Origin of the sequence: Flavobacterium tegetincola DSM 22377, from assembly GCF_000425485.1 — a bacterium.
Classification (GTDB): domain Bacteria; phylum Bacteroidota; class Bacteroidia; order Flavobacteriales; family Flavobacteriaceae; genus Flavobacterium; species Flavobacterium tegetincola.
Genome location: NZ_KE384384.1, coordinates 230,153 through 287,823, shown reverse-complemented (window position 1 = coordinate 287,823; position 57,671 = coordinate 230,153). Strand labels below are relative to the sequence as shown.

Genomic DNA, 57,671 nt, shown 5'->3' with positions numbered 1-57,671 from the left:
GGACTCACGGCGCGAAGCCGTGGAGTACAATACAATGAAGCAAGGGAATACGGACATCAACTTAGCTTTTATACATAATAATTTACGACTAGAATAAAGAATATGGAAAAAATAGCAGTAATCGGTTTAGGATATGTTGGATTGCCTCTGGCACGACTTTTTGCAACGCAATTTAAAGTAGTAGGATTTGATATCAACCAAGCGCGTATCGCGGAATTGAATGCAGGTACAGATAAAACGTTAGAAGTAAGTGATGAAGTACTTTCAGCCGTCCTTGTTGACGACTTTGGTAACCATCAAAAAGGCTTACGCTGTTCTTCTGCTCTAAATGATATTGCAGACTGTAACTACTATATTATTACGGTGCCAACACCCGTAGATAAAAACAACCGTCCTGATCTTACTCCTCTATATAAGGCAAGTGAAACAGTGGGTAACGTACTTAAAAAAGGAGATATTGTAATTTATGAATCCACTGTATATCCGGGAGCTACGGAAGAAGAGTGTATTCCAGTATTAGAGCGCATATCAGGTCTGAAATTCAATCAAGATTTCTTTGCAGGATATTCACCAGAACGCATTAATCCAGGAGATAAAGAGCATACCGTTGAGAAAATTTTAAAAGTGACTTCAGGATCTACTCCAGAAATTGGTGTTAAGGTCAATGACTTATATAAATCAGTCATAACAGCGGGTACGCACTTAGCACCAACAATAAAAGTAGCGGAAGCTGCCAAAGTAATTGAAAATTCACAACGTGACATAAATATCGCTTTTGTAAACGAGTTGGCCAAGATCTTTAATCTTTTAGATATTGATACGCATGCAGTATTAGAAGCAGCAGGTACAAAGTGGAATTTTCTACCATTTAAACCAGGTTTGGTTGGTGGCCATTGTATTGGAGTCGATCCGTACTATTTGGCACAAAAGGCACAAGAAGCAGGATACCATCCCGAAATTATCTTAGCAGGAAGACGCTTAAATGATAGCATGGGTGAATATGTGGCAACACAAGTCATCAAAACCATGATACGAAAAGATATTAAGGTGAATGGAGCTGAAATTTTGATCTTAGGTATTACTTTTAAAGAAAATTGTCCCGACGTCAGGAATACCAAAATGGTAGACGTGATCAAAGCTTTAGAAGACTACAATGTAAAAATAACAATATACGACCCATGGGCCAATCCCGCTGAAGTAATGCATGAATACGGTCTTTCATGCCAAGCAGAACTTGGTGCATCATCACAACTCGTTAAAAAGTACGATGCTATTGTTTTGGGAGTTGCACACAAGGCATTTATAGATCTAGATTTGCAATCTTTAAAGAAAGAGCAAGCTATAATATACGATGTGAAAGGAATTTTAGGATCTAATGTTGACGGAAAATTATAGAGTATGACAACTATTTTAGTTACAGGAGCAGCAGGTTTTATAGGCTATCATTTATGTGAAAAATTAATCAAGGAAGGTTACAATGTAGTGGGCCTGGATAATATAAACGACTATTATGATGTAAATCTAAAAATGGCACGACTCAATGAATTGGGAATTCAGACTGTTTACGAGAGTAGTAGTGCAGTAAGTGAGAAGCACGGTGACCAGTTTCATTTTTATAAAATGAATTTAGAAGACCAAACGCAATTACCACTGCTGTTTAAAAAATATAGTTTTGACGCTGTATGCAATTTAGCTGCGCAAGCGGGTGTTCGTTACAGTATTGAAAATCCAATGGTTTATGTTGAAAGTAATATTGTTGGATTTATGAACTTACTTGAATGCATGCGTCACAACAAGGTAAAAAAATTAGTGTACGCCAGTAGTTCAAGTGTATATGGAAATAGTAATGAAGTGCCTTTTTCGGAACTCGATAATGTAGACGCGCCAGTTAGTTTATATGCTGCAAGCAAAAAATCAAATGAATTAATGGCCAACACCTACAGTCATCTGTACGGAATGGAAACCATAGGTTTACGCTTTTTTACAGTTTACGGACCTTGGGGTAGACCAGATATGGCAATGTTTCTATTTACAGATGCCATTATTAATAACCAACCCATTAAAATATTCAATGAAGGGTTGCTGTCCAGAGATTTTACGTTTATTGACGACATTATCGAAGGGGTAACAGCTACTTTATTAAAAGAAAGTAAAACTAAAAGTAACTATGAGATTTTTAATATCGGAAACGGTCAACCCGTCAAGTTATTAGATTTTATTGAAGCAATTGAGTCACAGTTAAATACAACTGCTCAGAAGCAAATGCTTCCAATGCAAGCAGGAGATGTGTATCAAACATGGGCAAATGTAGAAAAGCTAGAGGCACATTATCAATACAAGCCCAATACGTCGATCGAAAAAGGAGTAGCAGCTTTTATCGAATGGTACAGGAAATACTACAAACTAGATTAAGTAAGAAGAAAATAGAAAATAATTTTCTAAAGAGTTTATAATTAATTTTCAACAAAGTAAGAAATGAAGGGAATAATTTTGGCAGGCGGTTCAGGGACCCGGTTACATCCGCTCACTTTAGCGGTTTCGAAACAGTTGTTACCGATATATGATAAGCCGATGATTTATTATCCGTTATCTGTTCTACTTTTAGCGGGAATTCGAGAGATATTAATTATTTCTACCCCTCACGACTTACCGAATTTTAAAAAATTATTAGGAGACGGATCCCAGTTTGGAATTGAGTTGAGTTATGCAGAGCAACCTAGTCCAGACGGTTTAGCGCAAGCATTTATAATTGGTAAGGAATTCATTGGCTCAGATGACGTTTGCTTGGTTCTTGGAGATAATATTTTCTATGGGGCTGGATTGCAGAAATTATTAAAAGATGCAGTTCAGAAAGTAAAAGACGAGCAAAAGGCAATTGTATTTGGCTACTACGTGGACGATCCAGAACGCTACGGTGTGGCTGAATTTGACGCTGATGGAAAAGTGTTGAGTATCATTGAAAAGCCAACTGAACCCAAATCCAGTTACGCAGTAGTTGGTTTGTATTTTTATCCAAATTCAGTGATTGATGTGGCAGAACAAGTACAGCCATCACACCGTGGAGAATTAGAAATTACATCGGTGAATCAACACTATCTAGCTCAAGAAGACTTAAACTTACAAGTAATGTCCAGAGGATTTGCGTGGTTGGATACAGGAACACACGAAGCACTGACGGAGGCCACCGAATTTGTAAAAGCAGTGGAAAAAAGAACAGGTTTAAAGATAGCTTGCCTAGAAGAAATAGCGGTTCTAATGGGGTATATTTCTAAGGAAAAATTATTAGATGACGTTAAAGGTCTAAAAGGCGACTATTATAACTATTTAAATAAAAGGTTTTAAACTTTATGTCATTAAAAAAAACTGCAATTTCTGGAATGATCTGGACGTTTGCGCAACAGTTTAGTACACAATTAATTGCATTTGGCGTTTCTATTGTGTTAGCACGGCTGCTTTTACCAGCTGAGTTTGGACTTATCGCAATGATTGCTATTTTTATGGGGGTCGGTAATGCTTTGATAAATAGTGGATTAACCCAATCGCTGATTCGGACGCCGGATGCTTCTGAAATTGACTTTTCAACGGTTTTTTATTTCAATTTAGCAGGCAGTATACTAGTGTACCTAATGGTATACGCTGGTGCTCCTTATATAGCAGATTTCTATAATCAGCCAACATTAATGGCTATCATAAGGGTGTATTCCATTATTTTTATCATCAATGCGTTTGGTGCTGTGCAAACAACACGCTTAACCAAAATGCTAGATTTTAAAACCCAAATGAAGATATCAGTGCCTTCGTTAATCATTTCTAGTATTGTAGGTATTACTATGGCGTACAATGGTTACGGAGTTTGGAGTTTAGTTGCCAGCGCAATTGTCAAAGCTTCAGCAGGTACAATTCAATTGTGGTTTTGGGCAAAATGGACGCCGATTTGGGCTTTCAGTGTGGAGAAATTCAAACAGCATTTTAATTACGGTTTTAAAATGATGCTTTCATCTATTTTAGACATTCTATTTTCTAATGGATACTATATTATAATAGGTAAGTTTTTTGCACCCGCACAAGTAGGATACTTTGGTCGTGCAAATACGCTACAGCAGCTTCCTGTATCAAACATATCAGCGATGTTAGATAAAGTAACCTTTCCATTGTTTGCAACGATTCAAAATGATGATGTTAAATTGAAAAGCGTCTACAAACGAATTATGCAAATGGTGATCTTTTTAATTGCACCTACACTTATCTTCATGGCTTTCTTAGCTGAACCTCTTTTTCGATTTCTGTTTACGGAAAAATGGTTACCTGCCGTTCCTTATTTCCAAATTATATGCATCAATGGAATCTTGTTTCCAATCCACAATTATAATTTAACAATCTTAAAGGTAAAAGGACTCAGTCACCTCTTCTTAAAATTAGAAGTGGTAAAGAAAATTGTAATTGTTGCAGTCATTGGCGCGTCATTCCCTTTTGGAATCTATGGATTGTTATACGGAAGTGTATTGGCGTCAATAATTTGTTTTTTCATCAATACCCATTACAGTGGAAAATTGATTGACTATTCTGCATGGCAACAAACTAAAGATTTGTTACCAATTATGTTCTGGGCTTTAGTAGCAGGAGCTGCAGTGTACATACTAGATTATGGATTAGCTTCCTTACATTTTTACGACTTTTTCCGACTCCTGATTGGCAGTATATTCGGGATCGTCCTATTTGGTGCTTTTGCCTATTTTTTTAAATTAGAATCTTATAAAGAATTAAAAACCATTATTCTTAGAAAATGATAAACGTTACCAAAACCTTTTTTCCGCCGATAGCAGAATACACAGCACAAGTACAGCGAGCGTACGATAATGAATGGCTAACCAATAGGGGAGAGTTAGTCCGTGAATTAGAGGACAAGCTTACAAAATACTTGCAGTTAGAGGAAAGTAAAATTTTGATTACCAATAATGGAACAATTCCCATCCAAATTGCTCTAAAATTATTAGGTAATGGTGGTGAAGTTATCACGACACCTTTTAGTTATGTGGCAACCACTGCTGCAGTTGTTTGGGAAAATTGTACGCCTGTATTTGTAGACATTCATCCAGAATTTTTAACCATCGACGAAACAAAAATTGAAGCAGCTATAACAAGTAAAACGACGTGCATATTAGCTACACATGTTTTTGGAAATCCGTGTAATATTGAAGAAATTGAGCGCATTGCAAAAAAGCACAATCTAAAAGTAATCTACGATGCCGCACACAGTTTCGCAGTCCAGTATAAAGGAAAAAGCGTCTTTGAATACGGTGATGTAAGTACTTGTAGTTTTCACGCTACTAAATTATTTCATACAGGAGAGGGTGGTGCCGTTTTTTGCAAAGATCCAGAATTGTGGCACCAAATTTATTACAGTCATAATTTTGGACATAACGGGCCAACAGATTTCTTTGGATTAGGTATTAATGGAAAAATATCAGAACTGCAAGCGGCAATGGGGCTCGCTGTGTTTCCTTATATGAATGAAATTTTAGCTGGACGTGAAAAGATTGTTGACTATTACAACAATCACCTCGATTTTGAAAAAGTAACTAAAATGAGATTAAGGGAAGGAACGGATTGGAATTACAGCTATTATCCTGTAATTTTTAATAGTGAAGAAGCATTGTTAAAAGTTCAGAAAAAATTGAATGATTTAGAAATTTTTCCCCGCCGTTATTTCTATCCCTCTTTAAATACAGTAAATTTCGTGGATTACAACGAAATGAAAATTTCCGAAAGTGTTTCCAGTAGAATTTTATGTTTGCCATTATATTTTGGTTTAGAAGAGGGAAATATTGAATTGATTGTTAATACAATAATAAAAATATAGAATTTAGACATTTAATAAATCATTATTACTATCTAACTACAAAAATGGAAGAACAAGAAATTTATATTTTAGGAGTAGGACATAATACGATTGTATATATCGATCTAGCAGAATCTTGTGGATATAAGATCGCTGGGCTGTACCACTACAACGAAGAGCGTACAGGCGAATATGTTCATGGTATACCTATTATAGATTCGAACACCAATCTTTTTCAAAGAGAATCCTTAGGTGGAATGAATTTTATAGTCAGTGTTGGAGAGAATGCAATTAGAACAAATTTATCTAATAAAATCCGAGAAATGGGAGGTAATATACCAACAGTAATCCACCCTTCAGCAATCGTTTCCAAATATTCAAAGATTTCTGAAGGAGTAGTAATTCACGCAAATTCCGTAGTACAGGCTGATGCTTCAATAGGAAAGGACACAGTATTGTCCTATAATACTTCATTATCTCATACGAGTTCAGTTGGAGAATCATGCTATATTGCATTTAATGCAACAATTGGAGCCTATATTAAAGTGCATGATTTTGTGTTAATGGGTCAATCTGCATCTCTTGTTTCAGGTAAATTAGAATATGTTGGAAAAAATGCAGTTATAGGAGCTGGAGCTGTTGTAATAAATAATGTGGAAGCAGATACAATAGTTATTGGTAATCCTGCAAAGACATTAGATAAGTAAAATAAATGGTAGAAAAAACCCCTATTTTAAGTATTTGCTGTATAACTTTTAATCAAGAAAAGTATGTTGAAGATACAATTCGAGGATTTTTATTTCAGAAGACTGATTTTCCTTTTGAAATAATTATACATGATGATGCGTCTACGGATAATACGATAAAAATTATTCAAAGTTATGCTGAAAAATTCCCAAATTTAATTAAAACAATTATACAAAAAGAAAATCAACATTCACAAGGAGTAAGAGTATTACCAAATTTTGTTTATCCTTTAGCAAGAGGTAAATACATAGCTCTTTGCGAAGGCGATGACTATTGGACGGATCCGCTAAAATTACAAAAGCAATTAGATTATCTAGAAAAAAATGCGGAGCATACTATGTGCTTTCATTCAGTAACTATTGATAACAAAATGTTAAACAGTATTTATCCAGAGAAAGTCGCAGAGGGAAGAGATTATTCTATTGATGAATTACTTCTAACGAAAACGGCACATACAGCGTCATTTGTATTTAGGAAGCAATTTTTAAATATTGAGCAATTTTTGAACAAAGATATTTTTGCAGGTGATGTGTTTCTCGCTTTAATGATGGCGGATAGTGGAAAAGTTTATGGAATGGCGGACGATATGGCTGTGTATAGAATTCATGAAATGGGAATCTCCAATTTCGATGCTAAAAGGTTAGGAATAATACATCAGGAACGTTTTGTAAAACAATTTATTCTAATTAAAAATACATTTAAGACGTTATCAGATAAAGCTATTAACTTAAAGATTGTAGACCATTGCCTAACAATTGTCAAGTACTATACCAAAAAGAAAAGCCCAATCGCAATATATTATTTAGGTCTAGCCATCTACTACCGTCCTGATTTGATATTAAAGGGTTTCAAAAAATTAGTAAAATGACTATTACTAAAATATTATACTGTCAGCAAGAGTGAATAATCTTATCTTTAGAAATCAGCAACTTGGTTAGGGTTTATTTATAAAAGTAGAATATTATAGTTTAAGTAAATCAAGAGGCAGATTTCCATTCCACCTATAAAGGGTTTTAAAACGATATAAAGTAATTATAGTTAAAGATGTATAAAAATATAATAGTTATTTCTGACAATCAATTTATGATGCAGAGTTTTGCTGAAATTATTTCTAAAAAGCAAATTGATTCCATAAACGTTAGCTATGCTATTAGTCCATACTCTAATTATTTAGATTTTAATATTTTAACAGAAAATAGAAGTGAGATTATTAATGTTTTAGATTTAAAAAATCAGGATACTGTAAAGCAAGTTATAAAAGAGTATGATTTGATCTTTTCCATCCATTGCAAACAATTATTTCCAAAAGAATTGGTGGACAATGTCAAGTGCATAAATGTACATCCAGGTTACAATCCATTGAATAGAGGTTGGTATCCACAAGTGTTCGCGATTATTAACGACACTAATATTGGAGCAACAATACATGAAATTGATGAATTTATGGATCATGGTGCTATCATTGCAAGGGCGTTTGTAGAAAAAAAATACTCGGATACGTCACTAAGCTTATATAATAGAATTATTGAAAAGGAAATAGAACTTATAGACGAGCATTTACTTTCAATCATTACTAATACTTACAAGACAAGTGCTCCAGAAAGTGAAGGGAACTTATATTTGAAAAAAGATTTTAATAAGTTAACTGAAATTCAATTGGATGAAAGATTATCTGCTTTGGAATTTATTAATAAATTAAGGGCTTTGACACACGGAACCTATAAGAATGCCTATTTTGTAAATCCAGAGAATGGAAAGAAAGTATTTCTTTCTATCAATGTTGAAGAAGAAAACGAAGACTTATAGTTAAAAAATTAGAGAGTAATAGGGCAATTAAATTTTCATGGGAGTAATCAACTTTGAAGATTGAATAAAAGCTGAAGTTTTAAAGAAATCAGTAAACGAGAGTAATGACAATAGCACCAGAGAAAATTGTAGTAAGTGTAGCGATGGTTACCTATAATCATGAGCACTACATTAGAGAAGCTATTGAAAGTGTTTTAAGCCAAGAATACGAAGGAAAGATAGAATTGATTATTGCAAATGACCAATCAACAGACAATACTGAAAAAATAATACTCGAAATCATCCATAATCATAAAAATGGAAGTTGGATAAAGTATACCAATCATCCGAGTAATCTAGGTATGAAGACCAATTTTAATTGGGCTCTAAATCAGGGTACTGGAAAGTATACTGCCATCTGTGAAGGAGATGATTATTGGACGGATCCACTGAAATTGCAAAAGCAAGTACAATTCTTAGAAAACAATCCAGAATATGTTTTCAGTTTTCATAGTGCAGACTTAAACAGTACGGTAGAGAATAAATTTGCGTATAACTTTTTAAGTGAAGATAAAGACTATTCTTCCAATGAACTGTTCATGAAGTGGATAGCCCCAACAGCCTCTTTTGTTTTTTTATCAAGCTGTATGGAATATGCAAATAAAAACTTGTATGCATTAAAAGTGCTAAACCCAGATTTAATACTGGCGCTCTCTTGTTTAGAGTTAGGAAAAGCTAGAGGTATTTCTGAAGCAATGTCGGTATACAGGATCCATCAGCAAGGAATATCGCAAGTGCGTTTTAAACAAAATAGAATCAATCATCTTAAAAACTACATCAATCACTACAAGTATATTGGCGCTAATTTTCCGAAGGTATCAAAGAAGAATATTAATATTAAAATCGTAGATACCTATTCATCCATTGCACAGTGCTACTTTAAGAAAAAAAATATTCTATTTTTATTGTATTCCGTCAAGTGTTTCCGCTACCGACCTGAGTTGGTATTGAGAGGATTTAAAAAAATTTTTAAAGCATAAGATGTAAGGTAGTGCTACAGGTAATTAAGAAAGCACTATTTGCAGGAACTAGTAATGAGAAAAAACTATAGCATCTCGTTTTAAATAGAAGTATGATCAATAAAAAGGAGTCGGTTGTAGTAAGTGTAGTAATGATTACTTACAATCAGCAGCAATACATTAAACAGGCAGTTGAAGGTGTCTTAATGCAGCAAATCAAGGATTTTCAAGTAGAATTGATTATCGCAGACGATCACTCTACCGATGAAACGGAGCAGATCGTTAAAGACTGTATTGTAAATCATCCAAATGGCAGTTGGATACAGTATACCAAACATAAAGTAAATAAAGGCGTAATAGGGAATTCAATTTGGGCATTAACACAAGCCAAAGGGAAATACATGGCAATTTGTGAAGGTGATGATTATTGGACAGACCCATTAAAATTGCAAAAGCAAGCAACCTTTATGGAGCTGCATCCTGAAAATGCGCTATGCTTTCACTCCGTACAGTTGGTCAATGAAATGACAAAATCTACACAACCTGAAGTCGCAGCGCAAGACCGGAATTATGATATTGATGAACTGCTACTTTCAAAAATACTGCATACCACTTCATTTCTGTTTAGAAGAGAATACTTGATGTCTAAAAAATTACTGAGCAAGGCAGTTTTTGGATTGGATGGATTTCTAGTGTTACTGATGGCAGAAAAAGGTAAGATGTATGGCATAAGCGATAATATGGCGGTATATAGAATACATCAAGCAGGGATTTCCAACTCGGAAGCACGAACAAAAGGAATCTTACATCAAAAAAGGTTTATAAGGCAGTACGTTTTTTTTAAAAAATCGTTCCAAAGCTTACCTAAAAAAGCCATCAATGCCAAAATAGTAGATTACTGCATGATTGTGGCAAAATATTATTTTAAAAAATGGAATCCGCAAGCGATATTCTATTTAATTTTGGCCATTTATTACCGACCTGATTTAATTTTTAAAGGATTTAAAAAAATAGTAAAATGAAAGAATACGATTATCTAATTGTTGGAGCAGGACTTTTTGGTTCTGTGTTTGCACATGAGGCAAAAAAGAAAGGAAAAAAATGTTTAATCATTGACAAAAGAAATCATATTGCAGGTAATGTGTACACCGAGACCATTGAAGGAATAAATGTACATAAGTACGGAGCACATATTTTTCATACCAGCAATAAAGAAATTTGGGATTACGTAAATTCCTTTGTGGAATTCAATAGATTTACCAATTCTCCCATTGCAAACTATAAAGGAAAATTATATAATTTGCCTTTTAACATGAATACCTTTCACCAACTATGGGGTGTGATAACACCAGAGGAAGCCATGGCAAAAATCGAAGAGCAACGAAGCGAGTACGCCCACATTACAGAGCCTAAAAATTTAGAGGAGCAAGCCTTAGTTCTAGGAGGTAAAGATATTTATGAGAAACTGATCAAAGGGTACACAGAAAAACAATGGGGAAGACCTGCTACAGAAATTCCTTCTTTCATCATTAGAAGACTTCCGTTTCGCTTTACATACGACAACAATTATTTTAAAGATATTTACCAGGGAATTCCAATTGGCGGCTACACTAAATTAGTGGAAAAGTTAGTAGAAGGTGTTGAGATTCGATTGAACATCAATTATTTTGAAAATAAAGAAGAGTTGGATGCACTTGCAGAAAAAGTGGTCTATACCGGTAAAATTGACGAATTCTTTAATTTTGAATTTGGTGAACTGGATTACAGAAGTCTGCATTTTGAAAATGAAATCATAGACACACCAAATTACCAAGGTAATGCGGTAATAAATTATACAGATAAAGATGTGCCGTATACGCGAATCATTGAACACAAACATTTTGAGTTTGGAACGCAAGAAAAAACATACGTTACTAAAGAATATCCGCATGAATTTTCAAAAGACAATGAGTCGTATTACCCAATAAACGACGATAAAAATCAAGAGATTTTTGAAAAATACCAAGCGAAATCAGCACAGTATAATAATGTCATATTTGGAGGACGTCTAGCAGAATACAAATATTACGACATGCACCAAGTAATTGAAAAAGCCCTTGAAACGGTAGCAAAAGAACTATAAAATAATATACATGTTAAATACAGCAGCAATCGTTGTAACCTTCAACCGTGACATCCAGCTCATTGATTGTTTAAAAGCAATTAAAAATCAAACGGTCGTGCCCACGACTTTGTTTATAATTGACAACCATTCAACAGAAGCTACTTACAATCAGCTGATCAAATTTGGTTTCATCAAGGAAGTTCCAAAAAAGGAAGCAAATGAAAATCAAGTTTTTAAAAGTCAAGTTTTTGCAACAGCAAACAGTACCAAAACCATTGACGTGGTTTATGTACGAAAGTTTGAAAATGATGGTGGTGCAGGTGGCTTTTATGAAGGGATGAAGCAAGCGTACGATGCCGGTGCCGAATGGTTATGGATGATGGATGATGACGGTGTTCCAGAGGAAAATCAATTGGAAGAATTATTAAAAGGTGCTGAAAATGGGAATCTGTTATATTCTAATGCATTAGTCAGCGCGATTGATGATGGTTCAAAATTAGCATTTTCGCTCGGACAGTTTGAGTCAATTGCTGAAGCTAGAAAACAAGCCATTATTCCAAATTTAATGAATCCATTTAATGGAACGCTAATTTCCAGAAAAGTAATAGATAAGATAGGATTTATAAAAAGAGAAATGTTCATTTGGGGTGATGAAAATGAGTATACCAATAGGGTTAAAAAAAATGGTTTTGAAACAGGTACCATAACCTCGGCAATTCACAAGCACCCATTCATGAGAGGTACGTTTGAACAAGCAGTGCCTTTTTTTCCACAGACCAATATTATAATTAAACCGGCTAAATTTGCTCACATTTATTACAGAAACTTAGGCTTTAATCAGGCAAACTATAATTCAGCAAAAGCAACCAAAGTGCTGTATACATTGTACCATGTTTACTTTATTACGAGATTTAAATTTAAAGAATTAACTAAATTTAGAACCTACTTCAGAGACGGGACGCAAAATAACTTTTCTAGAAAATGATACTTACTGTAACGATAGCTACTTTTAACGTTCAAGATTTTATAAAAGAAAGTTTAGAGAGCATCCTCAATCAGACTTTCAATGAATTTGAAGTCATTTGTATTGACGATGGTTCAACAGATAAAACGGTACAAATTCTAAAGGAATACGCATTAAAAGACAGCAGAATAAAAGTGATTGCGAAAGATCAAAATCAAGGTTTGGCTGTGGCTCGAAATGAATCATTAGCTTTGGCCAATGGTACGTACGTTGTATTTTTTGATGGTGATGACATTTACGACCTCACCCTTTTTGAAAAAGCAATTAAATGCATTGAAAAAGAGCAGGATGATATCGTTATCTGGGACTATCTCTCCTTTTGGGACAAGAGTGAAATTAGTAAAAAACAGCAAGAACCGTCCCTACTTGCTGCAATTGAACACAATAATAAGCTGGCATTGCTCCAACGTCCCGCTTTCACTTGGGTTAAAATGATTCGAACAAGTAAAGCAAAGGAACTTGGAATTCACTTTCCCGTTGGCTTTACAAGGCAAGACATACCCGTACATTGGCATTTAATTACACAAGTGGATAAAATAGCATTGCTGCCAGAAAAATTAGCATTTTACCGCCAACAACCTGACGCTACAACCGCTAAAAAAGATAAAAAATTATTTCACTTGGCTTTTGTAATGGATGTGGTGCAAGCGTATTTACACCAAGCACAATTATATGCTATCTATAAAAATGAATTTTTAAGACAGCAACTCAATCTCTTGCATGGAATGTACGATAATATTAAGGATGAATTTAAAGAGGAAGCCTTAGTATTAATCAAAGAAAGAATTACAGATGAACATTACAATTACCTGGAAGAAAGTAGTGATGTCAGAAAAACAGCAAAACTCTTTTATCGAAGCCTTAAGGGTGATGTTTTTTCCAAACTAAAATTAGGTGTTTGGAAAACTACACGTTACATTTACAGAACGTTAATAAAATAGGCATATTTAATAAGCTATATTCAGCTTCCAAAAACGTATCACGAATCGACGCCATTTTAAAATTACAGTGTAAATGTTGCAATTAATTTATTTAAATTGCAATTTGATGAATTTTATATAAAAGAATTATAAACAATTAAATGATATAAGTTATGGTAAATAGAATTGTAAGATCCATCCGATGGAGGGTTCGAATTTTGAATATGAAGTTGTCTGCAAAAAGCTCAGAAACTCCATGTTCAATTTGTGGGGGAAACAAATTTGTAAAAGGTCCCAATCAACGACTCAGTTTTCAAACTGGAAAACTGCCTTGGTGTTTGTCGTGTTGGTCATTGGAACGCCATAGAGGCTTAAGGGTATTTTGGGAGGGCTTTGATAAATCGTATTTAAAAGAACAATCAGTGCTTCAATTTTCCCATGATCCGGCGGTAATTCCATAGTGGTTCAAGAACTTTTCGGTTACTATCTACAGCGATCACACAAGTCTCGATGTGCAAAATATTAATAAGCCAGATGGTACGTACGATATTGTGTTGTGCAATCAAGTGATTGAGCATGTACCTAATGATGAAGCTGCTATTAAAGAATTGCTTCGGATTACCAAAAAAGACGGTTTTGTGGAACTCGGTGTACCTTATCCTTCCGAGAGAGATACAACAGTGGATTGGGGAACACCAAATGCAAAAGACCACGATCATTATAGAAATTATGGACGAGTAGATTTAGGCCTTCAACTAGATCGATTAGTTGGGGTTGGAAAGTGGAAAGAAATTACAGTTACCGATCCAGTAACAGGTACTTACGATTACGTTTTTCTGCTGTGTCATTCCAAAGAAGCATTGAACAACATCCTTTCCAAAAGAGCATAGGGTAAATAATCGTGAAATTTTAATAAAGAACATCAACTTTATAATTAAATTGAGCGACTTGTAGAAAATAATTAAAAAAATGAGTTTAAAATCAAAATTAGTCCATCTTAAAAATTCAAATCCCTTTGCCTATTATTTGTGGAATGTCCAGCAAAAGAAAAAAGGGGATAAAGCATTACGCGAATTGTCGGACCAAGAAGCGGTAATTTCCTTGTATAAAACATATTCGGGTCGAGTTCCGAATTTAGATAACCCAAAAACGTTTAGTGAAAAACAGCAATGGATGAAATTGAATTACCACAATCCGTTAATGACCACTTGTGCGGATAAATATGAGGTACGTCAATATGTAACTCAGAAAGGATACGCGCATCTGCTCAACGGTGTTTTAGGCGTATACGATAAAATTGAACAACTTGATGTAGCCCAGTTGCCAGCTCAATTTGTTCTCAAGGCAACACACGGAAGCGGATGGAATTTGGTCTGTACGGATAAATCTAAAATAAATTGGTGGATCTGGAAGAAGATCATGAACGTTTGGTTGCACAATAATATATTTTGGCCCGGTAGAGAATGGCCTTATAAAAACATGAAACCAAGATTAATAGCCGAACCGTTTCTGAAAGACAACAGCGGCCAATTGATGGATTTTAAATTGTTTTGTTTCAGCGGTAAAGTACACTTTATCCAAGCCAATAAGGGAAGAGGAACAGACAATCATGCTCAAAATTTTTATGATTTGGATTGGAACATTTTGCCCTTTGGCAAAAATTTAAAGCCGCGTCCCGATATTGACATTCCCGCACCAGTCAATTTAAAAGAAATGGCGCGTATTGCAGTAGATTTAGTGGGCGATTTACCTTTTGTTCGTGTAGATTTTTATGAAGTGGACGATAAAATTATTTTTGGAGAAATGACGTTCTATCCAAAAAGCGGTTTGCCCGACTTTACACCACCGGAGTACGATCAAATTTTGGGAGATTTATTGATTTTGCCAAAAGCTACTGTATAGTTTAAATCTGTACCTAAATAAGATAACAATAGTATGAATAAAACGCAAGTGCTGCATTTAACAGGGTTAAATGGAATTAGAGCAATTGCGGCAATCGCGGTCTTAGTATCTCACATCAGCCTTCAATTGCCTGATTTCGGTTTAAATCCAATTTTTATAGGCAGTAATAATGAAGCTGCTGGATTGGCTTTAGCATCGTTTGGAGTTACTGTGTTCTTTGCACTGAGTGGATTTCTAATAACGTATCTACTGCTTCTGGAAAAGGAAAAGCAACCCATACAAGTAAAGCATTTTTACATACGCAGAATCTTGCGGATATGGCCCTTGTATTATTTGTTTATGGCAATTTGCATTGTGATCTACCATATTTACGATATCGATTTTAGCTCTTTAGGGTTTCCATTCTATATTTTCTTTTCGGTTAATTTTGCAATGTTAGCAGGTGCCACTTTGCCATTAATGGTTCATTTTTGGTCAATAGGAGTTGAAGAGCAATTTTATATTTTTTGGCCTTGGATTGCCAAATTGGAAAATAAGAAGTTGCTTAAGTTTTGTATTAAATATGTATTGATTTTTTATACTATCAAAGTGCTTTTTTACTTTCTTCAAAGTAGATTTCATTTCCTGAATATAGGTCTACTGATTCTAAGCGTGACTAGATTTCATATTATGGTGATGGGTGGTATAGGAGCAATTCTTTATTATGAGCGGAGCAAAATTGTTACCTTTCTTAAAACAAAACTAGCACAAATTGTAGCTTGGTTCATTTTGCTTTTAGCAACCGTAAATGTATTTCATATCTCTTCGATTCTAATAGATCATGAAATTATTGCTATGGTAACCATTACAATTATTTTGGGTCAAATTTCAAGAACGAACATGATGATAGATTTAGATAAAAAGTGGTTCAACTTTCTTGGGAAAATCTCTTACGGTATCTATGTTATACATCCTTTATTGATTTTTCTGGCACTCCAATACATTGGTAAGTTTCAAGAATCATCGTTTATAAATTATCTAATCGTGTATGCATTGATTATTGTAGCAACTATTGTTTTATCCTATGAATTCTACGAAAAGAAATTTCTGGTGTATAAAGATCGATTTGCAAAAATTAAAAGTAGGGCATAGGAACAGTGCAAAATTAGCGGTGCTTTTTTATAATTTAAAATGCAGATCCAAGTAATAAAATCAAAGTTTTTAAGTCAGATGATAAAAGTACTACAAGTTACGGGCGCCATGAATAGAGGTGGAGCAGAAGTCATGATTATGGATGTTTTTAGAAACGTTTCTAAAGAGATCCATTTTGATTTTTTAATTAATTACAATCCGAAATCAGGTATTGTTACAGGTGACTTTGACCAAGAAATTAAAAATAAAGGCGGGCAATTGTATCACATCCCTACACAATGGAGCAATGGACCTTTTAAATTTTTTAAAGAGTTTAAAAAAATTGTGGACACGGCCAAACCGGATATTGTGCACATCCACATGAACAGCAAATCGGGTATTATAGCGTGGGCTGCTAAAAAAGCAGGTGTAAAACATGTCATTACGCACGTGCATGCTGATATTAAATTTAGAGGAAATCCCTTGTATAAATTGGTATCTAATGCAGAAATGCTATTTCAGAAAATGGCAATTAATAAATTTTCAGATCAATATTGGGGTTGTTCAATAGAAGCCAACAACAGTCTTTACTATGCGGCCAAATTAAATAAAAAAAATTCTGCAGTAATTAATAATGCAGTAGATGTTAAAGCCTATCAGGAAGTGAACTTGGAAGCGGTCAAGCTGCTGCGAGAATCGTACCACTTAGGAGAACATACATTTGTTATTGGAAATGTAGGTCGGATTGTGAGTCATAAAAACGTTGTATTTATAATAGATGTGGTGCATCAATTGGTACAGCAAGGTGTCGATTGTAAATTTGTATTTGCAGGTAGGGAAGACCAACCCACTTATTTTAAAGAAATAGAAGAGCGTATTGCACTGCACCAACTTCAAGATAAAGTAATTTATTTGGGTTTAAGGAGCGATATTCCTGTAGTGATGAGTACTTTTGATGTATTTGTCGGACCCGCATTAAAGGAAGGCTTTGGATTAGTAGCCGTTGAAGCGCAAGCAGCCGGTGTACCATGCATTTTGTATACAGGCTTTCCCCAAAGCGTCAATATGGATTTAAACCTGGTGGCCTTTTTAAATAATTTTTCCGTTGAAGCTTGGGTGGAAACCATTTTAAAGATGAAGTCGCATAAAATGGAAAACAAAGAAGCAATTAAAAATAAAATTGTTACATTAGGTTTTGATAGTGACACCAATACCAAGCAGATCGAAGAACGGTACAAAACTTTAATGCATACCAATCGCTAAATAATAGTCAAAATCAACAGTGTTCAACTACCAGTTTGAGCTTGTTGCAATGTAAATTTTCTTTAAATAATGAATACTACTACCGAAGTAATTATCTGTGGCGATTTATGTCCAACTGTGGATACAGAAGCGCATTTTAAAGCGGGAGATCAAAATAAAATATTCAACGATTGTCTACCTGTATTCGAAAAAGCCGATTTGCTATTCGGAAATATCGAATTTGTACTAACCGACAATGCAAAATCCATTAAAAAAAGTGGACCAATTTTACATGGACCTACGGCATACGTCAGTATTTTTAAAGATGCAGGTTTTGATGTGGTGAGTTTAGCAAACAACCATATCAAAGATTGCGGAGAAGAAGGTGTCAAGTCCACACTGGAAGTTTGTGCAAAAGCAAGCATTGCTACGTTTGGAGCAGCAGAAAATTTAAATAAGGCGAAGCAACCCTATATTAAAATTGTTAATGGCTTTAAAATTGGCTTTATCGCATTTGCAGAACAAGAATTTAATTGTGCGGGTGAAAATGAGTATGGTGCTACCTTTTTTGACCCGTATGAAGATTTAGATTTGATAGAAGCAGTCAAAAAGCAAGTAGATTATCTGATTATAATTTACCACGGTGGCATTGAATACTACGAATACCCAAGCCCAATGCTGCAAAAAAAATGCAGAAAGTTCGTAGACAAAGGTGCCGATTTAGTGACGTGTCAACACAGCCATTGCATAGGAACAATAGAAAACTATAAAGATAAGGACATCGTGTACGGTCAAGGCAATTCCCTATTTGGATATAGAGAAGGCAATACGTCATGGAACCAAGGCTTGATGTTGAAAATTGAATTATCCGCAGAAAGGCACATGATGAGTTATCAAGGAATTACAGCTATTAAAGAGGGAGGCATACGACTAATGACGACCGAAGAAAACCAAAATCTTGTACATGAGCTGAGCGAACGTTCTAAACGCATTTATGATCCAAAATTTATAAAAGCGTCATGGGCTGCATTTTGTATCAAGAAAGAAAGTCTATATTTGCCACAGTATTTAGGACTGAACCGTTATTTTATTCACCTCAATCGCTTGACAAAAAACAAGTTGGTTAAAGTGTTATTTCCCAAGAAGTACCTGCGTTCAAGTCACAATATAATGCGCTGTGAAGCGCACAACGAAGTGATGCAAACCATTTTATACAAGCAGACTGCCGACTAATTGAACTAAAGCTTCTATGAGCTATTTTGAGCAGTAAAATACGTTGAATAAAACGCAAAATTAAAACACAGAACATAGTTTATGGTAATTTACTTTCTTCTCTTAGCATTCATCATGATGCTTTTAAGTACTACTACTACTTCCTCAAAGTCAGGGAATACAGGTTTTTACATCTCTATTGCTCTTTTGGTGCTGTTTGCTGGATTCCGAAATATAACCGTCGGCACGGATACAGGAAACTATGTGTACTATTTTATAAATCGCCCAGGTGGGATGTTCTCAGGATCCAATATCGAAAAAGGATTTCTTTTGTTACAAACCATTGCTCAAATGATTTCATTAAGTTATTGGAGTTTACTAACCTTAATTGCATTAACGGCAGTAAGTGGGTACGCTTACTTAATTAGAAAGGTTTCGGTCAATGTGCCGATTTCCTTCTTTGTGTACATTACTTTAGGAGCCTATTTGTTCTTTTTTAATGGGGCGCGTCAAGGATTGGCCGCTGGAGTTTTTGCTGTTGCATTGGTATTTCTTCTGAAAAGAAAATTGATGTGGTACGTAATTTGGGTTTTAATTGCATCTTTGTTCCACAGGACAGTGCTGATAATGCTTCCCTTTTACTTTTTATTGCATTTCAAATACAGTACGGGACGAATGATTTTGTTTTCGTTCCTCTCGTTTATAGGTCTTTCCTTTTTAAGTTTTTTTGTATCCTTCTTTGATGAGGGCGTGTCTGAGAGATATGGAGCATACATTGATCGTGGGGCTTCGGGTGGTTTCTTATTGGGATTGTTTTTCTTTGTGCTCTCGATAACTTTAATTTATTTTAGACGGAGAATACCAATTCAGGTCCAAAAAACCTACGACGTTTATCTGAATTTATGTGTTTTCAATTCCCTAATTTATTTGGTTGTAATCATTATGGGGGTTGACGTAAATTTCTTGCGTTTCTCGCAATATTTTTTAGCGGGTTACGTCCTGATTTGGCCGCTCATTTTTAAATATACGGACATTAAAACTGATGCATTGTTTAAGTACTTGTTTTATATGCTTCATTTGGGTTTCTATGGAGTATATCTTGCTAAAATGTCGAGTATGATTCCTTATCTATTTAATCTTGAGTTATTTGTGGGGTAATTGACAGGGTGTAATTCTGGAACAGGTGCCCTTTGTCCAAAAAATAAAATTATAATAATGAAATTAATAACAGTTTATACCCCAACTTACAATAGAGCTTTTTGCATCCACCAAGTATATGACAGTTTGTTAGCGCAAACAGAACAGAACTTTGAGTGGTTAATTATTGACGACGGATCTACAGATGAGACTGAAAATCTAGTAGCATCATGGATGAATGCAGCAACTTTGCCAATCACGTACATTAAGCAAGTGAACAAAGGAATGTTGGGAGCACATAACACTGCACATGCAGTACTCAAAACGGAACTAGCCGTATGTATAGATTCAGATGATTTTTTACCTAATGATGGAATTGAGAGAATCAGTAGTGTTTGGAAAAAATTTCGCAATGATGAATCAATTGGTGGAATTGTGGGATTAGACAGTTATAAGGATGGAAAAGTAATTGGCGATGCATTTCCAATAAATGAAGCACAAATTAAATATGCATCTGTTACAAAAATTAAAGGCGATAAGAAATACGTATTTAGGTCTAAAGTTTTAAAAGAATTCGGTCCATATCCTGTGGTTGAAGGAGAAAAATTTCCAGCGCAAGGCTATCTCTACCGAAAAATTGATAGTAAATACAATTTAATAGCCATTAACGATATTTTATGTATAGTAGAATATTTACCCGATGGAAATTCATTTAACAAGATCAGTTCATATCTGAAAAATCCGCAAGGTTTTATGATTCATAGAATTCTTATGATGGAAACCAGTGAAGGAATTAAGGATAAATTTAGAAATGCAATTCATTACGTTTCCAGTTGCATCATCGCAAAAAAAAGCAGCAAAATTGTAAGCAATAAATTTTATTACCTTACGATTCCTGCTGCACCGTTGGGACTATTACTCTCTTTTTATCTGAAATATAAAAAAGGGGGAAGTGTAAATAAAAAATTGAATGCATAATTAATTATGAGAATATTATTTGCAATTTCTGCTCCAATCAGTATTGTTTTACTGAAAGGCCAAGGTAAATTTAATACCTCCAAAGGAGCAAAGTTATTTTTAGCCACTTCTTATGATGAAAAGTACCTCCCCATTATCCAAGAGGAAGGATTTGAATTCAAAGAGCTAAAAATTGAACGCGAAATAGCACTTTTTAAAGATGCAAAGGCAGTTTTCGCAGCAATAAAAATCATCAAAGAAGTAAAACCAGATGTGGTAAACGCAAGTACGCCAAAAGCAGGTCTAATATTTATGATTGCATGCTTTTTTACAAGAGTCAAGTTTCCAATATTTACCTTAAGAGGACTTCGATCTGCAACACTCATTGGTTTTAAAGGAAGTATAGTCCGCTTGACCGAACGTATATCGTGTAACCTTGCAAAAAAAGTGGTAGTGATAGCGCCTTCACTGCGTGAGTATGCTGTAGATCAAGGTGTCTTAAGTAGACAAAAAGCAATTGTCATTGGGAAAGGGAGTAGCAATGGAATTAATACAGAACGATTTAATCCATCATCAATCGACTCTTTTGCAACTCAAGAACAGAAAAGGCAATGGAATATTCCAGAAAAGGGTTTTGTTTTTGGATTTGTTGGTAGAATTGTTAAGGAGAAAGGGATTGAAGAAATGTACCAAGCTTTCAAAGAAATTAGAAATAACGATACTTTTTTAGTTTTAGTAGGTGATCGCGAGACGGATGATGCTATTTCAGAATTGATATTTAAGGAGATGAGTGAGGACCTACAAGTACGTTTTATCCCGTTCACTAATGCAGTTCCGTTGGCAATGAGCGCCTTTGATGTATTGGTTCTATTTTCGTATCGTGAAGGCTTCGGCAATGTTGCTTTAGAAGCATCGTGCATGCAGAAACCCATTTTAGTATCAGATATTATAGGACTGAAAGATACTGTTGAAAATGGAATAACAGGATTTGCCATTGAAACTAAAAACAGTACAGCTTTAAGTCTAAAGATGGATGTGTACCGAAGCGATAAAGCACTAAGAGAAGAGCACGGAAAAAATGGAAGAAATAGAGTGCTACTTTATTTTAGTGCAGATTACATTCATGAGGAATTGTATAAAATTTATCAGTCGGGAATACAATAAAAGTTTAATCTTATTCAAGACTAGTAGATAAAACGTCTTAGTATTGCAAATAGAAACACGAGGTTCAAAAGTAAACTAAATTTGAGGACTCCCAAGTTGTCACATCTTTTGCGGCAAGTTTTTAAAAACCGAATAATTAAAATGTATAGAAATTTTTTTAAAAGTAAAATAGATTTTCTAATTGCGGTCTTCGGACTTCTGCTTCTAAGTCCCATCTTTATAGTGGCACTGATCGGTTTGTTTTTTGCCAACGACGGCAAACCATTCTTTCTTCAAGCGCGCCCCGGGAAAAATGCGAAAATCTTTAAGATCATCAAGTTCAAAACCATGAACGACAGAAAAGATGAAGAAGGGAATTTGTTGCCAGACCACGAAAGACTAACCACTATTGGTAGCTTTGTGCGTAAAACATCATTAGACGAAATTCCACAACTTCTAAATGTGCTAAAAGGCGACATGAGTTTAATAGGGCCTAGACCACTACTGGTGCAGTACCTTCCATTATATTCGGAAACCCAAAAACGCCGACACGAAGTACGTCCAGGAATTACAGGCTGGGCTCAAATCAACGGCAGAAATGCAATCAGTTGGGAACAGAAATTTGAATACGACGTTTGGTACGTTAACAACATCTCCTTTCTTTTAGATGTGAAGATTCTAATAAAAACAGTAAGGAAAGTGTTTATTAGAGAAGGTATTTCAGCTGAAGGAGAAGTGACAATGCAACCGTTTAGAGGTGAATTAAAATAAAGTCATAAATAAAAAAGTAAATAGCAGAGCTAATTGATTTATAGAGAGCTATTTATTGATTTCTAGCTTGACTAGAATGAAGTTTTTCGTAAATATTATATCGAAAATTCATATGTTGGGAATCATTAACGCGTACTCGGCCAGGTAATTAATAATTGTAAAATATTTTAAAAAATATAAAAATGGATAAAGATACGATACTGATTTTTGGCGCATCAGACCATTGCCGTTATGCAATCGATATTATAGAAAAACAGGGTGTGTTCAAAATAATTGGAATTTTGGACGATAACCTCGAATGTGGTGCAGATTACGGAGGGTATAAAATATTAGGAAAAGTATTTGATTTGCCAGATATTGTTACAACCCATTCTGTCAATCGAGGAATTATTGCAATTGGAGATAATTTCACGAGATTTAAAATCAGCGAAAAAATCAAAAGGTTGGTAGAAAAATTTGTATTTATTTCAGCGATTCATCCATCTGTTATTATAGGGAAAAATTCCAAAATAGGAGAAGGTAGTTTGCTAATGGCGGGTGTAATAGTTAATAATGATACAGTAATAGGGCAACATTGCTTTTTAGCAACTAAATCCTCGATAGATCATGACTGTTCAATGGCTGAATATTCAAGTCTAAGTCCTGGTGTCACAACTGGTGGAAATGTAAGGATTGGACTGTGTACTGCTATCGGGCTTGGAGCAAATATACTTCATGGAAAGTCCATCGGACAGCATTCAGTTGTTGGTGCGGGAAGTTTAATAGTTAAGAATATTGGTGATAATTTTGTTTCTTACGGGGTTCCTGCTAAAGAGATTAGGAATCGTAATCAGGGTGATAAATATCTTTAATTAATTTAAGCAAGATTAGATTTCCAATTAAGAGAACAAGGGGATATATAATAATGTAAGAAAAATTATTATATTATTATATAATTAATAATATCTTAATTTAAAAATTTTATAATTCTTAGTGGATAATGCTCAAATAAATGCTGCTCTTGTTATATCTTTTCAAATGAGCTGGAAGAAAAATTGTTGTATTTTAAATTTGTATCGAACCTAATAATGCTGTCTTTGCATGTTCAGCGTAATACTATTTGTGCTACGCTCTTCCATAGTAATAATTATGTCACTAAAACATACTAAACATCTAATTTAAAATTGATAATAAAACGCTTATTTGATTTTTTTTTAGCACTCTACGCATTGCTATTAGTTGGAACGATAATTGTAATCTTGATTGTCGGGGCTTCTATAGATACCAAATCCGTAGGACTTTTTACGCAAAAAAGAATCGGCAAGTTTGGAAAGCCGTTTACCATCTTTAAAATTAAAACACTAAACGATCGTACCAAAACGATTTCGCTATGGGGCGCCTTTTTACGCAAATCAAAACTAGACGAGCTCCCACAACTTTTCAACATTCTAAACGGCACAATGTCATTCGTTGGCCCAAGACCCGACATTTCAGGATATGCAGATAAATTAGAAGGTACCGACAGAATCATAGTAACGGTTCGCCCCGGCGTAACCGGACTCGCCTCTCTAAAATACCGCAACGAAGAGCAGACCTTAGCACTCCAGCAAAATCCACTTCAGTACAACGATACCATCATCTGGCCGGACAAAGTCAGAATCAATAAATGGTATGCAGAAAACCGCAACATTCGAATGGACCTTGTAATCATGATGCATACTTTTATTCCAATCAAATTTGATGTGGATAATTTTATAAAAGACCAGTGGCCTACTTAAATTACCTTCTTTTAAATCGGTAGCGAACTGGCCAAGTAAAGGCGGAGTCTGTCACTGTACCACCATTCTACATCTAATATAGTGCAGGGATCGTTAATAATGAAAATTAGTTTTTACGTAAGAAAAAATGCTGCGAACTCACAGACATTCACAGAGCGGAGATGTACTACTTCTTTGTCACTCCGTAGGAGTCTATTACGATGTGGCTCAACATTTAATTTAGAATAAAAGACAAATTATTTTCAAAAGTATATCTTGTGCTGCGAAGTCACAGACATTCGCAGAGCAGTAGCGCAATGTGCCACTTCTTTGTCACTCCGTAGGAGTCTATCACGATGTGGCTCAACAAATCATCTAGAATAAAAGACAAATTATTTTCAAAAGTGTATAAAGTGCTGCGAAGTCGAATACATTTGCAGAGCAGTAGCGCGATGGTTGTGCATAATGAAAATTATTTTTTATGTAAGAGCAAATGCTGCGAAGTCGCAGACATTCGAACAGCGGAGTTGTACTACTTCTTTGTCACTCCGTAGGAGTCTATTACAATGTGGCTCAACTTATAATCTGGAATAAAGGCAAATTCTTTTTTGAAAGTATGTAAAGTGCTGCGAAGTCACATACCTTCGCATAGCGGGGCTGCACTAAAGAAATGCTTTTCCACACTACCGCGTCCAACTTCAACATCCTTCTTCCAATGCCTAACTTCCAATGCCTAACTTCCAATTTCTCAGCACCGAAATCAACCTCCCGAATCTACCACTATAAACCTTCAGCTGAAAACCGGTACCATCATAAATAGACATAACACGCATAGGCGGTTAAACCAAAAATGATGTGTGCTGCTAGGAGTTGCAAATAATAACCGATAAAATCTATTTTAGGTTTATGATGTGTATATCTGAAAATGAAGACCCATCCTAAGATTCCAATTATACCGCTTATCGCTCCTAGTAGTAAACCAGATTCCCAACGAATAAAAGGCAGTTGATACGTCCAAAGCAAGTGATAGCAAACCACAAAACCCAAACCGATACAATAATGAAGAATCCATGCGAGAATGCTTTTCAAGCGTTCTGAAACTTTTAACTGGAGTTCATCTAGAAAATAGGTCAGCAAAACAGGTTCCTTATATAGAGCTCTAAAAGTAGCTGAAATGATGTAACTAAAAGCAGTCATCGTGACCATGGCAAAAAAAGCACAAATTAAAAGACGATAGAATAAATGCATAACAAGAACTTTTAAAATTTTATATTTATGTTTAGTAAAATTAATACAAAAAGAAAAAGGGAATGTACAAGCGTATTACTTTATAGCATCACCATTCGTAATTTGCAGAGTATCCCCGATGATATTTTGATATTCTTAGATAGTTTAAAATTATATAAATTTTCTGACAATTTAAAACGATTGAAGTCGGTATAAAGTAAATGATCTTAAATAATATAAAAAGCGTTTATAATTGTATAAAAGTTTTTACATAAAGGAGTAATAAATTTGACATACTATCAATTTTAAAAAAAACAACTATGGAAAATGCACACAACACAGAAAGTAAAAGTAGACCCATGTTAACAGGGATGTTTGCTGATCGAGATCGTACAGAAAGAGCATACAGTACTTTATCGGAACGTGGCTACACGAATGATGATATCAATTTGCTAATGTCCGATGATACAAGAGAAAAATACTATTCGGATAAAAACGACCATTCGGACTTAGGGACAAAAGCGGCTGAAACGGCAGGTACTGGCTCCGCTATCGGAGGAACACTTGGTGCAATTGTCGGTGTCATCGCTGCGATCGGAACTAGTATCGTAATTCCGGGTCTGGGTATTATTGTAGCAGGTCCATTAGCCGCGGGACTAGCCGGTGCGGGTGCGGGTGGAATTGCAGGTGGAATCATTGGTGCACTTGTAGGTTCAGGTATTCCCGAAGACCGAGCCAAAATTTACGAAAAGGGCATCAAAGACGGGCATGTAGTTTTAGGGGTTCACCCTAGAAATGAGGAAGATGCTGCTTATTTTGAAGACAATTGGAGAGCCAACGAGGGCCGAGATATTTATCGTTAATTATCGCGTACTGTCTTTAAATATAGGTAATTGGAGTACAGGCGCCACTTGACTTGTCAACAAACGTAAAGTACTGAACTTAATAGTAATTTAAATAGCCACAGTTAAAAAAGAGGGAGACGCAAGTAGCTTCATCATCTTTTTGGCTGTGGCTTATATATAGGTGCAATTTTGCAAATAAGAGAAATTAATACCCAACTGATTTTAAATTATACCAAAGCGACTAAAGCTAAGTGTACACATCTTATGGTTCAGCAGCAGGAGCAGCAGGATTTTTAGAAGGAGTAGTTGACGATCTTAAAAAGAATTAATCCTATACAGGAATACAAGTAAGTTGTGCGTACATTTTATTTAGAGAATGGAACCAACTTGGAATAGGACGCATTAACTGTTACCAGTTATACGCTAGATATCAATAATTAAAATGTAAATAGAATGGATTGGAAACAATTAATAATGGGTGAAGAAGACTTCAGTTTCTTATGGGAAGTGTTACTGCGAACGTGTATTGTTTTTCTTTTTTTAATAGTTATGCTACGATTAACTGGAAAAAGAGGGGTAAAACAGTTGTCAATTTTTGAGATGGTAATGGTAATAGCGCTGGGATCTTCGGCAGGTGATCCAATGTTGTATAAGGAAGTTGGGCTACTGCCGCCAATTTTAATCTTTACCATTATTTTAGGCATATATAGAGGGATAGTCTTTGTAATCACACGCTCAGAGCGGTTTGAGGAAGTATTTGAAGGCAAGACCACCTATATAGTCAAGGAAGGAGTAAATACCTCTACATCGAAAGACTATCATGAATTTGCCTCAGACGAATTTTTTGCGGAACTGAGAGCTCAAGGCATTGAACATTTAGGGCAGGTGAAAGAAGCAGTTTTGGAAACCAATGGTGAAATAAGTGTACTTTTCTATCCAGACAGTGCTGTAAAAGAGGGGCTGCCAATATGGCCCGAACTTTACAATAGAAAAGTAGAGCAGACAGTGGAGCCAGGAACTTATGCATGCAGCAACTGTGGATATGTTGAACATTTAGAGGCATTCGACATGATAAAATGTTCAAAATGCACAAATAAAAAATGGGTCAAAGCTATAGCGACTACCAGAATTTCATAGAAAATTTTCCCGATAGCGTGGTTGCAACCCGATAACGCGGATTTGCAATCCGTGCCTACCAACACAAACCTTTAACATTAAAAAAAACTTGTCGTGTTGATTAAATTACCCCCGCTCCCCCACTCTGCGAAGGTCTCCAACTTCGCAGCATTCATCTCAAAAGAGCTGGATTGCTAACAAAACATTAAAAAAAGAAAGCTATTTTTACAGTGCTCGATAAAACAGACAATACCGTAAGTCAAATACAACGCTGCGAAGTCACAGACATTCGCAGAGCGGAGATGTACTACTTCTTTGTCACTCCGCAGGAGTCTATTACGATTTACCTCAACATATAATTTAGAATAAAAGACAAATTATTTTCAAAAGTGTATCAAGTGCTGCGAAGTCACAGACATTCGCAGAGCAGTAACGCGATGATTGTAAATAATGAAAATTATTTTTTATGTAAGAACAAATGCTGCGAAGTCACAGACATTCGCAGAGCGAATCACTTTTTCAAGCCACGTCAACTTTTTTTCAAAAGTGCGATGAAGGGGCTGCCAATGAGTAGGTGCAATCCATTTAGGCTGGGATATAAATATCAAAAAGGGCACCCTGATCAGGTACGCCGGATGCGGTGATGAAGCCCTTGTGATTGTCGATGATTTTTTTGACGATTGCAAGACCGATTCCGGTTCCGGCAAATTGTTCTTTGGCATGCAGGCGTTGAAATACTTCAAATATTTTCTCCTTGTAGTCTTGGGAAAAACCGATGCCGTTGTCCTTGATGGAAATTCGACAATACCGTTGGTCTGGCGCTAAAATTTGGTGGTCAAAATCGGAGCCGTTGCCTACTTCAGCGTTCACAATGATTATTGGAAGCACTTTTTCTCTTGTAAATTTCAAGGAGTTGCTGATCAAATTGAAAATAACTTGCCTAAACTGTAAGGTAATTACGTGCAGTTCACACGAATGAACTACTTGTAAGGTGGCCTGTTTTAGAATGATTTCTTCGCTTAAATCTTCACGTACTTCTGAAATTATTGCGTCAAGAGTTGTGTGTTCTAAAATTCGTTCTTGAAAGCTAGAACGCGAATAAACCAATAAATCTTGGATCAAGGTCTGCATGCGATGTGCTGCATTTTGTATTCTTTCAAATTTCTCAAACCCGCTGACAGACAAGTTAGCAGCTTCCTTAGATTTAATTTGAGAGGCAAAAATCTGAATTTTACGCAATGGTTCTTGCAAATCGTGGCTTGATATATAGGCAAAGGATTGCAGCTCCTTGTTCATTTTTTCTAGAGCATTGTTTTTCTGATTGATTTCGCTTGTTCGTTCTGTGACCTGTTTTTCAAGTTCATAGGTAAACATTTTTTGATCTTGAACATCTGTACTGGTTCCCACCCATCGGGTAATTGTACCACTTTCATCCCGTTGTGGAACTGCTCGACTCAACTGCCAACGGTACGTCCCGTCTTTTCTTCTAAAACGGTGTTCGTATAAAAAGTCTTTTCCGGTTGCAATGGATGCAAGCCAAAGCGTTTCATTTTCAACACGATCATCTGGGTGTACAATTTGCATCCATCCGTCTTGTAGCAGCGCTTCTAAAGTCAAACCAGAATAGGCAAAAACAAATTGATTGAAATAGATAATATTTCCTTGAGGATCTGCGGTCCAGATATGTTGCGGTATGGAATCGGCCAACAACCTAAATTTGGCTTCGCTTTCCATTAAAACGTGCTGGAAATTCCTTTCGTCATTGATGTCTCTAGACGTTCCAATTATTTTATAGGGTTCATTTTCGGCATTAAAATATACTTTCCCCTGCGTTCTGATCCATATAATGCTTCCGTCTGTTTTTATGATTCGGGCTTCGTAGCTGTAAATTCCTTTTTCTTTGGCTGATTTTCTGGCATTGAGTACAAGGGGCAAATCTTCAGGATGCACTTGAGCGCTGATTATTTTATGGCACAATACCGCTGATGCATCGTATCCAAACAACTCTGCAAGGCTTGGCGAGTGGATGATGGTTTGATGCACTAAATCCAAATCCCAAGTGGCAATTCCCGTTGCTTCGGTGGCCAGTCGCAGACGTTCTTCCGTGTTTTCAACTTTTTTACGTGCGGTAACTTTGTCGGTAACATCGTTGACCGTGATCATGATGCCACTAATAATCCCATCAGTTTCAAACAAGGGTGCATACTCAAAATCCAAGTAAAATTCTTTGGTTCCGTCTTCAGCTGCTATGAGGGCTAACGATTCTTTCTCACTATGTGTGGTACCCGAATTATAAACAGAGTGGAGCAAGGCAGCATACTTTTGTTCTTTTAATTCTGGAAAGAGCTCCAGAATAGGACGTCCAATGACGTCTTCTCGCTTTTTGCGCCAAATGTCGTGCAACATTACGTTGTTAGCAGATTCAATAATGTAATCCGTTCCCCTTAAAATAGTCATCGGGATGGGCGATTGCATCACCATATTGCGAAAATGGGCTTCACTTTGTTGTAATAAATGTTTTGCTTTTACCGTGTTGGTTACTTCTGTAGCCACCACCATAATTCCGGAAATTGTACCGTTTTCTTCAAATAACGGGTGATAAACGAGGTTGAAATAGGTAAGCTCGACTTTTCCGTTTCGTTTTAAATTAGCAGGCAATTCATTTGAGTGAAAGGGTTCTCCTGTTTTTAGGATAGCATTGAAAAGAGGTTCCACCAAATCTTTGACCTCGGGTAAGGCTTCAAAAAGGGGAATACCAATTAGCGTTTCGGTCGTTTTATCCACTAAAGCAAGATAGTTATTGTTGGCAATTTCAGTGATAAAATCCGTTCCTCGGAAAATGGCGATGCCAAGTGGGGCTTGATATACTGAGTTGCGAAATCGCTTCTCACTTTCTTCTATTTTTTGTTGCGCTTGATGCAATTCGGTAATATCAGCTGCAGTATTCATTACGCCGTAGATGGCGCCTGCTGCATCAAACAAAGGGGTGAAACTATAGTTGAAATAATGGGATTTTAAAATCGAATTGTGTTCGAGATCCACCCGTTGGTTGATCGCATGAAAGGGTATGCCGGTGCGAAAAACGTCCTGAATTTGCTTAAAAATCTTTTGTTCTTTTAATTCCGGTAAGACGTCCGTATAGCGTTTGCCCACCACTTCATTTCCCTTGCCCCACGCATCCATAATGGATTGATTGGCCAAAGTTATTTCCATCTCCTTGCCTTTATACACGCCAATTGGAAAAGGGGCGCTTTCCACTAAGGCACGAATGCTTTCTTCGCTTTCTTCGGCTTTTTGTCGGGCATATACTTGGGCACTAACGTCAAATCCGATGACCATGATCCCTGTAATTTTGTCCTTCGCATCATACAAGGGTTCATAAGAAAAGTTGACATAAACGGTTTCCGAAACGCCATTTTTAATAAAGGCTATCGCAAGTTCATTGGTAGAAAAACGCGTGCCAGTAGCGACCACTTCATCTAACAATTCTTTTATCCCTTGCGTCTGCAACTCAGGCATGGACTCAAAAATGGATTTATGAAGTACCTCTTCTTCTGTTCGACCCCAAAGGGCCAATACATTTTTGTTGGCAATTTCAACCCTATAAGCCGCACCACGCAAAATAGAAATAGAAATGGGAGCCTGTAAAATCATAAGTTTTAAATTCTCCTCGCTTTCTGTAATTTTATTTCGAGCAAGCACCTGTTGGGTATGATCGATCACCCAAACGGCTACTTTTACCACCGTTCCTTCCTCATTTTTTAAAGGAGCATAGACAAAAGTGATGAACAGAGGCTCTAGTGTTCCATGCCGGTGCAATAAAACTTCTACTTCATTAAGGTGAAAAGGGAGTTCCGTTTCAATGACTTTTTGAAGTTCTTTCTCATAAATAATCTTAGTTTGTCCAAAAGTATCCCAATAGTAGTTCCCATAAATTTCATCATAGGTTTTGCCTACAATTTCAAGAAAACGGTCGTTTACATTCTCGGTGCGTAGTGTTGAAGCATTGATCACACAAATGCCGATCGGGGCTTCCAAAACCATATTTTTGGTCAGTTCCGCATTCAATGCAGTAAGTCTTCGTGCGTTTGTTTGGGCAGTGACATCCTCTAAAGTTCCGTTAAAACGGTAAGCCACTTTATCGGAAGTAAACCACGCTTTGCCCTTAGCGTGCAAAGAAATTTCTTCTTTCGAGATCGGATTGATAATCCTATATTCAATATCATACTGGCCGCCAGAGGAGAAATCAAGTGCAGTTGTAATAGCGTGTGCCACTTTTGACTTGTCACTCTCTACGATAATATCAAGGGCATTTGATAAATCAATACCTTCATTCTCGGACAGTCCAAACCACTTTTTCAACCTGTTATTTGCCGAAAAGGCGTTGGTAAAGGGGTTAAAATCAAATGTACCCAATTGAGCCGCTTCAATGGCAAATTCTAATTCCATCTTGCTATCAGACAGTGCTTCCTCCGTTTCTTTTTGGAGGGTCATGTCGGTATTGGAACCAAACCATCCGATAACGGCTCCTTCCTCATTTTTTACAGGTAAAGCACGCGAAAGAAAGGATCTGTATTGGCCATTGGCTCCTAATAAAGGATAGATGAGTTCAAAAGAAGTGCCTGATGATAAGGCCGCTTTCCACTCTTTTAGTACGATAGGAAGATAATCAGGATGGATGACTTGTTGCCAATCCCATCCCATAACCTTGTCGGGAGTTGTTCCGGTATAATCATACCATTTCTGGTTGTACCAATACAGAGCGCCCTCTTTTGTGGTCATCCATGCCAAATTTGGAATATTATCGGCCAAGGTTTTAAAGCGTTCTTCACTGGCTTTGAGTTGGTCGGCGACTTCCTTCTTACTTGTAGTTTCAATTACAGTAATTAAAACGCCACCCACTGCGCCATTTTCCAATGGAATCGGACTATAAGCAATTTCAAAATAACTAGCTTCTAAAGTGCCATTTCTGTTGATTGGAAGAATTAAATTTTGAAAACCAGCAGGTCCACCGTTCATAATACCATCAAAAAGTGACTCGATGCTATTCCCAATATCGTATAATGAAGGTGCAGCACCTGTACCCAAATGTTCAGAATGTGTGGTGGTGCCTAAAAGGGGGCGGTACCCATCATTATAGATTTGTGTGTGTTCTTTTCCCCAGGCAATGTACATTCCCAAGGGAGCGTTAAGCATCACGGATACCATGGTGCGTAAGGTTCGAGGCCAGTTTTCAGGAACGCCCAATGGAGTAGTACTCCAATCTTTTGCTCTGATCAATGCACCCATTTCGCCACCACCTTGCAAAAAATAAGTATTGGTATTCGGCATAAGTATCCGTTAAGAGTTAAGGTTGAATGATAAAATGATTTCGAGCCGGTTGAGTAAAATTAGAAACGTCCACACGGCGAATCGCCTCCTCAATGACATACTTTAAAGAATCAAATTCCCCTGGTTTCCGGATGTAATAACTAGCACCATTTGCGTACAAAGAGTGAATGACTTCAGTATCAAAAGACGTTGAAAAAATAATTACAGGCAACTGCTTAAGATGTTCGATTGATCTAATTTCGGATAAACATTCAAAACCTGATTTTAAAGGCATATTTAAATCCAGAAAAAGAGCTTTAGGTAATCTCGAAGTAGATTGAGTCAGATACGCCATTAGTGCTACACCATCATTTACAGTTGTGAGTATGCAATCCATAGGTAACTCATCTAAAGCCTCTTGAAAAAAAAGACAGTCGTCACAATCGTCATCAGCTAGTAAAAGGTCGTGCATCATTAGTACTGTTTATGTTGGTTAGGTTGCCCTACGCTATGCAAAATATAAAGTACACAGCAGGAACCGGTCTTATAGTTAAAAACCGTTTCAAAAATACAGAAAAAATTTTTAACTATTCCAGCTGTGACTTTTTTTAGGTCATTTAGCTGTCACTACACTAAAAAAGCACTTCCCCAGACCTCGTAGCGAACCACCAACTTCGCAACACCTCAATCACCATCAAATAACGCACCGCCCTGCAACAGCTCCAATTTCGCAGCTTTTAAAACAATTCGATAGACAAAAACAGTAAAAACAGCTTTTTTAGTAGCATTTGGAAGTAGGAGGTAACCACACTACGACAGCAAGGCAGACCACATCGCATGTATTGCAATATAGTAACAATGGACAACTCGACCTTAAAAATGAGGTACAAATGCGTACAGAAGCAAAAAAAAAAGCCAGATCCGAGGACCTGACTTAAAAAAGTTAAAGATAAAAATTTAATTTTTGCGACGAGCCAAAAGCCATTTTAGTAATACCGAAACCACAAAGCTAACGAGGGCTCCGATTACAGCTAAAATAACAGTGCGTAAGAAGTCGTCTGAGTTGAGGTTAGGACCGATACTCAAGAAAGTGCCACCTGCCGTTCCGCTGAGGGTGGTATTATTCGGAGTCATTGCGGACACTGAGTTGGCTCACCGCCGTGATAACGCCTCCGGCAACAGCCAAGTAACCGCCTAAACTCAATACTGCGGCAGGCAGTAAGATAGGGGAGGTGAGTACAGTAGCGCCTGCGGCTGCAAGCGTTAAACCAATAGTACGAAGTACTTTAAAAAATTTCGGAGTAGGAGCAGCAGCTCTTTTTACTATTTTTTTCATAATTTATAATGTAGAAGTGATACGTAATTCAACCTGTTCATTCCGTTCTAAGGCGGCATAAACAACTGTTTTCAGTTTACTGAAAGCAGAGCGCGACATCAGTCCTAAACCAGGACCGGACAATTGGCAAACCGGTGCAATACATCCTTGCAACTCAGTTAAAGCGTCATTGGCGGGGTGAAATAAAATCAACTGCCGGTTATAAACTGCAACGACTTCAAGATGCCATTGAAATTTACAACTGTAACGCTTGCGAATAAAATAAATCCCCTCGGGTATGCACGAAATGCGGGCTTCGTTTTCCTTCCAGGGCAACTCAATGGTGTAGCAAATAAATGTGCCATCCGCATGAAGCTGACCGTTGGTTCCGTCGGGGAAATAAGTTCTGTTTAAAAATAAGAGCATCGTTAAACAGCTGAAATATTAAACACCACCATCAACTTTCAAAATCGTAAATGCGTTAAAAGCACCATTGTTAAGAGGGTAGAAGATGCTGTTGACTTCTTGATAGAATTCAATCCCCAGGATTAAAAACAGAGGAGCAGTGGTAGCTACAGGCAACGCATTCACTTGAGTAAGTACAGCGGTTTCAACCATGTTCCAAGGAAGAGGTGCAGTTTCAGAAGTGGCCAGCGTAAAAGTACCAGCGACGAAATCGACCACTGCCCCTGCAGAGATAATTTTGTAATGAGTAGAACCACTAGGAGCGGAAATCATACTCAACGGACTAAAAGGCGGAATAGCGACCGTCAATGCTCCGGTTCCGCGATCAATTGAGGCGTCGATTGGTGCGAAGAACGTGCTGCTCAAGGAAGAGCGAATGTTAAATTCGAAACCAACGAGCAGTTCGGCCTCGCCATCGATGACGTTTCGAAGACCACGGACACTAGTAGCGTCTGCTTTAATAACCTTCATCATCTGCTGTGTCAGTCGTGACGTCATGCGGCCGTCACTCGCGTTCATTAAAATACTGCGAAAGGCAGTTCGCAGTAACTTGCCAGAAATTCCCGCACGTCCAAATTCAGAACCATTCTCCCGAGTGCGCTGAAAAGCAGGATCTGTAGCCATGCGCTTCGCGTCAACGCCTCCCTTTTCACGAGCCAAATGCCCGTCTTTCGTTTTGTAGAAGGTAATATCTCCGATAGTCCCTCTCAACTTGATTATGCCTCTTTGCTTTGCCATAATTTCTAAAATTTAAAATTAAAAAACTCATTTAAAATCCGTTCAATCATACGTTCGTTGCAACTTTCCTCCGATTGAGTGATACAAAGATTAAAGGTTTTAAGATCAGTTCCTAACAGTGGCAGTACCAGATGGCACAAAGCGACATAAGTGGCAAAAATCGACACGAATGTCCTGCCTTTTTAAGTGCGTTTTTATTAACTTGCACCTATCCTGAGCCTAAAGTTGGGAGCAAAGTATCCACTAAATGCATTCCATGGCAGTAGGCGAAGCCAAAACCATAAATCGGTAACAAACAATACAATCGTACAAGGCAACGAAACGATCTAATGATTTAAATGAGTAGTGCATTACGATAATAATTGCCCGTGCAATTGAAATTGAGGTTGATCGTGATTTACCCTTGAATTTGCCGTTGAATTTGCCGTTGAATTTGTTTTGAATTTGTTTGTGTTATTAAAGTTGAAATGACCATTTACAATGAAATCAGGTAGAAGCCACAAGTAGGGATAGTGTATAGATAGTGTATAGATAGTGTATGAGTAGTGTATGAAAAACCAGCACAAAAGGATCTGCATTTATCCGAAGGACATTCAAACGGTTACAGGCAAAAGCTACAGACAAAGTGTCAGGATTTTCTCGGAAATCAAAAAAAGCCTCAATCGAAGCAGCAGTCAGTTGCTTTCAATTGAAGAATTTTGCACATACACCGGATTGTCAAAGCAAGAAGTCGAGCCCCTAATCCTCGGATAAACCCCCATTGGGATAGTAGTAAAAAGTACGAAAGCACAACCCCGCCACCCAAAAACCCGTTCAAAAATCAGCAAGCACAACGAAATTCCTACTTCCATCTTCCATCTTCCAGTTTCCGTGCTACATCTTTCATTTTTCCTCTTCCCGCTTGTCACTCCCAATTTATATAATGCATTTCCCTACTTCCCATTTCCTAAAACTCCCTTCCAAATCCATCCCTCTAAACGGACCACTGACCACTTCTCAACCCCGCTCTGCGAACGTCTCCGACTTCGCCGCATTGCCTATCACTTACAGTAATTCCGCTCTGCGAAAGTCTAAGACTTAACAACATTTCATACACTTTTAAAAAATAATTGATCTTTTATATCAAATTATAAGTGGCACCAATTAAGAAGTAAAACTAAAGGAAAGGAGTGTACACAATCCAAGGATTACTTCCTCCCAAATCCATCCCACTATACGGACCACTGCCCACTAACCACCTCCCCCAACTCTCATAAAAAAAACTTAAAATATAAATCTAAAAATTGTACATTTGCAGCTAATTCAAATTCATCATGCGAGATAAAATATGGTTGTCTTCCCCACACATGGGAGGTGCAGAGCAAAAGTTTGTACAACAGGCGTTTGACGCCAATTGGGTTGCGCCATTGGGACCTAATGTTAATGGATTTGAAGAGGATTTAAAAGTCTACCTTGGGGAAGAGGTACATGTTGGAGCCTTGAGTTCCGGAACCGCTGCGTTGCATTTAGGATTGGTGCTTCTAGGAGTGCAAGCAGGGGATGAGGTGATATGCCAAACCATGACGTTCTCGGCGTCTGCCAATCCAATCCGATATTTGGGAGCAATACCCGTTTTTGTAGACAGTGAAGAAACAACCTGGAATTTATGTCCAATCGCGTTGGAAGAAGCAATTACGGACCGCATTGCTAAAGGGATAAAACCGAAAGCAATCATAGCAGTGCATTTGTATGGGATGCCGTATCAAGTAGACGAAGTGCATGCAGTTGCAAATAAATACAATATTCCAATTTTAGAAGACAGCGCGGAAGCTTTGGGAAGTACATATAAAGGAAAAAAATGCGGAACTTTTGGAGCGATAGCGGCTTTGTCATTCAATGGAAATAAAATAATTACAACCTCGGGTGGAGGCGCTTTAGTGGCACACACGCAGGAAGTGAAAGACAGGGCAGTTTTTCTGTCGACGCAAGCTAGGGATGCTGCACCACATTACCAACATTCAGAAATAGGGTACAATTATAGAATGAGCAACATTTGCGCAGGGATTGGCCGTGGACAAATGGAAGTGCTAGACAAGCACATCGGATACCGCAGAAACATGCACGATTTTTACATCAATTTATTTGCTGAAATTCCAGGCGTGACCGTGTTCAAAGAATCCAGTGGCGACTATTTCTCAAACCATTGGCTTTCGGCAATTACAATAAACGCAGAAGAAGCAAACGGCAAGACGGCGGAAGGTTTACGATTGCATTTAGAGCAAGTCAACATTGAGAGCAGACCTCTGTGGAAGCCGATGCATTTGCAACCGGTTTTTGCGGAATTCCCGTATTACGGGAGGACTGTAGCAAAGGACTTATTCGAAACGGGATTGTGTCTGCCTTCAGGGTCAAATTTAAACGACAGCGACCGCAAGCACATCGCGGAGCACGTTCATCAATTTTTTAAATAGTTTCAAGAGAAAAGCGTCCAATTTGAGGCGTTTGAACGAATAAAAATGAAATATAATGTATTTTTGTAAGAATAGGAAAACAAAGCAACTGTGCCAAAATTAAACCAGAATCAATTCAATTACCGAATGTCAAATTTAAGCGACCGCTTGAAGTCCGCCGGTAATTTAAAAAATCTAGGCTATTTGCCGCGATGGATTGTGCTTTTTATGGACTCCGCAGTGGTAATAGGGAGTGCAATACTAGTGTTTGTCATGTTGTGGAGTATGGGATTAGACTTGTTCTCGGTAGAATACGTTATGTATGTGGTACCGGGATACCTAGTGCTCAATCTGATATTTTTTTGGATCTACAGGACCTACTCCGGAATCATCAGGCATTCGTCGTTTATCGATGCAATCAAATTGGGTTTTGCTACGTTCTCGACATTAGCAGTATTGATCTTGATCAATTACAGCGCAATGTATGTGCTCGGAGCGAAAATATTTATGAATACGGGATTGCTCATTAATTTCGTGATTTCATTTGCAACCTTATTTGTATACCGTATTTTGGTCAAACAAACCTTTGAAAAATATTTGTCCGAATCCAATAAGGAAGATTTGATGCGCGGTTTAATTTACGGTTCGGATGAAAATGCCATTGCAGTAGCAAACGCATTAATAGCAGAACGCCCCAGAAGGTTTAAAGTCGTCGGTTTTGTAGATAAAAACAAACACAACACCGCCAAACGTATTTTAAATTTGCCCATCATCAACTTGCGGAAACGAGTGCCCGTATTAATGCGGTCCGTAGAGGCTGAAGTGCTGATCATCGCAGACAAAAATTTGACAAAGGAAGAGAAGTTGACGATTGTGGATGAATGCCTTGAATTCAACTACAAAGTGTTCACCGTGCCATTAATATCAGATTGGGAAGATCAAAAAAACATTGCTAAAAAAGTAAAAACATTTGAAATTCAAGATCTGTTGGAGCGAAAGCCAATTGTTTTGGACAATCAGTCCATTTCCAACCAACTCAATGGAAAGGTTATTTTAGTTACGGGGGCTGCGGGATCGATCGGAAGTGAAATTGTAAGACAGATCATCGCATTTGAACCGCACACCGTTTTGATGCTAGACCAAGCTGAAACACCGCTCCATCACTTGTCGTTAGAAATTGAAAAAGTAATCAAAAATGTAAAGGTAGTCTCAATCATTTCGGATGTGCGAAACCGTGAAGCGATGGACCACGTATTCAAAGAATACCGACCGCAAGTAGTTTTCCATGCAGCAGCCTACAAGCACGTGCCGTTAATGGAACGCAACCCTGCACAAGCAATTTTTGTAAACGTCAAAGGAACTAAAAATGTAGCAGACCTTGCGTGCGAATACAAATGCGAGTCGTTTGTGATGGTGTCCACCGACAAAGCAGTGAATCCGAGCAATGTAATGGGGGCGAGCAAGCGCATTGCTGAAAAATACGTGCAGGGACTACACCACAAATACAGGCTACAAGGAACCGATTGTGGGGCAACAAAATTCATTACAACGCGATTCGGAAATGTACTGGGTTCCAATGGATCAGTGGTGCCGCTGTTTACAGAGCAGATCGCAAATGGAGGACCTATTACGATAACGCATCCCGACATCATTCGGTACTTCATGACCATTCCAGAAGCATGCCAGTTGGTGTTAGAAGCAGGAGCAATGGGGAATGGGGGAGAAGTATACATTTTTGACATGGGGAAACCAGTAAAAATCATCGACCTCGCACATAAAATGATCCGTCTGGCAGGATTTACACCCGAAGTTGAAATTAAAGTAAAGATAGTTGGCTTGCGTCCTGGCGAGAAGTTATACGAAGAGTTGTTAAACGATACAGCGACAACTTTACCCACACACCACGAAAAAATTATGATTGCACAGGAAGACATGGAGGATTTCGTAGCGTTAAATACCGCGGTGAACGAACTGATAACGGAAGCGGAATGCTACACAATAAATGAAATTGTGGTCAAAATGAAGACAATAGTGCCAGAATTCAAGAGTATGAATTCCGATTTTGTACTGCTCGATAAATAATAAAGTTGTAAAATAAATGTTAATATGTATATTTGCTTTTTTAAAAAGAACCTCATGATTAAACAAATACTCGCGCTGACAATAGTGCTCTTGCTTTTAAATTCGTGTGCCTCACGAGACAAATTGCGTTATTACCAAGGTATAGAAGAGGCAGCGTACGCGGACAGCATTACGTACAATCCGGTTTTAAAACAAGACGATTTACTATCGATAATTGTTTCTTCACCCAGTGCAGAAGCGACGGCAAACTTCAATGTAGCCTCATTTGGTGTTGGAAATAGTGGTCTTGCGCCAGGTGCTACAGCAGCACAACCGATTTATTTGTCGTACTTGGTGGACAACCAAGGGAAGATCGACTTCCCAGTATTGGGAAAATTGACACTAGGGGGCTTAACGAGGAGTCAAGCAATGGATATGATCAAAACGAAGTTAAAAGAGTACATCAAAGATCCCTTTGTAACAATGCGAATTTTAAATTTTAAAGTGTCGGTTACCGGTGAAGTAAAAGCGCCAGGATCATTTCCTGTAACTACAGAACGCGTGACATTACCGGAAGCATTGGCAATGGCGGGTGACTTAACGATATACGGTAAAAGAGACAACATCTTAGTTATTAGAGAGACGGACGGTAAAAAAACCTACAATTTTGTAGACATTACAAAAGCAGATTTTATCAATTCACCATTTTACTATTTAGCACAAAACGATATGGTCTATGTAGAGCCAAATAAAGTTAGGATGAACAGTTCAGCAGTTGGTCCTAATATTTCTATTATTCTAACATCATTATCGCTATTATTAGCTATTTATTCAATTTACACTCAAAATTAAAGTAATGAACGATCAAAATTGGAACCAACCAGAAAACAGTGTAAAAGAAGACTTTAATTTAAAGCAACAATTAGAGCGTTACTTTATAAATTGGAAGTGGTTTCTTTTAACTACATTGCTTTGTTTGACAGTAGCTTTTTTATATTTACGTTATACCACTCCGATTTATTCGATCAGTACTTCCGTATTAATAAAAGTAGATAAAAGGGGAGGAATGTCATCAGAATTAGGTGCATTCGCAGACATTCCCGGATTGAACGCAGGCTATATCAATATAGAAAACGAAGCCGAAATTATACGTTCAAGGGCTTTACTGTCAAAAACAATCAAGGATTTAAATTTAAACATATCCTATTATGCGGACGGCCGTGTAGTCTCAACCGAGCTATATAATAAGAGCCCTATAAAAGTTCAATTTTTTGATAAGAAAGAGGATTTTAGTTCTAAAAGCTTCAACTTTGCAATTATTCCAGTATCGGATAGTTCGTTTGAATTTGAAACAGCTAGTGGAGAGCGTACAGGTCCGTACCAGTTTGGTGCCACAATTCCATTAGAATTTGCAAAAATGGTAGTTTTAAAAGAGCAGTATTCCACAGCTACGGCTTCCGTATTAGTGCGATTAACACCATTAGAGTGGGTTATAAATAAATATTACAATAAGTTAGCAATTACACCGACAAGCGAAAGATCTAGTGTGATAAAAATTTCTATTGTAGATCCAGTTAAAGAATTGGGTGAAGACTTTCTAGACCGTCTGACCCAAAACTACAACCAAGATGCGATTGATGATAAAAGTGAGGTTGCAAAAAATACGGAACGTTTTATAAATAAACGTTTAGCAGCAATCACAAGTGAATTGGATACGGTTGAAGGAAACTTAGAGTCGTTTAAAAAATCGAATAAGGTAACTGATATTATTTCAGAATCGCAGGCATTTTTAGGATCAGCTACAGAGATTCAGAAGGAATATTTAAATATACTGACAAAGCAACGTATTGTAGAAGATGTTTCAAAGATGTTGAGCAAAGCTACCAATCAAGATATGGTTCCTGCAAATTTAGTACCTGATGAAGGTAGTATAAGTGGCTTGATCGAGCAGTACAACTTAATGGTTTTAAGTAAAAAGCGTTTAATGAACGATGCTACGGGTGCAAATCCTACGGTGCAAAATATGGACCAGCAACTTACTGGGTTGAGGCAAAGTATCAAGCAAGGGTTAAATAATTTGGAAAAAGCATTAGCAATTAGTGAAAACGATTTACGTAGACAAACCGAAATTCTAGGTGGTAAAATTGGTCAAATACCAACGCAAGAACGCGAGTCAAGAATTATAGGTAGAAAGCAAAGTGTTAAAGAGTCGTTATACCTTTATCTGCTCCAAAAAAGAGAAGAGAATGCTATTCTTTTAAATGTGACTGCATCTAATGCAAAAATAATAGATGTAGCGTATTCCAACCCTACACCGGTAGAACCTAAGCCGAATATCATTTACATTGCTGCATTAATCGTAGGGTTACTAATTCCTTTTTCAATAATATTCATTTACGACATACTTGATACCAAAATTAAAACACGTTCCGATATAGAAGGTGCAACATTAGCACCATTTTTGGGTGATCTGCCTCATTCAGAATCAAGTCAGGATATCATCGGTGCCGACAGCCGATCTAGTTCATCAGAGGCAATGCGTATGATTCGAACAAATATTGATTTTATGTTGAGCGAGGTTCCTTTAAACCAAGCAAAAGTAATTTTTCTAACTTCTACTTTTCCAAAGGAAGGGAAGACGTTTGTATCAGTGAACTTGGCAAGTACGATGGCTTTATCAGGCAAGAAAGTGCTCTTAATGGGACTAGATATTAGAAATCCAAAGCTGGATGAATATATGAATTTACCTAAAAAAGGAATTACGAATTTCATTACTGCTAAGGACGATGACATGCACAACTACATTTTCAGCCAAGACGGTTATGAACAATTTGATGTGTTTTCAGCAGGTGTCATTCCACCAAATCCTGCGGAAATGTTGATGAACAGTAAAGTTTCTGACATGTTTGAAACATTACGCAAGGAATATGATTATATTATTGTAGACACGGCACCAGTAAGTTTAGTTACTGATACCTTATTAATCGCCAAATACGCAGATGCATTTGTATATGTGGTACGTGCAAATTATCTTGACAAACGTCTATTGAAAATTCCAGACGCATTATACAGAGAAAAGAAATTACCAAACATGTCAATCTTACTAAACGACACCGATACGCACAAAGGCTACGGTTATGGGTATGGCTACGGTTACGGCTATGGTTACGGCTATGGTTATGGACAAGAAAAGGTGAAGTTACCATGGTACAAAGAAATATTCAGTTTCAGAAAAGGGTCATAAGACCCTTTTTTTTGTGTAGTACCAAATCTTGCCTCACGCAGCAAGCCTGCTGAAATACATTCAAAGTAGTCAATAACTGTTCCCAGCAGTTACCCTCTTAAGTAAGCAACCAAACCGCAAAACATTTGTCATTCCGCAAGAATCCAAAAACAACACCTACTATCCCCGTTTAAGTCAGGAACCAATCCATACCACCTTTGTCATTCCGCAGCAATCTAAACCACAACACTCATTCCCTTTTAAGTAAGGAACCAATCCATACCACCTTGTCATTCCGCAGGAATCTAAACCACAACACTCATTCCCGTTTAAGTCAGAAACCTATACATACAACCTTTGTCATTCCGTAGGAATCTATACCACACCTTTTATCCCCATTTAAGTCAGGAACCAATCCATACCACCTTGTCATTCCGCAGCAATCTAAACCACAACACTCATTCCCTTTTAAGTAAGAAACCATCTTTGTCATTCCGTAGGAATCTAAAATCCATAAACAAGCCCCTTGTAATAACCTCCAAGCACAACACACACAAAACCCCCATCATCAAAATAAAACCCCCGTTCCCAAAAGAAGTACAAACCAGTACATTCCAATACACAGCTCCCTATTCCTTAAAGAAAAGAGTGTTCGCAATAGCCTCCTCTAACGGCTTAATATCTTTGAATAAAACTTTGCCATCAAATGATGCCACATGTTTTTCATGATGAATGTCAGAACTTGCAAAATCAATCATCCCTTTCTTCAATAACTGTTCCGCAGCTCGGGCAACAAACTCGCCATAATAACCAACTGTGGACAACATATTGATTTGAAACAAACAGCCTGCATTTTTTAGCCTACTGTATTCTTCGAACTTATTGTGAAGGAAATTGTACCTTTCGGGATGAGCCAACACCGGCTTGTAACCAGCCACTTGCAATTCAAAAATAATATCGTACAACTGCAAAGGGGCATTGATATAAGACATTTCTACCAACACATAATTATCTTTCAACACAAGCAAAGGCTCCGTGTGAATCAATGTCAAAAAATAATCATCCATCAGATATTCTGCAGCAGCTTTAATCGTAAAGTCGACGCCATGCTGCTTAAACAAAGTATTGACCTCGTCGCGCTTAGAAGTAATAATGTCATGTGTGTTATTCCAAACGTGATTCATCACGTGAGGCGTAGTGATCATTTCTTTAATCCCAAAGCCTTGCATTGCTTTCACAAGAGCTAAAGTGTCCTCAAAAGTCTTTGCCCCGTCATCGAGTCCAAAAAGCAAATGCGAGTGGAAATCAATATGGTTGTCCGGAATCAAATCTTTTAAAATCGGCTTTTTCTTGTTGAAAAAAAACATAGGCTATTGGTATTACAGGTTTTTAATCGTTTTCTGAAGTGAAATACAGTTTAACCGAAGGGTATTTAGCAACAGTCATTTGTATCGTGAAATCGGAATCAGCTAAAAATACGAGTTGACCGTACTTGTCTTTTGCCAAAAATTTCTGCTTGATTCGCTTGAATTCTTTGAACTCATCATTTTTGGCATCGTCCGGTTTAACCCAGCACGCTTTATGTACAGGAAAGTTTTCGTACGTACATTTGGCACCATATTCATGCTCTAATCGATATTGAATTACCTCATATTGAAGCGCTCCTACAGTTCCAATCACTTTACGGTTGTTCAATTCTAAAGTAAACAATTGTGCGACACCTTCATCCATCAACTGGTCAATGCCTTTCTCAAGTTGTTTTGCTTTCAAAGGATCAGCATTGTTAATGTACCTAAAATGCTCCGGAGAAAAACTCGGAATTCCCTTGAAACTCATGATTTCTCCTTCAGTCAACGTGTCTCCAATTTTAAAATTTCCGGTATCGTGTAATCCTACAATATCTCCTGGATACGAAATGTCCACGATTTCCTTCTTCTCAGCAAAAAAGGCATTCGGACTTGAGAATTTAAAATTCTTCTTCTGACGCACGTGATAATAAGGCTTATTACGCTCAAAAGTACCCGAAACAATTTTCAAAAAGGCCAAACGGTCCCTGTGCTTGGGATCCATGTTGGCGTGAATTTTAAATATAAATCCGGACAACTTCGTTTCAGAGGGTTCAACCATGCGAGTCTCTGATTCTTTTGGTCGAGGTGCTGGTGCTATTTCAACAAAAGAATCCAACAATTCCCGAACTCCAAAGTTGTTCAATGCAGAACCAAAAAATACCGGTTGCAAAGCTCCGGACAAATACGCGTCCCGATTAAATTCAGGATATACTTCGCGAATTAATTCCAATTCTTCACGCAAACGAGTCGCCGGCTTTTCGCCAATAATACGATCGAGTTCCGGATTCTCAACGTCCGAAAAGGCAATGGTTTCCTCAATATTCTTACGACTGTCGCCACTAAAAAGATTAATGTTTTTCTCCCAAATGTTATAGATTCCTTTAAAATCGTAACCCATTCCAATTGGAAAACTCATAGGCGTCACCGTTAAACCCAATTTTTGCTCCACTTCATCCATTAAATCAAAGGCATCTTTTCCTTCTCGGTCTAATTTGTTGATGAAAACAATCATTGGAATATTACGCAAACGGCAAACAGCAACCAACTTTTCAGTTTGCTCTTCCACACCTTTTGCAACATCCACCACCACAATCACACTGTCTACAGCGGTAAGCGTTCGGAACGTATCTTCGGCAAAATCCTTGTGACCGGGCGTATCTAATATGTTTATTTTCTTGTTTTTATAATTGAAAGCCAAAACAGAAGTCGACACAGAAATCCCTCTCTGGCGTTCGATCTCCATAAAATCCGAAGTAGCTCCTTTTTTTATCTTATTGTTTTTAACCGCGCCCGCTTCCTGAATGGCTCCTCCAAATAAAAGTAATTTCTCAGTCAAAGTGGTCTTACCTGCATCGGGATGGGCAATAATTCCAAATGTACGGCGTCTTTCTATTTCCTTATTAAAACTCATAGTATCTTAAATTGACTGCAAAAATAGAATATTATTGTCAATTATCAGCCAATCGGAAGCCTTGTAAACGAATCGAAATCGGTATTAATGCACAAAACAACAACTTTTGAACATAGTCCTCCTGGATGAATGCCTCAAAAAGTAACTTCTTTTCAAAAAGGAAGTCCGAGGGAATACTATTTTTTACAAATAGAAGAGTTATAGAATTGCTGCTCGTGCATCTTTGCATTAATTTTTGTAATTTTCGGATCTTAACAATCGTAGGATTGCAACGTATTTAAACCGTAAGCCGTATTTCGCACGAATGATCTGTAAAAATAGTCTTAATTTCTTCTCGATTATAGCACTCCTTTTCGTGAGTAGCGTTGTGGCGCAACAAGATCCGCAATACACGCACTACATGTACAACACGGTTTTGATCAATCCAGCGTATGCAGGTTCCCGCGGCGTAACAAGTTTGTTTTTCCTACACCGTACACAGTGGGTCGGATTGGATGGAGCACCGGTTACCAATTCGTTTTCGATCAATAAACCGGTTTCAAATACCAATTTAGGGTATGGTATTTCTCTCCTCAACGACCGCATTGGAATATCAAATAACAATACGTTTGCCGCTGACGTTTCCTACAGTATTCCCACTTCCGTCAACTCTAATCTATCTTTTGGTTTGAAAGCAGCTGCAAATTGGTTGACGGTGGATTACAGCCGCTTGACCATTTTAGACCCAAATGATGTGGTTTTAAACGATCAGAATAGCATCGATAATCAGTTTTCGCCCAATTTTGGTGTCGGAATCTACTGGCATTCAAAAAAGAATTACATCGGACTTTCTGTACCAAATTTCCTCGAAACCAAAAGATACGATGATAATGTAAGTACGACCTCCAAAGACAAAATGCACTTGTATCTGATTGGAGGAAAAGTCTTTGATTTAAGCAGTAAGTTGCAATTCAAACCTGCTTTTTTATCCAAATTCGTGCAAGGTGCTCCATTGCAGGTGGATGTGTCTGCCAACTTTTTATTCAACCAACAGTTTACATTTGGAGCTGCTTATCGGCTGAATGCTGCGGTAACAGGTTTAGTAGGCTTTCAAGTGAACGATAATTGGCAAATTGGCTACAGTTACGACGCGGAGACGACCAAATTGATAAATTACAATTCGGGTTCGCATGAACTATTTTTGCGCTATGAACTTTTTTCGAAATACAATAAAATCGTAGCACCACGCTTTTTCTAAAACAGTTGATAATGAAGATCTACCACTTACTTATTGCGATTGTATTACTAGTAACAATTCCCACTTGGTCTCAAAGTTGGGCAGAAAAAGGACACAAACAATTCCAAGAACTGGCGTACAGCGACGCGATTGTAAGTTTGGAAAAAGCAGTGCAAAGCGGCAATACGCATTCTAGAACATACGCTGACTTAGCGGACGCCTATTATTTCAATGCCAACTATCAGGCTGCTGCCAAATGGTATCAGGTTTTATTTAAGAAACCACAGAACCAACAGTTCATTCATTATTTTCGATACGCACAAGTTCTAAAGTCGATTGGAAAAGGCGAAAAAGCGGAAGTGGTTTGGACCGAAATGAAAACGCTATTTCCGAAACAGTCGATTGCTTCTGAAAGTACAGGCGATAGGAGTTGGCAAACGCTGCGATTCAAAAACTCAGGACGATTTACAGTGAAGGTGGCATCTTTCAATTCAAAAGAATCGGATTTCGGGCCTTCCTATTTTGGCAAACAAATCATCTTTGCTTCAACAAGAGACACAGGCAGCGTGTTTAAACGCAGTCACTCGTGGACCAATCAAAGTTTTACGGATTTATATGTGGTGGACTCAAATGCAGCAGCGACCCAACCAATATGGTTCTCAAAAGCAGTGAATTCAAAGTTCAATGAGTCAACAGCAGTGCTGACCAAAGACGGTTTGACAATGTACTTCACACGGAATAATTCTGAAAACAAAAAGCAAGGTTCCAACCAAAATCAGACTACAGTTTTAAAAATTTATAAAGCTACACAGAATAATGACGAGTGGAGCATAATAGCGGCATTGCCGTTTTGTGACGATTCCTATAACGTCGCGCATCCTGCGTTAAGTCCAGACGAAAAAACACTATTTTTTGCATCCGACATGCCGGGTGGTTTTGGCGCATCCGACTTATACAAAGTATCAATAAATGTAGACGGAACATTTGGAACACCTGAAAATTTAGGAGCAAAAATAAATGCTGCAGGAAGAGAAACCTTTCCCTTTGTCAGTCTGAACAACGACTTATACTTTGCATCAGAGCGGCAAGATGGATTTGGAGGATTGGATGTATTTGTCTCAAAATTAGGCAGCGACTTACAATACGGGCAACCGCAAAATCTCGGAACGCCAGTCAATTCAAAGATGGATGACTTTGGTTTTATATTTAATGAGAAAGACAAAACAGGTTATTTTTCATCAAACCGACCAGGTGGAGTGGGATTGGACGACATTTATACATTTGTCGAATTGCTTCCACTGCCGTGCGAAACGGTTATTAAAGGAAGTGTTTTCGTGCAAAATGCTAGTAAAAATTCAAGTGCTGTTACCGTAAATTTGCTTGACGCCAATGGAATTCAGATCGCGACTACACAAGCCGATGCAGATGGGAAGTATCATTTCGAAGTAAATTGCCTAGAAAATGGTACAATTCAAGCAGGTGCGCAAGGATTAGTGTTCAAGCAAATTGAAATAGAAACTAGAAACCAAGACACCGTTAATATCAACACGATCGTCCTTAAAAAAGAACAGCCTCATTTTAAAATCGGAGATGACTTGGCGATAATGTTGAAAATTCGTCCCATTTATTTTGATTTAGATAAATCTAATATCAGACCCGACGCCGAATTAGAATTGATAAAAGTCAAAGAAGTCTTACAAAAATATCCATCGCTATCCATCGAAATTAGAGCGCACACAGACAGCCGCGATAGCGATAAAAACAATCAAATATTGTCAAATGAACGAGCCGTGTCGACTCTAAAATGGTTGGTAGAAAATCAAATTGACCAAAGTCGACTAAACGGAATAGGTTTAGGAGAATCGCAACTTTTAAATCTGTGCTCCGATGGAATGCCGTGCACCGAAGAACAGCACCAACAAAATAGAAGATGCGAATTCATTGTCACTAAAATGTAGTTTCAAAATGAGTGTAAAATACTAAAAAGCACTTGCGTATAATTTTTTGTTAATAGTATTCAACTAACTTGCATAGTGTGTTTGAATTGTTAATTTTGTTGGTCGTTGCAAAGTTGAACGGCAAATTGCATTTAGAAATAAATCAGGCACAAGTACTGATGTTCATAATAATATAAATATAACAGGTTAAACGGATGAATTTAAGACAGTTATTGTTCAGTTTTTTGGTGGTTGCTACCGCTCTTTCACAAGCACAAGAGACATCTAAAAAAGTTTTATTTACCATAAACGATGCACCTTATTATACAGATGAATTTAAGAGAGTTTATAATAAAAACATCGATTTGGTTAAAGATGAATCTCAAAAAGACTTAAATCAGTACCTAAATCTGTATTTGGGTTATAAATTGAAAATTAATAAGGCCTACCAATTGGGCTTGCAAGACAATCCAAAATACATTACCGAACTCAATTCGTACCGAACCCAACTCGCTAAAAATTATTTAACCGACGTCAATGTAACCAATGAGTTGGTTCGTGAAGCATACGATCGATCATTGAAAGAGATCAACGGTTCGCACATTTTATTTTTATTGGGCGAAAATGCAATGCCTGCCGATACGTTAAAAGCATACAATAAAGCAATTGCAGTACTTAAAAAGATCGAGGCCGGCGAAGATTTCGGCAGCTTAGCAATGCAGTTTTCTGAAGATCCTTCAGCTAAGGAAAACAAAGGGGATTTAGGATATTTCTCTGTATTTAGAATGGTGTATCCTTTTGAATCAGGTGCGTATAAAACACCAGTAGGAAAAGTATCAGATCCAGTTCGAAGTCGTTTTGGATACCACTTAATAAAAGTAAACAGTGTTCGAGACAATCGGGGAGAAGTAGTGGTTTCACACATCATGCTTACAAAATCAGACGACAAAGAAGCGAATAAGAAAAACGAAGCGCGGATTCAGGAGTTGTATCAAAAAGTTCAACAAGGTGAAGCGTTTGAAGAAGTAGCAAAACAATTTTCAGAAGATAAATCATCTGCAGATAAAGGAGGACGGTTAGCGCCATTTAGTGCAGGTCAATTGAGTTCTGAAGTGTTTGAAAATGTAGCATTTGGCTTGACCAAAGAAGCACCGCTTTCAAAACCGTTTGAAACCGACTTTGGATGGCACATCGTTAAATTGAGCGAAAAGAATCCAGTTAAATCTTTTGATGAAATGGCTGCAGATCTTCAAATTAAAATTAGTCGTGACGAACGCTCTCGATTGATTCAGAATTCGTTAACAGACCAATTAAGAAAAAAATATAAGATTACTAAAGATAAAAAAGTCTATACTGCTATTGAGAAGTCGTTTAACAAAGAGTTTTATAACGGGTTGTGGACGAGCAATGCGGTTAAAACACCTTTCACAGAAACGGTTTTGACAATCAACTCCGCTAAGAAATCAGGTAGGGACTTTTTGAATTTTGTACAACTGAATCAAAAAACGGCTTTAGACATTAAACCACTTGCTACGATGGTTTCAGTTTTGTTCGAGCAATTTACGGATGAAGAGTTAAACAAGTTCTACAATGAAAATTTAGAAGCAGAGTTTCCTGAATTTGCCAATGTAATGAGCGAATACCGCGACGGATTACTATTGTTTGACTTGATGGAAAAAGAAATTTGGGAAAAGTCGAAAACAGATACCATTGGATTGCAGGCGTTTTATGATAAAAATAAAGCAAACTACCAATGGAACAAACGCTACGATGTCTTAGTGGTTTCTTCAACAAAAGAAGATTTCATCAAGAAAGCACATAAGATGTTGAAGAAAGGCAAGTCAGCTTCAGAAATTAAAGAAGCTTTGAACACGGGAAAAGAAATTGGCGTGATTGAAAAAGAAGGTCTTTTTGAAGAAGGTAGTACGTTATTGCCAAAAAACATCAGCGATAAGAAAGGGTTGACCCGAGTTACAAAGGAAGGCGATTATTACTTTGTGAGTGTAGTAAAAGATATTATTCCAGCGGGACAAAAAACTTTTGAAGAATGCGAAGGAAAAGTAATCAACGATTACCAACAATATTTGGAAGAAAATTGGGTTTCTAATCTGAAGAAAGAATTTACAATTAAAGTGGATCAAGACGTTTTTGAATCGGTTAAAGCAGAAATCAAAAAATAGATGCTAAAAAAAAGCGCGTGTTTACTGGTGGCAATAGTGCTTATTTCTTGTAATTATTTTACAAAGGAAAGCAATCCAGAAGCTGTGGCACGTGTGGGCGAAAGTTATTTATACGCCGTTGATTTAGACAGTTTGGTTCCCAATAATACGTCAAAGAAAGACAGTGCGATAATTATAAAAAATTACATAGACCGTTGGGTGACGCAAAAGTTGTTGATCAATGCAGCAGAACGAAATTTAGATGACGCAAAGAAAGAGGAATTCAGCCGATTGATCAGGCAATATAAAAATGATTTATATACAAAAGCCTATATAGAAAAAATGGTTCAGACTACCGTGGATACGTCCATAAATGAGGCTGAATTAAAGAAGTATTACAACGAGAATAAGGAAAATTTTAAAACCAACGGGACTATTTTGCAATTGCGATACGTTCATTTGACAAAGGATCATTCGAAAATGGCTGCAATTAGAAGTAATTTTGCCAACTTTAAGAAATCAGATGCATCCTTTTGGCGTACATATCAAGTCCAGTTTAAAAATTCGGCCTTAAATGATTCAGTTTGGGTGTCGCTAAATGAAGTGTATCGAAGGCTACCTTTTATCACTCCAGCCAATAGAAATCAATACATAAATGAAGGAATGGCTTTTGAAAAGTCAGATTCATTGAACGATGTTTATATAGTAAAAATAAAAAAGGTGATCAATAGAAACCAGATCAGTCCGTTTGAATATTTAAAACCAACTTTGCAACAAGTAATTTTGAATAAGAGAAAATTAGAATTAATTAAAAAATTTGAGAAGGAAATTACAGATGATGCAATCAAAAATAAAGATTATGAAGTTTATAAGTAGTAAAAATGTAGCCGTAGTATTAATGACTTTAGGCTCATTAGGTTTTGCCAAAGCCCAAGAAACAGTAAGCGATACGGTAAAGAAAGACCCAAAAGCTTCAAAAAATTTCACAGGGAGACAAAAAATAGATGGCGTAATCGCTACCGTAGGAGATTACATAATTTTAGACTCAGACATCGACAAGAATTTTCTGGAAGCAACTGCAAGTGGTAACGATGTTTCAAAAGTGACCCGTTGCATGATGTTGGGGAAATTATTGGAAGAACGTTTGTATGCACACCAAGCTTTGCAAGACAGTATTGTAGTTTCAGATGCTGAAATCAACAGCATTATGGAAGAAAAAATTAGTGTTATCCTAGAACAAAGCCGCGGATCCATTGATGATGTGGTAAAGTTTTACAAGAAAAATTCTGAAGAAGAATTCCGTCGCTACTTTTTTGATGTACTTAAAATGATCGAACTCAACAAGAGAATGACCAATGCTATTGTAGATAAAGTGGAAGTGACTCCAGAGGAAGTGCGAAATTTCTTTGTCAGTATTCCCAAAGAAGAGTTGCCGGTTATTGGTGATGAAGTCGAAATTGCGCAAATTGTGATTCAGCCTGAAATAACAAAAGCGGAGAAGCAAAAAGTAATTGACAAGCTTAACGAATTCAAAGCTGACATTGCCGCGGGTTCAAGTTTCTACAGTAAAGCGGTTTTATATTCGCAAGATCCAGGATCAAAATCAACGGGTGGTTACATGAAAGTCAACCGAAAGTCGGCTTTGGTAAAGGAATTTAAGGAAGTTGCTTTTAGTTTAGACGAAGGTATGATCTCTGAGCCATTTGAAACAGAATACGGTTTTCATATCATTTATATCGAAAAAATCAAAGGCCAAGATGTAGAATTGCGTCACATTTTAATTGCTCCCAAAGTATCGGAAGAAGCAATGAAAGAAGCTAAAGACGAAGTAACTGCGATTCGCAAAAAAATTGCAGACGGTGAAATTACTTTTGCTGATGCAGCACGTGCGTCTTCAGATGAAAAGGAAACAAGAGCCAATGGAGGAACACTTTTAAATCCTAAATCTTTAGATACTAAATTTGACATGACCAAATTGGATGCTATCTTATACGGACAGGTTTCTAATTTAAAAACAGGTGAAGTTTCTTTGCCGTACATTGAAGAAGATCGTACGAAAGGGAAAGTGTATAAGTTAATGATGGTTACCAACCGTATTCCTTCACACACTGTAGATTATTCAAAAGATTATATCAAGATCAAAGAATTTGCTTTAAACGACAAGCGAATCAAGGAAATTGCAAAATGGACTAACGAAAAAATCAAGGAAACGTATATCAAAATTAATGGAGAATACCGTAATTGTGACTTTGTAAACAGTTGGGTTAAAAATTAACTCCCGTTATAGTTCGTACCTTTATAATATAAAAAACCATCCATGTCCGATATAACTGCTGTTGAAAATTTAGTTAAGAAACGAGTCGCTTTAAAAGCTGAAATTGCAAAGATAATTGTAGGTCAAGACGTAGTTGTCGACCAAATATTGTTGAGTATTTTTTCAGGAGGACACGCATTGTTAGTTGGAGTTCCCGGATTAGCAAAAACTTTAATGGTAAATACCTTGGCAGAAGCTTTGGGATTGAACTTTAAACGAATTCAATTTACACCAGATTTAATGCCTTCGGATATTTTAGGAAGTGAAATTTTAGATGAAAATAGAACGTTTAAATTTATAAAAGGACCTATTTTTTCCAACATTATTTTAGCAGATGAGATTAACAGAACGCCTCCAAAAACGCAAGCCGCTTTATTAGAAGCGATGCAGGAACGGTCGGTTACGATTGCAGGACATAACTATAAGTTAGATTTGCCGTACTTTGTTTTAGCAACGCAAAATCCAATCGAGCAAGAGGGAACGTATCCTTTGCCAGAAGCACAGTTGGACCGTTTTATGTTTTCTATCAATTTGGATTATCCTTCCTTTGCAGAAGAAGTTCAGGTGGTGAAAAGCACGACGTCAACTGTAAAACAAACGATAAACCCACTTTTTACAGCACAAGAAATTATCGATTTCCAACAGTTGATTCGCCGAATTCCTGTAGCTGATAATGTAATAGAATATGCCGTAACGTTGGTTTCAAAAACACGGCCTACAAATGATTTAGCAACAGATTACATTAAAAATTATATTGATTGGGGAGCTGGACCTCGTGCTTCGCAGAATTTAATTTTGGCTGCAAAAGCCAATGCTGCTTTTAATGGAAAATTCTCACCCGATATTGAAGATGTAAAAGCTGTTGCAGTTGGGATTTTGCGTCATCGTGTAGTAAAAAATTACAAAGCAGATGCAGAAGGAATTACCATCGAACAAATTATTAAGCAGTTGTTTTAGAAAATACATTTTATATAAGAATTGAAAAGTCCGAAGTTTTAAACTTCGGACTTTTTTGCTTAAACAATAATTTAGAAAGATTACAAATATTTCAAATTGCTTCTAATTCCGAAATTGATAAAATTTGACTTTAAAATTATTATAAACACAATATTTTACATCAAACAAGCGAAATATTTAATAATAATCATCGATTTTGATTTTCCAATACAAATAATGATTTGATTATTCAATTTTGTTAGTGATAGTATAATTTTGATAGGAATTGATTAATTTTGCATCGCTAAAAAACACAAGGCAAAATCTGCGTTTGAATTTAAGAATTCAAATGGATTTGCCCATAACATATAAACGACTACAATTATGAATATGTATAACGATTACCTGAACGAAATCGAAGAACGAAAAGGGCAAGGGCTTCACCCAAAACCAATTGATGGCGCTGAATTACTGAGCGAAATCATCACGCAAATTAAAGATACCGCTCATGCAGATCGCGAAGAATCTTTAAAGTTTTTTATTTATAATGTAGTTCCAGGTACAACTCCTGCCGCAGGTGTAAAAGCGAACTTCCTAAAAGAAATTATTTTGGGAGAAGCGGTTGTGAGCGAAATTTCAACGGCATTTGCTTTTGAATTGTTGTCACATATGAAAGGCGGACGTTCCATTGAAGTTTTACTTGATTTGGCTTTGGCAAATGATGTTGCTATTGCCAACCAAGCAGCAGAAGTGCTTAAAACACAAGTTTTTCTTTATGAAGCAGATACTAATCGTTTAGAAGCTGCCTACAAAAGCGGGAGTGAAATTGCAGAGGATATATTGCAAAGTTATGCGAATGCCGAATTTTTCACGAAACTTCCAGAAGTTGTGGAAGAAATTAAAGTTGTCACTTTTATCGCTGGCGAAGGAGATATTTCAACGGATTTACTTTCTCCAGGAAACCAAGCACACTCTAGATCAGATCGTGAATTGCATGGAAAATGTTTGATTACTCCAGAAGCACAATATGAAATTGAAGTTTTAAAAGCGCAACATCCAGACAAAAGTGTGATGTTAATTGCTGAAAAAGGAACAATGGGTGTAGGTTCATCTAGAATGTCAGGTGTAAATAATGTAGCGCTTTGGACGGGAAAACAGGCAAGTCCTTATGTTCCGTTTATCAATATCGCTCCAATTGTAGCAGGAACAAATGGTATTTCACCTATTTTTCTAACAACAGTTGACGTTACCGGAGGAATCGGTTTAGACCTTAAAAACTGGGTTAAAAAATTAGACGCAGACGGAAATCCAATTCGCAATGAAAACGACGAACCAATTTTAGAGCAAGCATATTCAGTTGCAACAGGAACCGTTCTCACCATCAATACAAAGACAAGAAAATTATACAACGGCGATCAAGAATTGATTGATATTTCAAAAGCATTCACGCCTCAAAAAATGGAATTTATCAAAGCAGGTGGTTCTTACGCGATCGTTTTTGGTAAAAAATTACAAACATTTGCTGCTAAAACTTTAGGAGTAGAAGCGCCTTTAGTATTTGCTCCAGCAAAAGAAATTACAGTCGAAGGACAAGGACTTACAGCTGTTGAGAAAATTTTCAATGCAAATGCAGTGGGCGTTTCTCCAGGAAAAGTACTTCATGCTGGTTCAGATGTTCGTGTAGAAGTAAATATTGTAGGTTCACAAGATACTACAGGTTTGATGACTTCGCAAGAATTAGAAGCAATGGCGGCAACTGTTATTTCTCCAATTGTAGACGGAGCATATCAATCGGGATGTCACACAGCTTCGGTTTGGGACAACAAATCAAAAGCAAATATTCCGCGTTTGATGAAGTTTATGAACGATTTTGGTTTGATTACCGCACGCGATCCAAAAGGAGAGTACAAGGCAATGACCGATGTTATTCATAAAGTATTAAATGATATTACGGTAGACGAATGGGCAATCATTATTGGTGGCGATTCGCATACAAGAATGTCTAAAGGAGTTGCTTTTGGTGCAGATTCAGGAACAGTTGCTCTTGCTTTGGCTACGGGTGAGGCTTCCATGCCTATTCCAGAATCCGTAAAAGTGACCTTCAAAGGAGAATTAAAAAGTTACATGGATTTCCGAGATGTAGTGCATGCGACTCAAGCACAAATGTTGCAGCAATTTGGCGGTGAAAATGTGTTTCAAGGTAAAATTATCGAGGTACACATTGGAACGCTTACCGCAGATCAAGCTTTTACTTTTACAGACTGGACGGCAGAAATGAAAGCTAAAGCATCGATTTGTATCTCTGAAGATGACACTTTAATTGAGTCATTACAGATTGCAAAAAGCAGAATCCAAATCATGATTGATAAAGGTATGGACAACCATACCCAAGTATTGAAAGGATTAATCGCAATTGCTGACAAACGTATTGCTGATATTACTTCAGGTGCAAAACCAGCTTTGAGACCAGATGCAGATGCAAAATACTACGCAGAAGTTGTAGTTGATTTGGATGTAATTGCAGAGCCGATGATTGCAGATCCAGACGTAAATAATGTGGATGTTTCAAAAAGATACACACATGACACGATCCGACCTTTGTCTTTTTACGGAGGCGATAAAAAGGTGGATTTAGGATTTATTGGATCATGTATGGTACATAAAGGCGATATGAAGATTCTTGCACAAATGTTGAAAAATATTGAAGAGCAAAACGGAAAAGTGGAATTTAAAGCACCACTTGTAGTCGCGCC

At 37.1% G+C, this 57,671-nt stretch carries 45 protein-coding genes (1 of these 45 cut by a window edge); 37 read left to right on the top strand and 8 right to left on the bottom strand.

Features of this window, described 5'->3' with window-relative positions; genetic code table 11:
* Positions 1 to 102 precede the first annotated feature (102 nt).
* From H602_RS0112795 to H602_RS18850, 24 genes are all read left to right on the top strand, one after another.
* Positions 103 to 1,395, top strand: a complete 1,293-nt coding sequence (locus tag H602_RS0112795; RefSeq protein WP_026978353.1) for a nucleotide sugar dehydrogenase — start codon at positions 103 to 105, stop codon at positions 1,393 to 1,395.
* A gap of 3 nt (positions 1,396 to 1,398) precedes the next feature.
* The gene (locus H602_RS0112790) at positions 1,399 to 2,412 is read left to right on the top strand and encodes an NAD-dependent epimerase/dehydratase family protein (protein ID WP_026978352.1); all 1,014 of its coding nucleotides are present in this window, start codon (positions 1,399 to 1,401) and stop codon (positions 2,410 to 2,412) included.
* 63 nt (positions 2,413 to 2,475) lie between these two features.
* Positions 2,476 to 3,342 carry a glucose-1-phosphate thymidylyltransferase RfbA gene (rfbA, locus tag H602_RS0112785; protein WP_026978351.1) on the top strand — a complete coding sequence of 289 codons (867 nt, stop codon included), beginning with the start codon at positions 2,476 to 2,478 and terminating at the stop codon, positions 3,340 to 3,342.
* Between the two features lie 5 nt (positions 3,343 to 3,347).
* Complete coding sequence (locus tag H602_RS0112780; RefSeq protein WP_026978350.1) at positions 3,348 to 4,787, top strand: lipopolysaccharide biosynthesis protein; 1,440 nt, start codon at positions 3,348 to 3,350, stop codon at positions 4,785 to 4,787.
* Positions 4,784 to 5,860, top strand: coding sequence for a DegT/DnrJ/EryC1/StrS family aminotransferase (locus tag H602_RS0112775; protein WP_026978349.1), 1,077 nt, complete (start codon positions 4,784 to 4,786; stop codon positions 5,858 to 5,860). The genes H602_RS0112780 and H602_RS0112775 overlap by 4 nt, the downstream gene beginning before the upstream one ends.
* 44 nt (positions 5,861 to 5,904) lie before the next feature.
* Positions 5,905 to 6,546: a PglD-related sugar-binding protein gene (locus H602_RS0112770; protein ID WP_026978348.1), complete on the top strand. Its 642-nt coding sequence runs from the start codon at positions 5,905 to 5,907 to the stop codon at positions 6,544 to 6,546.
* Between the two features lie 5 nt (positions 6,547 to 6,551).
* On the top strand, positions 6,552 to 7,454 hold the full coding sequence (locus H602_RS18865; RefSeq protein ID WP_051224501.1) for a glycosyltransferase: 903 nt from the start codon (positions 6,552 to 6,554) through the stop codon (positions 7,452 to 7,454).
* Positions 7,455 to 7,630: 176 nt separating this feature from the next.
* Positions 7,631 to 8,392: a dTDP-4-amino-4,6-dideoxyglucose formyltransferase gene (locus H602_RS0112760; RefSeq protein ID WP_026978347.1), complete on the top strand. Its 762-nt coding sequence runs from the start codon at positions 7,631 to 7,633 to the stop codon at positions 8,390 to 8,392.
* 104 nt (positions 8,393 to 8,496) lie between these two features.
* Positions 8,497 to 9,411 (top strand): glycosyltransferase, encoded by a 915-nt coding sequence (locus H602_RS18860; protein ID WP_035759591.1) that lies wholly within the window; start codon positions 8,497 to 8,499, stop codon positions 9,409 to 9,411.
* Positions 9,412 to 9,503: 92 nt separating this feature from the next.
* The gene (locus H602_RS0112750) at positions 9,504 to 10,412 is read left to right on the top strand and encodes a glycosyltransferase family 2 protein (RefSeq protein ID WP_026978346.1); all 909 of its coding nucleotides are present in this window, start codon (positions 9,504 to 9,506) and stop codon (positions 10,410 to 10,412) included.
* On the top strand, positions 10,409 to 11,512 hold the full coding sequence (gene glf, locus H602_RS0112745; protein ID WP_026978345.1) for a UDP-galactopyranose mutase: 1,104 nt from the start codon (positions 10,409 to 10,411) through the stop codon (positions 11,510 to 11,512). Before H602_RS0112750 ends, glf begins: the two co-directional genes overlap by 4 nt.
* 10 nt (positions 11,513 to 11,522) lie before the next feature.
* Positions 11,523 to 12,479 carry a glycosyltransferase gene (locus tag H602_RS18855; protein WP_051224497.1) on the top strand — a complete coding sequence of 319 codons (957 nt, stop codon included), beginning with the start codon at positions 11,523 to 11,525 and terminating at the stop codon, positions 12,477 to 12,479.
* Positions 12,476 to 13,459, top strand: a complete 984-nt coding sequence (locus H602_RS0112735; protein ID WP_026978344.1) for a glycosyltransferase family 2 protein — start codon at positions 12,476 to 12,478, stop codon at positions 13,457 to 13,459. Before H602_RS18855 ends, H602_RS0112735 begins: the two co-directional genes overlap by 4 nt.
* Positions 13,460 to 13,923: 464 nt before the next feature.
* Positions 13,924 to 14,328: a class I SAM-dependent methyltransferase gene (locus tag H602_RS0112725; RefSeq protein WP_084404254.1), complete on the top strand. Its 405-nt coding sequence runs from the start codon at positions 13,924 to 13,926 to the stop codon at positions 14,326 to 14,328.
* 79 nt (positions 14,329 to 14,407) lie between these two features.
* Positions 14,408 to 15,340: an ATP-grasp fold amidoligase family protein gene (locus H602_RS0112720; RefSeq protein WP_026978341.1), complete on the top strand. Its 933-nt coding sequence runs from the start codon at positions 14,408 to 14,410 to the stop codon at positions 15,338 to 15,340.
* A 33-nt stretch (positions 15,341 to 15,373) separates the two neighbouring features.
* Complete coding sequence (locus H602_RS0112715; RefSeq protein ID WP_026978340.1) at positions 15,374 to 16,471, top strand: acyltransferase family protein; 1,098 nt, start codon at positions 15,374 to 15,376, stop codon at positions 16,469 to 16,471.
* A gap of 78 nt (positions 16,472 to 16,549) precedes the next feature.
* Entirely contained in the window at positions 16,550 to 17,713 is a 1,164-nt protein-coding gene (locus H602_RS0112710) for a glycosyltransferase (RefSeq protein ID WP_169516037.1), read from the top strand.
* Positions 17,714 to 17,782: 69 nt separating this feature from the next.
* Positions 17,783 to 18,925, top strand: coding sequence for a CapA family protein (locus tag H602_RS0112705; protein ID WP_035759589.1), 1,143 nt, complete (start codon positions 17,783 to 17,785; stop codon positions 18,923 to 18,925).
* Between the two features lie 81 nt (positions 18,926 to 19,006).
* Positions 19,007 to 20,062, top strand: coding sequence for an EpsG family protein (locus H602_RS0112700; RefSeq protein WP_084404253.1), 1,056 nt, complete (start codon positions 19,007 to 19,009; stop codon positions 20,060 to 20,062).
* A gap of 57 nt (positions 20,063 to 20,119) precedes the next feature.
* Positions 20,120 to 21,019 carry a glycosyltransferase family 2 protein gene (locus tag H602_RS0112695; protein WP_026978336.1) on the top strand — a complete coding sequence of 300 codons (900 nt, stop codon included), beginning with the start codon at positions 20,120 to 20,122 and terminating at the stop codon, positions 21,017 to 21,019.
* A gap of 6 nt (positions 21,020 to 21,025) precedes the next feature.
* Positions 21,026 to 22,162, top strand: a complete 1,137-nt coding sequence (locus H602_RS0112690; RefSeq protein WP_026978335.1) for a glycosyltransferase — start codon at positions 21,026 to 21,028, stop codon at positions 22,160 to 22,162.
* 141 nt (positions 22,163 to 22,303) lie between these two features.
* On the top strand, positions 22,304 to 22,912 hold the full coding sequence (locus H602_RS0112685) for a sugar transferase (protein ID WP_026978334.1): 609 nt from the start codon (positions 22,304 to 22,306) through the stop codon (positions 22,910 to 22,912).
* Positions 22,913 to 23,094: 182 nt separating this feature from the next.
* Positions 23,095 to 23,763, top strand: coding sequence for an acetyltransferase (locus tag H602_RS0112680; RefSeq protein ID WP_035759586.1), 669 nt, complete (start codon positions 23,095 to 23,097; stop codon positions 23,761 to 23,763).
* 312 nt (positions 23,764 to 24,075) lie between these two features.
* Positions 24,076 to 24,669: a sugar transferase gene (locus H602_RS18850; RefSeq protein ID WP_169516036.1), complete on the top strand. Its 594-nt coding sequence runs from the start codon at positions 24,076 to 24,078 to the stop codon at positions 24,667 to 24,669.
* 789 nt (positions 24,670 to 25,458) lie between these two features.
* Here the strand turns inward: H602_RS18850 and H602_RS18845 are convergent.
* The gene (locus H602_RS18845) at positions 25,459 to 25,896 is read right to left on the bottom strand and encodes a hypothetical protein (RefSeq protein WP_035759584.1); all 438 of its coding nucleotides are present in this window, start codon (positions 25,894 to 25,896) and stop codon (positions 25,459 to 25,461) included.
* A 299-nt stretch (positions 25,897 to 26,195) separates the two neighbouring features.
* Between H602_RS18845 and H602_RS0112665 the strand changes: the two genes are divergently transcribed.
* Together H602_RS0112665 and H602_RS0112660 are read left to right on the top strand one after the other, a co-directional pair.
* Positions 26,196 to 26,738 carry a hypothetical protein gene (locus H602_RS0112665; RefSeq protein ID WP_026978332.1) on the top strand — a complete coding sequence of 181 codons (543 nt, stop codon included), beginning with the start codon at positions 26,196 to 26,198 and terminating at the stop codon, positions 26,736 to 26,738.
* Positions 26,739 to 27,173: 435 nt separating this feature from the next.
* A complete protein-coding gene (locus H602_RS0112660) occupies positions 27,174 to 27,857 on the top strand; it encodes a DUF421 domain-containing protein (protein ID WP_035759583.1) in 684 nt (227 codons plus the stop codon).
* A 564-nt stretch (positions 27,858 to 28,421) separates the two neighbouring features.
* On the opposite strand, the gene H602_RS19420 is transcribed toward H602_RS0112660, so the two are convergent.
* From H602_RS19420 to H602_RS0112635, 5 genes are all read right to left on the bottom strand, one after another.
* The gene (locus H602_RS19420) at positions 28,422 to 33,167 is read right to left on the bottom strand and encodes a PAS domain S-box protein (protein ID WP_051224495.1); all 4,746 of its coding nucleotides are present in this window, start codon (positions 33,165 to 33,167) and stop codon (positions 28,422 to 28,424) included.
* A gap of 16 nt (positions 33,168 to 33,183) precedes the next feature.
* Positions 33,184 to 33,621, bottom strand: a complete 438-nt coding sequence (locus H602_RS0112650; RefSeq protein ID WP_026978330.1) for a response regulator — start codon at positions 33,619 to 33,621, stop codon at positions 33,184 to 33,186.
* A gap of 645 nt (positions 33,622 to 34,266) precedes the next feature.
* Complete coding sequence (locus H602_RS0112645) at positions 34,267 to 34,482, bottom strand: hypothetical protein (protein ID WP_026978329.1); 216 nt, start codon at positions 34,480 to 34,482, stop codon at positions 34,267 to 34,269.
* Positions 34,483 to 34,485: 3 nt separating this feature from the next.
* On the bottom strand, positions 34,486 to 34,887 hold the full coding sequence (locus tag H602_RS0112640) for a DUF5675 family protein (protein WP_026978328.1): 402 nt from the start codon (positions 34,885 to 34,887) through the stop codon (positions 34,486 to 34,488).
* An 18-nt stretch (positions 34,888 to 34,905) separates the two neighbouring features.
* Positions 34,906 to 35,664 (bottom strand): diacylglycerol kinase catalytic domain-containing protein, encoded by a 759-nt coding sequence (locus H602_RS0112635; RefSeq protein ID WP_026978327.1) that lies wholly within the window; start codon positions 35,662 to 35,664, stop codon positions 34,906 to 34,908.
* Between the two features lie 1,313 nt (positions 35,665 to 36,977).
* Here H602_RS0112635 and H602_RS0112630 point away from each other — a divergent pair.
* From H602_RS0112630 to H602_RS0112615, 4 genes are all read left to right on the top strand, one after another.
* On the top strand, positions 36,978 to 38,114 hold the full coding sequence (locus tag H602_RS0112630) for a DegT/DnrJ/EryC1/StrS family aminotransferase (protein WP_026978326.1): 1,137 nt from the start codon (positions 36,978 to 36,980) through the stop codon (positions 38,112 to 38,114).
* A 126-nt stretch (positions 38,115 to 38,240) separates the two neighbouring features.
* Positions 38,241 to 40,175, top strand: a complete 1,935-nt coding sequence (locus tag H602_RS0112625) for a polysaccharide biosynthesis protein (RefSeq protein ID WP_157505057.1) — start codon at positions 38,241 to 38,243, stop codon at positions 40,173 to 40,175.
* A gap of 54 nt (positions 40,176 to 40,229) precedes the next feature.
* A complete protein-coding gene (locus H602_RS0112620; RefSeq protein WP_051224492.1) occupies positions 40,230 to 41,006 on the top strand; it encodes a polysaccharide biosynthesis/export family protein in 777 nt (258 codons plus the stop codon).
* A gap of 4 nt (positions 41,007 to 41,010) precedes the next feature.
* On the top strand, positions 41,011 to 43,398 hold the full coding sequence (locus H602_RS0112615; RefSeq protein WP_026978323.1) for a GumC family protein: 2,388 nt from the start codon (positions 41,011 to 41,013) through the stop codon (positions 43,396 to 43,398).
* 608 nt (positions 43,399 to 44,006) lie between these two features.
* On the opposite strand, the gene H602_RS0112610 is transcribed toward H602_RS0112615, so the two are convergent.
* Positions 44,007 to 44,744: a tyrosine-protein phosphatase gene (locus H602_RS0112610; RefSeq protein WP_026978322.1), complete on the bottom strand. Its 738-nt coding sequence runs from the start codon at positions 44,742 to 44,744 to the stop codon at positions 44,007 to 44,009.
* 22 nt (positions 44,745 to 44,766) lie between these two features.
* Complete coding sequence (locus tag H602_RS0112605) at positions 44,767 to 46,356, bottom strand: peptide chain release factor 3 (RefSeq protein ID WP_026978321.1); 1,590 nt, start codon at positions 46,354 to 46,356, stop codon at positions 44,767 to 44,769.
* 304 nt (positions 46,357 to 46,660) lie between these two features.
* Here H602_RS0112605 and H602_RS0112600 point away from each other — a divergent pair, with 304 nt between their 5' ends.
* The 7 genes from H602_RS0112600 to H602_RS0112570 form a co-directional block, all read left to right on the top strand.
* Positions 46,661 to 47,593 (top strand): PorP/SprF family type IX secretion system membrane protein, encoded by a 933-nt coding sequence (locus tag H602_RS0112600; RefSeq protein ID WP_051224489.1) that lies wholly within the window; start codon positions 46,661 to 46,663, stop codon positions 47,591 to 47,593.
* A gap of 11 nt (positions 47,594 to 47,604) precedes the next feature.
* On the top strand, positions 47,605 to 49,530 hold the full coding sequence (locus H602_RS0112595) for an OmpA family protein (protein WP_026978319.1): 1,926 nt from the start codon (positions 47,605 to 47,607) through the stop codon (positions 49,528 to 49,530).
* Between the two features lie 194 nt (positions 49,531 to 49,724).
* Positions 49,725 to 51,689, top strand: coding sequence for a peptidylprolyl isomerase (locus H602_RS0112590; protein WP_026978318.1), 1,965 nt, complete (start codon positions 49,725 to 49,727; stop codon positions 51,687 to 51,689).
* The gene (locus H602_RS0112585; RefSeq protein WP_026978317.1) at positions 51,690 to 52,544 is read left to right on the top strand and encodes a hypothetical protein; all 855 of its coding nucleotides are present in this window, start codon (positions 51,690 to 51,692) and stop codon (positions 52,542 to 52,544) included. It abuts the gene before it with no gap.
* Positions 52,528 to 53,943: a peptidylprolyl isomerase gene (locus H602_RS0112580; RefSeq protein ID WP_245574946.1), complete on the top strand. Its 1,416-nt coding sequence runs from the start codon at positions 52,528 to 52,530 to the stop codon at positions 53,941 to 53,943. Before H602_RS0112585 ends, H602_RS0112580 begins: the two co-directional genes overlap by 17 nt.
* Before the next feature lie 42 nt (positions 53,944 to 53,985).
* Positions 53,986 to 54,939, top strand: a complete 954-nt coding sequence (locus H602_RS0112575; protein WP_026978315.1) for an AAA family ATPase — start codon at positions 53,986 to 53,988, stop codon at positions 54,937 to 54,939.
* A 363-nt stretch (positions 54,940 to 55,302) separates the two neighbouring features.
* Positions 55,303 to 57,671: the 5' portion of a bifunctional aconitate hydratase 2/2-methylisocitrate dehydratase gene (locus H602_RS0112570; RefSeq protein WP_026978314.1), read on the top strand. Its footprint extends 409 nt past the window's final position; only the first 2,369 of its 2,778 coding nucleotides appear in the window; its start codon is at positions 55,303 to 55,305; the stop codon falls past the right edge of the window.

Excerpts from the sequence above, each read along its gene's own strand:
- H602_RS0112795 (WP_026978353.1), top strand. The coding sequence starts at position 103 with ATGGAAAAAATAGCAGTAATCGGTTTAGGATATGTTGGATTGCCTCTG.
- H602_RS0112790 (WP_026978352.1), top strand. The coding sequence starts at position 1,399 with ATGACAACTATTTTAGTTACAGGAGCAGCAGGTTTTATAGGCTATCAT.
- rfbA (WP_026978351.1), top strand. The coding sequence starts at position 2,476 with ATGAAGGGAATAATTTTGGCAGGCGGTTCAGGGACCCGGTTACATCCG.
- H602_RS0112780 (WP_026978350.1), top strand. The coding sequence starts at position 3,348 with ATGTCATTAAAAAAAACTGCAATTTCTGGAATGATCTGGACGTTTGCG.
- H602_RS0112775 (WP_026978349.1), top strand. The coding sequence starts at position 4,784 with ATGATAAACGTTACCAAAACCTTTTTTCCGCCGATAGCAGAATACACA.
- H602_RS0112770 (WP_026978348.1), top strand. The coding sequence starts at position 5,905 with ATGGAAGAACAAGAAATTTATATTTTAGGAGTAGGACATAATACGATT.
- H602_RS18865 (WP_051224501.1), top strand. The coding sequence starts at position 6,552 with ATGGTAGAAAAAACCCCTATTTTAAGTATTTGCTGTATAACTTTTAAT.
- H602_RS0112760 (WP_026978347.1), top strand. The coding sequence starts at position 7,631 with ATGTATAAAAATATAATAGTTATTTCTGACAATCAATTTATGATGCAG.
- H602_RS18860 (WP_035759591.1), top strand. The coding sequence starts at position 8,497 with ATGACAATAGCACCAGAGAAAATTGTAGTAAGTGTAGCGATGGTTACC.
- H602_RS0112750 (WP_026978346.1), top strand. The coding sequence starts at position 9,504 with ATGATCAATAAAAAGGAGTCGGTTGTAGTAAGTGTAGTAATGATTACT.
- glf (WP_026978345.1), top strand. The coding sequence starts at position 10,409 with ATGAAAGAATACGATTATCTAATTGTTGGAGCAGGACTTTTTGGTTCT.
- H602_RS18855 (WP_051224497.1), top strand. The coding sequence starts at position 11,523 with ATGTTAAATACAGCAGCAATCGTTGTAACCTTCAACCGTGACATCCAG.
- H602_RS0112735 (WP_026978344.1), top strand. The coding sequence starts at position 12,476 with ATGATACTTACTGTAACGATAGCTACTTTTAACGTTCAAGATTTTATA.
- H602_RS0112720 (WP_026978341.1), top strand. The coding sequence starts at position 14,408 with ATGAGTTTAAAATCAAAATTAGTCCATCTTAAAAATTCAAATCCCTTT.
- H602_RS0112715 (WP_026978340.1), top strand. The coding sequence starts at position 15,374 with ATGAATAAAACGCAAGTGCTGCATTTAACAGGGTTAAATGGAATTAGA.
- H602_RS0112710 (WP_169516037.1), top strand. The coding sequence starts at position 16,550 with ATGATAAAAGTACTACAAGTTACGGGCGCCATGAATAGAGGTGGAGCA.
- H602_RS0112705 (WP_035759589.1), top strand. The coding sequence starts at position 17,783 with ATGAATACTACTACCGAAGTAATTATCTGTGGCGATTTATGTCCAACT.
- H602_RS0112700 (WP_084404253.1), top strand. The coding sequence starts at position 19,007 with ATGGTAATTTACTTTCTTCTCTTAGCATTCATCATGATGCTTTTAAGT.
- H602_RS0112695 (WP_026978336.1), top strand. The coding sequence starts at position 20,120 with ATGAAATTAATAACAGTTTATACCCCAACTTACAATAGAGCTTTTTGC.
- H602_RS0112690 (WP_026978335.1), top strand. The coding sequence starts at position 21,026 with ATGAGAATATTATTTGCAATTTCTGCTCCAATCAGTATTGTTTTACTG.
- H602_RS0112685 (WP_026978334.1), top strand. The coding sequence starts at position 22,304 with ATGTATAGAAATTTTTTTAAAAGTAAAATAGATTTTCTAATTGCGGTC.
- H602_RS0112680 (WP_035759586.1), top strand. The coding sequence starts at position 23,095 with ATGGATAAAGATACGATACTGATTTTTGGCGCATCAGACCATTGCCGT.
- H602_RS18845 (WP_035759584.1), bottom strand. The coding sequence starts at position 25,896 with ATGCATTTATTCTATCGTCTTTTAATTTGTGCTTTTTTTGCCATGGTC.
- H602_RS0112665 (WP_026978332.1), top strand. The coding sequence starts at position 26,196 with ATGGAAAATGCACACAACACAGAAAGTAAAAGTAGACCCATGTTAACA.
- H602_RS0112660 (WP_035759583.1), top strand. The coding sequence starts at position 27,174 with ATGGATTGGAAACAATTAATAATGGGTGAAGAAGACTTCAGTTTCTTA.
- H602_RS19420 (WP_051224495.1), bottom strand. The coding sequence starts at position 33,167 with ATGCCGAATACCAATACTTATTTTTTGCAAGGTGGTGGCGAAATGGGT.
- H602_RS0112650 (WP_026978330.1), bottom strand. The coding sequence starts at position 33,621 with ATGATGCACGACCTTTTACTAGCTGATGACGATTGTGACGACTGTCTT.
- H602_RS0112645 (WP_026978329.1), bottom strand. The coding sequence starts at position 34,482 with ATGAAAAAAATAGTAAAAAGAGCTGCTGCTCCTACTCCGAAATTTTTT.
- H602_RS0112640 (WP_026978328.1), bottom strand. The coding sequence starts at position 34,887 with ATGCTCTTATTTTTAAACAGAACTTATTTCCCCGACGGAACCAACGGT.
- H602_RS0112635 (WP_026978327.1), bottom strand. The coding sequence starts at position 35,664 with ATGGCAAAGCAAAGAGGCATAATCAAGTTGAGAGGGACTATCGGAGAT.
- H602_RS0112630 (WP_026978326.1), top strand. The coding sequence starts at position 36,978 with ATGCGAGATAAAATATGGTTGTCTTCCCCACACATGGGAGGTGCAGAG.
- H602_RS0112625 (WP_157505057.1), top strand. The coding sequence starts at position 38,241 with ATGTCAAATTTAAGCGACCGCTTGAAGTCCGCCGGTAATTTAAAAAAT.
- H602_RS0112620 (WP_051224492.1), top strand. The coding sequence starts at position 40,230 with ATGATTAAACAAATACTCGCGCTGACAATAGTGCTCTTGCTTTTAAAT.
- H602_RS0112615 (WP_026978323.1), top strand. The coding sequence starts at position 41,011 with ATGAACGATCAAAATTGGAACCAACCAGAAAACAGTGTAAAAGAAGAC.
- H602_RS0112610 (WP_026978322.1), bottom strand. The coding sequence starts at position 44,744 with ATGTTTTTTTTCAACAAGAAAAAGCCGATTTTAAAAGATTTGATTCCG.
- H602_RS0112605 (WP_026978321.1), bottom strand. The coding sequence starts at position 46,356 with ATGAGTTTTAATAAGGAAATAGAAAGACGCCGTACATTTGGAATTATT.
- H602_RS0112600 (WP_051224489.1), top strand. The coding sequence starts at position 46,661 with ATGATCTGTAAAAATAGTCTTAATTTCTTCTCGATTATAGCACTCCTT.
- H602_RS0112595 (WP_026978319.1), top strand. The coding sequence starts at position 47,605 with ATGAAGATCTACCACTTACTTATTGCGATTGTATTACTAGTAACAATT.
- H602_RS0112590 (WP_026978318.1), top strand. The coding sequence starts at position 49,725 with ATGAATTTAAGACAGTTATTGTTCAGTTTTTTGGTGGTTGCTACCGCT.
- H602_RS0112585 (WP_026978317.1), top strand. The coding sequence starts at position 51,690 with ATGCTAAAAAAAAGCGCGTGTTTACTGGTGGCAATAGTGCTTATTTCT.
- H602_RS0112580 (WP_245574946.1), top strand. The coding sequence starts at position 52,528 with ATGAAGTTTATAAGTAGTAAAAATGTAGCCGTAGTATTAATGACTTTA.
- H602_RS0112575 (WP_026978315.1), top strand. The coding sequence starts at position 53,986 with ATGTCCGATATAACTGCTGTTGAAAATTTAGTTAAGAAACGAGTCGCT.